Origin of the sequence: Kitasatospora sp. NPDC058218, from assembly GCF_042882445.1 — a bacterium.
Lineage (GTDB): Bacteria > Actinomycetota > Actinomycetes > Streptomycetales > Streptomycetaceae > Kitasatospora.
Genome location: NZ_JBHVWC010000015.1, coordinates 67,802 through 125,035, shown reverse-complemented (window position 1 = coordinate 125,035; position 57,234 = coordinate 67,802). Strand labels below are relative to the sequence as shown.

Genomic DNA, 57,234 nt, shown 5'->3' with positions numbered 1-57,234 from the left:
CTCGCCGCCCTGCTGGCCACCACGGCGGCCGCCGCCTGCCCGCCCGGCCCGTACTCCTGCGGCGACCGCCAGTACTACGGCGCGGGGACGCTGGCGCTGCCGCACTGAGCGGCGGCGCCGGGGCGCCGGAAAACCCGGTGACGGGCGGTGCGTGGTGGGAGACGATCGGGGGATGACCGTCCATCTCATCACCGAGCGGCTGGTGCTGCGCCGCTTCACCGACGACGACGTGGACCACCTGGTGGAGCTGGACGGCGATCCCGAGGTGATGCGCCACCTCACGGGCGGCCGGCCGACCGCGCGCGAGGCGGTCGAACGGGACTTGCTGCCGCTCTACTTCGACCACTACCGGCAGTACGGCGATCTCGGCTGGTGGGCCGCCGAGGAACGGGCCGGCGGGACCTTCCTGGGCTGGTTCGAGTTCCGCCCGACGGACCGGCAGGACCGCGGTGAGGTCGAGCTCGGCTACCGGCTGCGCCGACCGGCCTGGGGGCGCGGCTACGCCACCGAGGGCGCGCGGGCGCTGATCCACCGGGGCTTCACCGAACTCGGTGTGCGCCGGGTGGTGGCGTACACGATGGCGGTCAACGGCGGCTCGCGGCGGGTGATGGAGAAGGCCGGCCTCCGCTACGTCCGGACCTTCCACGAGGACTACCCGGAGCCGATCCCCGGCGCCGAGCTGGGCGAGGTCGAGTACGCGCTGGAGGCGGCCGACCGGAAGCCCCGGGGTCCGTCTTCGGGGACGGACCCCGGAGCCCTCCCCCCGTCCGGTCCGGGATACTGGTGGGCATGAGGCTGACCGACTTCTGGCGACGGATGTACGCGCACTTCGGAGAGGCGTACGCGGAGTCCTTCGCCACCGATCACGTGATGAGCGAGCTGGGCGGGCGGACGGTGCGGCAGGCACTGGACGCGGGCTGGGAGGCCAAGGACGTCTGGCGGGTGGTCTGCGAGAGCCAGGGCGTGTCCGCACTGCTCCGCTGAACCGTGCCCCGTGCTCGGACGGGCGTCGGGCATGGGACAGACTGTCCGAGTGACAAGCAGCGCAGAACCGCAGAATTCGGACAGGTCGGCGCAGGCCGCCGACGAGGCCGCGGGCTCGCAGCCCGAACACCGGAGCGGATCCGACCAGGCCCCCGCCCGCGACGCCGCCCCGGCCCCGGCCGACGGGATCTGGGGAGCGGGCATGCCGCGCTGGCTGCCCCGGGCCATGGTGCTGGCGCTGGTCATGGTCGGGCTGTTCCAGCTCGCCGACTGGGCCTTCCACCAGCTGATCGACCTCTTCGTGATGCTGCTGGTCTCCTTCTTCCTCTCGCTCGCGCTGGAGCCGGCCGTCGACCGGATGGCGGCCCGCGGGGTGCGCCGGGGCGTCGGCACCTTCCTGGTCTTCGTCGCGGTGGCGGTCGCGGTGGCCGGCTTCCTGACGGCGCTCGGCACCCTGCTGGTCGACCAGGTGGCGAAGATCGCGGGAGACCTGCCGCACCTGCTCGACAACCTGATCAACTGGATCAACCGGACCTTCCATCAGGACCTCTCGCTGGACGAGCTGCAGAAGAAGCTGCTCAAGGACTCCGGGGCGATCGAGAACTACGCCCAGCAGGCGGCCGACAACGTGTGGGGCGTCTCCTCGACCCTGATCGGCGGGCTCTTCCAGGCCTTCACGGTCGGCCTCTTCACCTTCTACTTCACCGCGGACGGCCCCCGGGTGCGCCGCACCGTCTGCTCGGTGCTGCCGCCCGCCAAGCAGGGCGAGGTGCTGCGGGCCTGGGAGATCGCGCTGGCCAAGACCGGCGGCTACCTCTACTCGCGGGCGCTGCTCGCCGTCGCCTCGGCGCTCGCCCACTGGGTGATGTTCGCGCTGCTGGACCTGCCGTACGCGGCGGCGCTGGCGGTCTGGGTCGGCGTCATGTCGCAGTTCGTGCCCACGATCGGGACGTACCTGGCCGGCGCGCTGCCGGTCCTGGTCGCGCTGACCGTGGAGCCGGTGGACGCGCTCTGGGTGCTGGTGTTCGTGGTCGTCTACCAGCAGATCGAGAACTACCTGCTGCACCCGCGGATCACCGCGAAGACGGTGGACGTGCACCCGGCGGTGGCCTTCGGCTCGGTGATCGCGGGCGCGGCGCTGCTCGGCGCGGTGGGCGCGCTGATCGCCATCCCGGCGGCCGCCACCCTGCAGGGCTTCGTCGGCACCTACGTGCGCCGGTACGAGGTGGCCACCGACCCGCGGATCGACCGGGGTGCCCAGCGGCGGGCCCGGCGGGAGCTGCGCCGGAAGGCGGCGCGCCGGCTGCGGCGGATGGTCGGCGGTGCGGGGCCGGGCCAGGACGGCGCCACGGGGCGGGACGACGCGGCAGGTCGTGGCGAGGGGCACGGCGAGGGGCGCGACGGCGGGCACGGTGGGGACGGCGGGGGTCGGGGCGGGGACGGCGGGGGCGACAAGGAGTAGCGCGGGGGCGGTGGCCCGGGCCGGTGGGGCCGGCCGCCGCCGGCCGGGCGACCGGTGCCCGCCGGGCCGTGCGAACGGCCGGAGCTTGAATCGAACAGATGTTCTTTGTACTCTCCGGCCAAGAGTTCTCCACAGGCCGAGCCCGGTCGGGGCCGATTGTCGGTGGGACGCGCTAGCGTCGAGGACGATGAAGCGCACAGCACAGAACCCGAGGGTGGAAGTCATGGCAGGTACGGACCGCGAGAAGGCCCTTGAGAACGCACTCGCCCAGATCGAGCGGCAGTTCGGCAAGGGCTCGGTGATGCGCCTGGGCGAGAAGGCCAACGAGCCGATCGAGGTGATCCCCACCGGATCCACCGCCCTGGACGTCGCCCTCGGCGTCGGCGGCATCCCGCGCGGCCGGGTGGTCGAGATCTACGGCCCCGAGTCCTCGGGCAAGACCACGCTGACCCTGCACCTGGCGGCCAACGCGCAGCGGGCCGGCGGCACGGTCGCCTTCGTCGACGCGGAGCACGCGCTCGACCCCGAGTACGCGAAGAAGCTCGGCGTGGACACCGATGCCCTGCTGGTCAGCCAGCCGGACACCGGTGAGCAGGCGCTGGAGATCACCGACATGCTGATCCGCTCCGGCGCGGTCGACCTGATCATCATCGACTCCGTCGCGGCGCTCGTCCCGCGCGCGGAGATCGAGGGCGAGATGGGCGACTCGCACGTCGGTCTGCAGGCCCGTCTGATGAGCCAGGCGCTGCGCAAGATCGCCGGTGCGCTGAACCAGTCGAACACCACCGCGGTGTTCATCAACCAGCTGCGCGAGAAGATCGGCGTCATGTTCGGCTCGCCGGAGACCACGACCGGTGGCCGCGCGCTGAAGTTCTACGCCTCCGTCCGGCTCGACATCCGCCGGATCGAGACCCTGAAGGACGGCACCGAGGCGGTCGGCAACCGCACCCGGGTGAAGGTCGTCAAGAACAAGGTGGCCGCGCCGTTCAAGCAGGCCGAGTTCGACATCCTCTACGGCGTGGGCATCAGCCGTGAGGGCGGCCTGATCGACATGGGTGTCGAGCACGGGTTCATCCGCAAGTCGGGTGCCTGGTACACCTACGAGGGCGACCAGCTCGGCCAGGGCAAGGAGAACGCCCGCAACTTCCTGCGGGACAACCCGCAGCTCGCCGACGAGATCGAGCGGAAGATCAAGACCAAGCTCGGTATCGGCCCGAAGACCGAGGAGCCGGCCGAGGGCGAGGCGCCGGCGGCCACTGCCGAGGGTGGGGTCAAGCCGATCGCCGCGACCGCCGCCAAGACGGCCGCGGCGAAGAAGACGGCGGCGGCCGCCAAGGCCTGAGCCGTTGATGGAGCACAACATGGCGGTGGGCGGCGGCCCGGCGGGCCCGGATGACGACGACCATGGCCCGCCGGACTGGTTCGCCGCGGTGGCGGAGCCGGAGCCGGGCGCGATGCCGGTCCGGTCAGGCGGTCGAGGCGGCCCCGACGGTGCGAGCGGTCCGAAGGCCCTGGACGGCGGGCTCGGGCTGGTGTCCGCGTCCGAGCTGCCCACGGGACGGCGCCGACGCCGTTCGGCGCTGGTGGAGGAGGCGACCCCGGCCCTCCGGGTCGGGGAAGGGGCGGCCGGTCACGGGGGTGCGGCCGCCCCCGCCTCCTTCGCCGACCCGAGCGGGGAGTCCGACGCGGCCGGGGACGGCCGGCGCGTCGGACGGGCCACCGGACGGGGTGCGAGCACCCGTCGCACCCGGGCACGCACGCGGGAGCGCGCCGAGGGCGAAGGGCGCGAGGGGGCCCGTGCGGCCCGAGGGGCGAAGGCGGAGGAGCCGGCCGACCCGCAGGCCCTGGCGCGGGACATCTGCCTGCGGCTGCTCACCGGCGCCGCCAAGACCCGCAAGCAGCTGGCCGACGCCCTGCGCAGGCGGGAGATCCCCGACGAGGTCGCCGAAGGGGTGCTGACCCGGCTGGAGGAGGTCGGGCTGATCGACGACGCGGCCTTCGCCCGGGCCTGGGTGGAGTCCCGGCACGCCGTTCGCGGCCTCTCCCGGCGGGCGCTGGCCCAGGAGTTGCGGACGAAGGGGGTGGCCGGCGAACTGGTCGAGCAGGCCGTCGCGCAGCTGGACTACGACGACGAGACCGAGGCGGCCCGGGCCCTGGTCGAGCGCAAGCTGCGGGCGACCGGGGGGCTGGAGCGGCAGGCCCGGATGCGCCGGCTGGTCGGGGTGCTGGCCCGGCGCGGCTACTCCGAGGGTCTGGCCTTCCGGGTGGTCCGGGAAGCCCTCGACGCGGAGGCGGCCGACGCCGGCCCGGATGGAGAGGACGTGGACGGAGGATCCGCTTCCGGGTGGGAATGACGGCCCTCCTGTGTGGGAGTTGGCCAACTCCCAGCCCAGTCTTGACCGTTTCGTAACCTGCGCTTAGCCTCGCACTCAGTGCGGGAGCGCGTCGATCACTCCCCGGCCACGCCTCGGGCAGGCATGCCCGGGCCCGGTCGCGGTCGGTCCCGGGCGGCGTGCCGCGCAGGGACGGGGAGTGGGCAGGATGAGGATCGCGCTGAGCGCCGGACCGGTCGTCCCCCTGCTGTCGGCGGTGGTGCTGGTCGCCGTCGTGGCGGCGGCCTGGCTGATGGTCGGCCGCCTTCGGACCGCGCAGCGGCGGGCCACCGCCGAGACCGAGCGGGTCCGGCGCCGGGCCGAGGAGCAGTCCGCCCGGGTGCGGGCCGAACTCGACCGGCGCGAGGAGCGGTTGACCGAGGAGCTGCGCCGGCTCCGGCTCCGGGAGGGTGAACTCGACGACCGGTCGACCGCGTTGGAGCGGTCCCGGGCCGAGGCCGACGAGCTGGTGCGGCGTCGGGCGGCGGAGCTGGAGCGGGCCGCCGGGCTCTCGGCCTCCGAGGCCCGTGCCCAACTCGTCCGGGAGGCCGAGGCCGAGGCACGGCGCGAGTCGGCCGTCGCCGTCCGGGAGATCGAGCGGGCGGCCAAGGAGGAGGGCGAGCAGCGGGCCCGGGAGATCGTCGCCGGGGCGATCCAGCGGCTGGCGAGCGAGCAGACGGCCGAGACGGCGGTGTCGGTCTTCCGGCTGCCGAACGAGGAGATGAAGGGGCGGATCATCGGCCGGGAGGGCCGTAACATCCGCACCTTCGAGGCGGTCACCGGTGTCAATCTGATCATCGATGACACCCCGGTCTCGGTGCAGCTGTCCTGCTTCGACCCCGTCCGCCGGGAGACCGCCCGCCTCACCCTGGAGCAACTGGTCGAGGACGGCCGGATCCACCCGATGCGGATCGAGGACGTCCACGAGCGCAGCCGCGACGAGGTCGAACGGCGCTGCTTCCGGGCGGGTGAGGACGCGCTGCTGTCGGCCAGGATCGGCGGGATGCATCCGGAGCTGGTGCGCACCCTGGGCACCCTGCGCTACCGCGCCTCGTACGGGCAGAACGTGCTCGGACACCTGGTGGAGTCGGCGCACCTGGCCGGGATGATGGCCGCCGAGCTCGGAGTGGACCCGGAGCCGGTGCGCCGTTCGGCCCTGCTGCACGACATCGGCAAGGCGATGACGCACGAGGTCGAGGGCAGCCACGCGGCGATCGGGGCGGACTTCGCCCGCCGGCACGGCGAGTCGGCGGACGTGGTGCACGCGATCGCGGCGCACCACGGCGAGGTGGAGCCGAGGACGGTCGAGGCGGTGCTGACCCAGGCCGCCGACGCCTGCTCGGGCGGCCGTCCGGGGGCGCGCAAGGAGTCGCTGGAGGTCTACGTCCGCCGACTGGAGCGGCTGGAGGAGATCGCCCGGGCCCACGACGGGGTGGCCAAGGTGTACGCGATGCAGGCCGGCCGCGAGGTGCGGGTGATGGTGCGGCCGGAGGTGGTGGACGACCTCGGGGCGCAGGTGATCGCCCGCGAGGTCGCCAAGCAGGTGGCGGAGGAGCTGACCTATCCGGGCCAGATCCGGGTCACGGTGGTGCGGGAGAGCCGGGTCACCGAGGTGGCCCGCTAGGCGAGTCCGCCGGGTGCGGCGTCGCGTCGCAGGCCGGTCCGGGCAGCGTGCCGGCGGCCGGCCCGGTGCCCGGGCCGGGGGTGGATCCGGGGCCGTCCTCCCGGTCGGGCTCGGTGGTGCCGGCCAAGGGCGGCGGGCCGCCCCGGGCCCGGTCGGCCAGCGCCTGGAGGTCCTCGGCCGCGGCGCCCTGGGTGACGCCGACCAGGTGGCCGTCCGGCCTGATCAACAGCACGGTGTGCGGTCCGGCTCCCGGGTACTCCTCGGTGACCAGCACCTCGGCCGGCACCGGCAGGGCCCCGGCGACCTCGGCCAGTCGGGGCATCAGGCCCGCGCCGAGCCAGTGCTCGGCGGACCAGACAGCGGTGCCGGGGGCCACCAGCAGCAGCAGGAAGGTGGCGCCGAGCCGGGCGTGCAGCTGGTCCGGCGTGCCGTCGGTGGTGAGCACCGGCAGGTCCGGGACGAGCACGCCGGGCGAGGTGGCGGGCAGCAGTTCGCTGAGCGAGGTCGCGCCGCGCTGGCCGCGCTGCACCGGGACCCGCCCGGGGACACCGCTGGGCGCCGCCGGGTAGGCGGGGGCCCCGCCGAAGCGGCCGGTGCCGAGCTGGCCGTCGGCGAGCAGCGGTGCGTGCTTGCGGAACGAGCCGGAGAGCAGCGAGCGCCGGGTGGCCTGCCACCCGCGCAGCGGGCGCAGCAGCGGCATGGCCTGGTCGACGGCGCGCAGCCGGGCGCCGACCGCGCCGCGCCGCTCGGCCTCGTAGCCGTCGAGCAGTGAGCCGCCGGGCTGGGGGCCGCCGGTGTGGAGGTGCCAGGCGAGGGCGAGTCGCCAGGCGAGGTTGTCGGCGTCGCGCAGGCCGTCGGCGAGGTTCTGCATGCCGAGGGCGCCGTGCAGGTGGGCGGCGTCGCCGGCGAGGAAGCAGCGGCCGCTGCGGAAGCGGGCGGCCAGGCGCTGCTGGGCGGTGTGGTCCGCGGCGGCCAGCAGCTCGTACCGGGGGAGTTCGCCGCACCAGCCGGTGAGGGTCGAGGTGACCCGGGTGAGCAGGGTGTCGCCGGTGACGATGCCGGGCCAGGTGGCGTGCGGATCGACCGGCTCGGTGGGGGCGGGCCGGCCGGGGGGCAGCCGCCAGTCGAGGCGCCAGACGCCGTCCGGCAGCGGGCGGGCGGAGGCCTCGCGGTCGCCGCGCCACGGGGGCTCGCGGTGCAGCCGGGCCTCGGTGAAGGGCAGGTCGACCCGGACGGTGGCGATGGCGTTGCGGTCGACGGCCGGCCGGCCGGGGAAGCGGATCTTCAGCAGCTTCCGGACGGCGGAGCGGGCGCCGTCGCAGCCGACCAGGTGGCTGCCGCGCCACCAGGTCTCGGTGCCGTCCTGCGGGTTGCGGGTGCGGACGCTGACGCCGTCGCGGTCCTGGGCGAGCTCGGTGACGCGGCTGAGCGGTACGAGTCGCACCAGCGGGGTGCCGGTCAGGGCGTCCCGCAGGCCGCGCTGGAGGCGGTGCTGGGGCAGGTGCAGGACGGGCGTCTCGGCCAGGTCGATCCGCAGCACCTCCTGGCGGCGGCGCCAGACGGTGAAGGCGTCCCACCGGGCGGCGTCCGAGACGGCCCGGGGGTAGCCGATCCTGGTCAGGAAGGCGGCGGTGTCGGCGCCGAGCACGACGCTGCGCGGGCCCTCGGGGCAGAGCCCGGAGCCCTCGTCCAGGACGACGGTCGGCACCTCGTGCCGGGCGAGGGCGAGGGCCAGGGCCAGACCGACCGGTCCGGCCCCGACCACGATCACCGGGTCCATGCCGGGCCCTCCGGGCAGCGGCCGGCCGGCCGGGTGGATCCGCAGACCTCCGGGGCCGGGCAGGCCGACGAGGGGGCGTCATATGCCGCGAGGATGGTCCCGGATGGTGTCACGAAGAGCAATGCAACAGTTCGCCTGCGTGTCCGTCAAGCAGCAGCTGATGTGCGCCGGTTCGCGCCGCGGCGGCCGCGTGCCTCGATCCACCGGGCGAGCGCGGTGAGCAGCAGGCACATCAGGATGTAGATGGGCCCGATCACCAGGACCACGGGGATGTAGGGGAAGCCCGCGGCGTTGATCGGCTGACTGGCGATCGCCTTACCGACGAACAGCAGCTCATGGTAGGTGATGATGAAGCCGAGCGAGGTGTCCTTCAGGGTGACGACCAGCTGGCCGATCATCGAGGGCAGCATCGAGCGGACCGCCTGCGGCACCAGGATGGTCGTCATCACCTGGGTCTTGCGCAGGCCGAGCGCGAACGCGGCCTCGCCCTGACCGCGCGGCACCGCGTTGACGCCGCTGCGGATGATCTCCGCCTGCACGGACCCGTTGTAGAGGGTGAGCCCGAGCACCAGGGCCCACATCGGGTTCTTGGCGAAGAAGGCGTAGTAGAGCGCGACGATCAGGATGAGCAGCGGCATCGCCCGGAAGAACTGGACGAAGGAGACGGCCGCCCAGCGCACCGGCTTGTGGTCGGAGAGTTGCCCGGCCGCCAGCAGCGCGCCGAGGGCCAGCGAGAGGACCGCGGCCAGCCCGAAGGCCTCCAGGGTGGCCAGCAGGCCGTCGACGATCCGCTGCTGGATGTTGGTGTACTGGAAGGCGTCCCAGAGTTCGGCGTCGAACTGGCCGTTGGAGGCCAGGCTGGCGATGGCGTACCAGAGCAGGCCGGCGATCGCGAGCAGCGACAGGACGCCGAACAGCCGGTAGCGTGCGCGGGCGCGCGGGCCGGGAGCGTCGTAGAGGACGCTGGCCGTGGAGGAGCGGGTGAAGAGAGTACTCATCGGGCCACCGCCAGTCGGTCTTCCAGGAAGCGGAACAGCAGGGCGACCACGGCGCTGATCACCAGGTAGGCGCAGGCCACCCAGAAGAAGATCGCGAAGATCGAGTAACCGTCCTCGGAGAACCCCTGCTGGACGCTGTACAGCTCGCTGACGCTGAACGCGCCGGCGATCGCCGAGTTCCTCGGCAGGGCGATGAAGACGCTGCTCATCGGGGCCAGCACCGTCCGGGCCGCCTGCGGCAGGACGACCGTGGTGAGGGTCTGACCGAAGGTCATGCCCAGGCTGCGGGCCGCCTCGGCCTGGCCGAGCGGCACGGTGTTGATGCCCGAGCGCAGCACCTCGCAGACGAACGACGCGGTGTAGCTGCCGAGCGCCAGCACCGCGAAGGTGAGGTGGCTGAAGTGCACGCCGAGCGGCGGGAGCCCGAACGTCACGGCGAAGAACAGCACGGTCAGCGGGGTGTTGCGGAAGATCGTCACCCAGCCGGTGCCGAAGCCGCGCAGCGCCGGTATGGGGGAGACCCGGAAGGCCGCCAGCAGGGTGCCCAGCAGCAGGGCGAGCAGTGCGCTGAGCGCGCTCAGCTCGATCGTCTGCAGGAAGCCGTCGCGGAACAGCGCGAAGTTGCCGTCCTCGAACAGGAAACCCATCCGGCGGCCCTCCTCTCAGAGTTGGTCAGAGTTGGTCAGCAGCGGTTCGGCCGGGAGATCAGTACCGCTCCAGGGCCGGCGGCTGCGGGGCCGCGGCGCCGGAGAGGCCGAGGGTGGCGTCGTACGCCTTCTTCCAGTCGCCGTTGTCCTGGTGGGCCTTGAGGGCGTCGCTGATGGCGCCCCGCAGCGCGGCGTCGTCCTTGTTCAGGCCGACGCCGTAGTTCTCCTTGGTGAACGGCTTGCCGACCACCTTGAGCTTGGGCGCGTACTTGGAGGCGTAGCCCTTGAGGATGGCGTCGTCGGTGGTGACGGCGTCGACCTCGCCGGACATCAGCTTCTCGACGCAGGCCGAGTAGGTGTCGAACTGGGTGATCTTCGGCGAGTACTGCTGGATGTTCTTGATCGAGGTGGAGCCGGTGGCGGTGCAGATGTTCTTGCCGTTCACCGACTCCGGGCCGGTGATCGAGGTGTTGTCCGCCTTCACCAGGAAGTCCTGGCCGGCGATGAAGTACGGGCCGGCGAAGGAGACCGTCTTCTTGCGCTCGTCGTTGATGCTGTAGGTGCCGACGTAGAAGTCGATCTGGCCCTTGGAGATCGCGGGCTCGCGCTGCGAGGAGACCAGGGTCTGCCACTTGATCTGCTGCGGGGTGAAGCCGAGGTCGGCGGCGATCATCTTGGCGATCTCGATGTCGAAGCCGCTGCGGTCGCCGCTGGCGAGGTCCTCGAAGCCGAGGAACGGCTGGTCGGACTTGGCGCCGATGATCAGCTGGCCGCGCTTCTTGGCCTCGGCGAAGATCGCGGAGTCCACCTTCGCGTCGGTCTTGACGGTGTAGGTGGGCAGCTGGGGGGCGGTGCTGCCGCTGGCGGCGGCGGCGTCGCCGGGCGTGCCGTCCTTGCCGCAGGCGGCGGTGGCGGTGAGCGCGATGGCACAGAGCGCGACGGCGAAGGTGCGACGAGTCCTCATGAGGGTGCTTCTCCTCGGGGCTGGGCCACGGTTCAACCGGGCTCTGGCGGCAGGAAGGTGGCCGGGCGGACGTGATCGGCGGCGGCGTGTCCGCCGTCGCCGACCGGTGGTCCGGCCCGGGAAACTCAGTGGTGCAGGATCTTCGAGAGGAAGTCCTTGGCGCGGTCGCTGCGCGGCGCGGTGAAGAAGGCCTCGGGGGTGTTCTGCTCGACGATTCGGCCGTCCGCCATGAACAGCACGCGGTTGGCCGCGGAGCGGGCGAAGCCCATCTCGTGGGTGACGACGACCATCGTCATGCCGTCGGCGGCCAGTTGGCGCATGACCTCCAGCACCTCGTTGATCATCTCCGGGTCGAGCGCCGAGGTGGGCTCGTCGAAGAGCATCACCTTCGGGTTCATCGCCAGTGCCCGGGCGATCGCGACGCGCTGCTGCTGGCCGCCGGAGAGCTGGGCCGGGAACTTCGCCGCCTGCGCGCCGACACCCACCCGCTCCAGCAGCTCCTGGGCCGTCCGCACGGCCTGCTCGCGGGCGATCCCGCGCACCTTGACCTGGCCGAGCACCACGTTCTCCAGCACGGTCTTGTGCGCGAAGAGGTTGAAGCTCTGGAACACCATGCCGACCTCGGCCCGGAGCCTGGCCAGCTCCCGGCCCTCGGCGGGCAGCGGCCGGCCGTCGATGGTGATCGTGCCGGAGTCGATGGTCTCCAGCCGGTTGATCGTCCGGCAGAGCGTGGACTTGCCCGAGCCGGAGGGGCCGATCAGCACCACCACCTCGCCCTGGGCGATCTCCAGGTCGATGTCCTGGAGGACGTGCAGGGCGCCGAAGTGCTTGTTCACTCCGTTCAGCGCCACCAGCGGAGCGGTCGCGGCGCTGGAGTCCTTGATCAGGCTCTCGGTCATCGCGCCTGCTCCTCGTGTCAGCCCGGGGAGTCGAACTCCCTTGGGCGGCAGTGATGGTAGGAACCGGGGGCCTCGGCCGGCGGAGCCTCGGCCCCCGGTGGGGTGACCATAGGAGCCATGACGATGTCACGTCAGCCGATCTGAGCGGAACTTGAGGATCACGATCCGGCCACACGCCGGGCAAGCGCCGTTCACACCGGGAAATCGGGGGCACGGTGACAGCGGGCAGCCGACCCGCCGCACGCCGTCCCCGGAGGTCCCGGGGCGTGGCCGACCCTGGCGTCCGGCGCTCCGCTGGCCCATACTGCGCAGAACCGGGACCTGCCCGGTGGGGCCCGTGAACATCACGCGACACCCCGGGGAACGTCGGGGGGAGGAGGAACGATGCGACTGCTGCTCGTCGAGGACGACGAACGTGTGGCCGCCGCGCTGGTCGCGGTCCTGGGCCGGCACGGCTTCCAGGTCCGGCACGCCCGCAGCGGGCACGAGGCGCTGGACGCGCTGGTGCCGGACGGCAACGACCCGTACCGCGTGGTCCTGCTCGACCTCGGCCTGCCCGACCGCGACGGCTTCGAGGTCTGCAGCCGGATCCGGGCCGGCAGCGGCGTGCCCGTGATCATGGTGACCGCGCGCGCCGACATCCGCTCCCGGATCCACGGCCTCAACCTCGGCGCCGACGACTACGTCACCAAGCCCTACGACATGGGCGAGCTGCTCGCCCGGATCCACGCCGTGGCCCGGCGCGGCGCGGCGCCCGCCGCGGCGGCGGCACCCGCACCCGACGTCGTACCGCAGCAGCGCGGGCCGCTGGAGTCCCGCGGCATCCGGATCGACCGGGAGCGCCGCCGGGTCAGCGTGGACGGCCGGGACGTCCCGCTCACCCGCAAGGAGTTCGACCTGCTGGCGCTGCTCGCGCAGAGCCCCGGCGTGGTCTACCGCCGTGAGCAGATCTTCAGCGAGGTCTGGCGCAGCGGCTGGGAGGGCAACGGCCGCACCCTGGAGGTGCACATCGGCTCGCTGCGCACCAAGCTCGCCCTGCCCGGGCTGGTCGAGGCCGTCCGGGGCGTCGGCTACCGGCTGATCCCCGACTGCCCGGTCGCTGCTCCGGCCACCACCCCGGCCGCCGCTCCGGTCGCCGCGGAAGCGCCTCAGGCCCGCGCGGAGCACTGACCGCACGTGCGCACCCGCCTGCTCGGCATCCTGCTTGCCCTGATGCTCTGTGTACTGGCCGCACTCGGGCTGCCGCTCGCCGCGGCGGTCGCGGCCGCCGAGCAGAGCCGGGTGGTGGTCGACCGGCTCGACGACGCGGCCCGGTTCGCCCAGGACCTGCCCACCTCCGGCGTCTCCGGGCTGGAGTCCGCCGTCAAGGGCGACCCGCAGCCCGCCCCCGGCGACCTCAGCCGCCGGCACGCGCTGGACGCCGAGGTGGCGCGCTACCACGACCTCTACGGCGTGCGGCTCGGCATCTTCCAGCGCGACGGCCTGCCGATCGCCACCGCCCCCGGGGACTGGCGGGTACCCGCCGGCGGCTGGGGCGAGCAGGCCTTCCAGGAGGCGCTGGACGGGCGGCGCAGCCACAACCCGCCGCAGGTCTGGCCGTGGACCCCCGACCGGACCCTGACCATCGCGACCCCGGTGGTCCGGGACGGTGACGTGGTCGCGGTGGTGCTCAGCGAGTCCCCGACCGGTGGGATGCGCACCCGGGTCCTGCGCCGCTGGCTGGTGATCGGGGCCGGCGAGGCCGCCGCGATGATCGTCGCGGTGCTGCTGGCCGCCCGGCTCACCGAATGGGTGCTGCGCCCGGTCCGGACCCTGGACCGGGCCACCCACGACATCGCCACCGGCCGGATGAACGCCCGGGTGGCGCCCGGCGGCGGGCCGCCCGAGCTGCAGCGCCTGGCCCGCTCGTTCAACGACATGGCCGACCACGTGGTGCTCGCCCTGGACCAGCAGAAGGCCTTCGTCGCGGACGCCTCGCACCAGCTGCGCAATCCGCTGGCGGCGCTGCTGCTGCGGGTCGAGGTACTGGGCCTGGAGCTGCCCGAGGGGCACGACGAGGAGCTCGGAGGGGTCCGGGAGGAGGGCGTGCGGCTGGCCCGGGTGCTGGACGACCTGCTCGGGCTGGCCACCGCCGAGCACGCCCGCCCCGAACCCGAGCCGACCGACCTGGCGGCGCTCACCCTGGCCCGGGCGGACGCCTGGCGGCCGGTGGCCCAGCAACGCGGGATCGAGCTCGGATGGGAGGGCCCGGCGCTCGCGCTCGGCATGGCCGACCCGATCGGCTTCGGCAGCGCGCTGGACGCGGTGCTCGACAACGCGCTCAAGTTCGGCCCGGCCGACAGCCGGGTGCGGCTGCTGGTCGCGGTGCGGCGCGAGGAGGTCGCGGTGACCGTCTCGGACGCCGGGCCCGGGCTCACCGAGGAGGAGTTGGCCCGGGCCGGCGACCGGTTCTGGCGCAGTGCGCGCCACCAGAACGTGGACGGCTCGGGCCTCGGGCTCTCGATCGCCCGCACCCTGTTGCTGGCCGCCGGCGGCTCGCTCACCTTCGCCCCGGTGCGGCCGACCGGTCTCGCGGTGACGCTGGCGGTGCCGCGGGCGGGGAAGAAGCTCTGAGGCCGGGGCCTCACGGCCCAGCGGCGTCACGCCTCAAGGCGTCACGGCGTCACGGGACTCCACGGCGTCACGGCTTCACCGAGCGGTAGTAGCGCATGGCGCCCTCGTGCAGCGGGAGCGGGTCGGTGTAGACGGCGGTGCGCAGGTCCACCAGCTGGGCGGCGTGCACCTGGGAGCCGATCTGGTCGCGGCTGTCTATCACCGCCCGGGTCATGCCCTGGACCAGGTCGGTGTCCACGTCCTCCCGGGTGATCAGCAGGTTGGGCACGGCCACGGTGGCCACCGCGTCCTTGGGCTCGGCGTTGGGGTAGGTGCCCTTCGGCATGGTGGCGGCCCGGTAGGCGTCGGTGCCGCCGCCCTCGACCTTGTGCACGGCCTCGGCGAGGTCGCCGAGCGGCACGATCCTGATCGCGACGTGGTCCGACAGGTCGGTCAGCGCGTTGGTCGGCAGCCCGCCGGACCAGAAGAAGGCGTCCAGCTTGCCGGCCCGCAGCTGGTCGGCCGCGTCGCCGACGCCCAGCATGACCGGCGTGATGTCGTGGTCCGGGTCGAGGCCGGCCGAGGAGAGCAGCCGCCTGGTCACCAGGTTGACCCCGGACAGCGACTGGCCGACGCCGACCCGCTTGCCCTTGAGGTCGACGGTCCGGCGCACCGGGGAGGAGGCCGGGACGATCAGCTGGAGGTAGTCGTCGTAGAGCCGGGCGATCGCCCGCAGCCGGTCCTTGCCGGGGCCGGAGTACTGGGCGACGGCGTCGGCGGTCGCGATCGCGAAGTCGTCCTGGCCGCTGGTGACCCGGGCCAGGTTGTCGATCGAGCCCTGGGAGTTGTCCAGTCGCAGGCGCACCCCCGGCATCGCCTTGGCGACGTGGGTCTCCAGCAGCTGCCCGTACCGGTCGTACACACCGCGCTGCACCCCGGTGGCGAAACCGGTCTCGCCGCGCGGGTAACCGGGTGAGCGGCCCGCCGAGACCCACCAGCCGCCGAACCCGGCCAGCACCAGCACCAGGACCAGCAGCGTCCGCCACAGCGGGCTGCGGGCGGCCGCGCGGAGGGCGGTGCCGGGTCGGGTGGTGGGGGAGGGGGCCATGCAGGGATAGTGCCAGGCTCGCGCGGCGAACGGGAGGGGCCGGGCGGTCGGCCGGGGGCGGCCGGGCGGTAGGACGGTCGGGGAAAAGCCTTTCGCGGGTGCCCGTACCCTGGTCGGGTGAGCGGTGAGAGCGGATTGAAGAGCTACAAGGTCGTCACGTACGGCTGCCAGATGAACGTCCACGACTCCGAGCGCCTGTCGGGGCTGCTGGAGGACGCCGGGTACGTGAAGGCGGGGCAGGACGGCGACCCGGACCTGGTCGTGTTCAACACCTGCGCGGTGCGCGAGAACGCCGACAACAAGCTGTACGGCAACCTCGGGCAGCTGGCGCCGGTGAAGAGCCGCCACCAGGGCATGCAGATCGCCGTCGGCGGCTGCCTGGCCCAGAAGGACCGCGACACCATCGTCCGCAGGGCCCCCTGGGTCGACGTGGTGTTCGGCACCCACAACATCGGGCACCTGCCCGCGCTCCTGGAGCGGGCCGCGGTCGAGCGCAAGGCCCAGGTCGAGATCCTGGAGTCGCTGGAGACCTTCCCCTCAACGCTGCCCACCCGCCGCGAGTCCGCGTATGCCGCGTGGGTGGCCATCTCGGTCGGCTGCAACAACACCTGCACCTTCTGCATCGTGCCCGCGCTGCGCGGCAAGGAGGAGGACCGCCGCCCCGGCGACGTCCTCGCCGAGATCGAGGCGCTGGTCGACGAGGGCGTCATCGAGGTCACCCTGCTGGGCCAGAACGTCAACGCCTACGGCTCCGACCTGGGCGACCGCGAGGCCTTCTCCAAGCTGCTGCGCGCCGCCGGGCAGATCGAGGGCCTGGAGCGGATCCGCTTCACCTCGCCGCACCCGCGCGACTTCACCGACGACGTGATCGCCGCGATGGCCGAGACCCCGAACGTGATGCACCAGCTGCACATGCCGCTGCAGTCCGGCTCGGACACCGTGCTCAAGGCGATGCGCCGCTCGTACCGGCAGGAGCGCTTCCTGGGCATCATCCGCAAGGTGCGCGAGGCGATGCCGGACGCGGCCATCTCCACCGACATCATCGTGGGCTTCCCCGGCGAGACCGAGGAGGACTTCGAGCAGACCATGCACACCGTGCGCGAGGCCCGCTTCACCAACGCCTTCACCTTCCAGTACTCCAAGCGCCCCGGCACCCCGGCCGCCGAGATGGCGGACCAGGTGCCGAAGGCCGTCGTGCAGGCCCGCTACGACCGGCTGATCGCGCTCCAGGAGGAGATCTCCTGGGAGGAGAACAAGAAGCAGGTCGGCCGCACGCTGGAGGTCCTGGTCGCCGAGGGCGAGGGCAAGAAGGACGACAGGACGGACCGGCTCTCCGGCCGCGCCCCCGACAACCGGCTGGTGCACTTCACCCGGCCCGCCGAGCCGGTGCGCCCGGGCGACATGGTGACCGTCGAGATCACCTACGCCGCCCCGCACCACCTGCTGGCCGAGGGCCCGACCCTCGCGGTGCGCCGCACCCGGGCCGGCGACGCCTGGGAGAAGCGCCAGGCGGCCCCGGCGGCCAAGCCGGCCGGCGTGATGCTCGGCCTGCCCACCATCGGTGCGCCGGCGCCGGTGGCCGCCCCCGCGACGGGCGGCTGCTGCGGCGACTGACCGTCGACCGTTCGGCGGCCCGGTGGGATCTCGGATCCCGCCGGGCCGCTTTCGTCCGCCGCCGAAGCGCTTTCCATCTTGGTTAGAGTGATCCACATGCTGGTTGCCGCCGCCGTCTGCCCCTGTCCGCCGCTGCTCGTCCCGCAGGTCGCCGCCGGCGCCGCCGCCGAGCTGGAGCCGCTGCGCGCGGCCTGCGACGAGGCGCTCGCCGCGCTGCTCGCGGCCGGGCCGGAGCTGGTCGTGGTGGTCGGCACCGGGCCCGAGCCCGAGGTGTGGACCGAGGGCGGCGCGGGCTCGTTCCACCGGTACGGGGTGCCGCTGGCGGTCAAGCTGCCGTCCGGACGGGTCGAGGGGCCGGAACTCTCCCCCTCGCTCACCGTCGGTGCCTGGTTGCTGGAGCGGGCCGGGGCGACCCTGCCGACGCACGCCTGCGCGGTGCCCGCCGACGCGCCCGTCGACCGGATGCTCGGGCTGGGCCAGGGCCTGGCCGGTCTGGCGGAGCGGGTGGGGCTGCTGGTGATGGGCGACGGCAGCGCCTGCCGCTCGCTGAAGGCGCCGGGTTACCTGGACGAGCGGGCCGAGGGCTTCGACGCGGTGATCGCGGACGCGCTGGGCTCGGCGGACGTGGCGGCGCTGGCCGCCGTGGACCAGGGGCTGGCCGCCGAGCTGCTGGCCGAGGGCCGGGCCCCCTGGCAGGTGCTGGCCGGCGCCGCCGAGGGCGCCGGCCTCACCGCGCGGCTGGGCTACCGGGACGCGCCGTACGGGGTCGGGTACGTCGTCGCGTCCTGGAGCTGACGCCCGGGGCCGCACCCGGACGCCCGGGGCCGTGACCGACGCCCGCGTCGGCGACCGGGTGCCCGCGGCCCGGGTCGCGGGGACGGGGCCGCGGATCAGATGGTCGGGCCCTGGCCGGGGGCACCGCCGGCGCCGGGGTCGCCGGGCTTGTGGGCGAAGTCGTCCACCGCTCCCTTGGCCTTGCTGGCGCCGTGCTCGATCTTCTCGCTGTACTTGCCCTTGGTCGCCTTGTCGATCGCGCCGCCGGCCTTGTCCACCACGTGCTCGATCTGCTCGCTGTGCTTGCCGGCCAGTTCGCTCGCCTTCCCCTTGAGCTCCCCGGCCTTGCCCTTGAGGTTGTCCATCAGACCCATGGTGGTCTCACCGTTCCTCTCTGTTTCCTGCTCAACGTCCGTCGTGGCCGAACCGTTCGCGGTCCGGCGCAAACGTCCGGAACCGCTCATATCGTCACCCGGTGGGACCAGCCGGGCGGGGAGGTCACCGGCGCGGCGACGGTTTTGCGAGACTGGTCCGGTGAGCAGCTCCCGTACCGCCCCGCCCCACGCCGCCCCGCCCCGTGTCGTCTCGGTGGTGGGCGCGACCGCCGCCGGCAAGTCCGACCTCGCCGTCGCCATCGCCCGCGACCTGGGCGGCGAAGTGATCAACACCGACTCGATGCAGCTCTACCGGGGCATGGACATCGGCACCGCCAAGCTCACCGTGCCGGAGCGCGAGGGCGTCCCGCACCACCTGATGGACATCTGGGACGTCACCGAGGCCGCCAGCGTGGCCGAGTACCAGCGGCTCGCCCGGGCCGAGATCGACCGGCTGCTCGCGGCCGGCCGCACCCCGGTCCTGGTCGGCGGCTCCGGGCTGTACGTCCGGGCGGCCATCGACGAGATGGAGTTCCCCGGCACCGACCCGGCGGTCCGGGCCCGGCTGGAGGCCGAGCTGGACGAGGCCGGCCCGTACGCGCTGCACCGGCGGCTGGCGGAGCTGGACCCGGCCGCCGCCGAGGCGATCCTGACCGGCAACGGCCGGCGGATCGTCCGGGCACTGGAGGTCATCGAGATCACCGGGCAGCCGTTCACCGCCAACCTGCCGAGCAACACCGCCGTCTACGACGCGGTACAGATCGGCGTCGCGGTGCCCCGGCCCGAGCTGGACGAGCGGATCACCCTGCGGGTCGACCGGATGTGGCGGGCCGGACTCCTGGACGAGGTGCGGGAACTGGAGAAGCTCGGCCTGCGCGAGGGCCGGACGGCCTCCCGCGCGCTCGGCTACCAGCAGGTGCTGGACCACTTCGCCGGTGAGTGCACCGAGGACGAGGCCCGCGCCGAGACCGTTCGCGCGACCAAGCGGTTCGCCCGCCGCCAGGAGTCCTGGTTCCGTCGCGACGACCGGATCAACTGGCTCTCGCGGCCGGCCGGCGCCGACCCCGCCGAGCTGCTCGCCCGCTCGCTGGAGCTGATCGGCCGTCAGTAATCGGACCGGGCGTAGGCGGTATCCGGCCATTTCGGCGGTGCACCTGCGCGCGCAGGTGGGCGTGCAGGAAGAACCGACGGTTACGGCCCGATCACGTGATGGCCACGGATCACCCGACGGCCCCGGTCAGGCCCGGAACGCCTCCCTGGACATGCCATCATCGATGCCATAAGGGTCGGCCCGGGCGGGTCGACCGTGCCCGGCCGCGAGTCGCACTCGTGTCGAACTGTCAGGGGAGGCCGCGTGTCGACGGGTACCGGCCCCGAAACCGGCCAGAGCGCCAGACCGATGAGTGGCGGGGTCACCGCCCAGGCCGACGGCCCCGACGCCTCGGCCCTGGCGGACCTGCCCGTGCTGCCCGGCCTCGACGGCCCCACCTCCTACGCCCTCGCGCTGCCGGGCCTGGACACCAGCGCCCCGGCCGGTGCGGTGCACGAGCGGGAGATCCGACCGCGCCGCCGGCTCCGTTGGTGGCAGACCCTGCCGATCGCGCTGCTGGCCACCGCCGGCTCGCTGATGTTCGCCTTCCCGCTCGCCTTCGGCTCGGCCGGGGCCGGCTCCGCGATGGTCGGCATGCTCGGCCTGCTGCTCACCGCGGCCTCGGTCGGCTGGGGCGCGATGGCCGCCCGGCACGCCGGCTACAAGTGGCCGGGCCTGCCGCGCCGCGGCTCCGGCCGCCGGGCCGGCTGGAAGGCGATCGTGATCTACACCCTGGTCGCACTGGCCGCCTGCGCGCTCGCGCTGTGGCGGGTCGTCCACCTGCGCTGATCGCTCGGCGCCGGCCGTCCGGCCGCCCCTGCGGGGAGTGCGTCCGCCGGCTGGTCCGCGGCGCCGCGGCGCGGGCCCGCTCAGTATGATCGGCAGGGTGAGCGAATCCCCCGTGACCCCCGTCGGCGTGCCCTTCCTGAAGGGGCACGGCACCCAGAACGACTTCGTCATCGTGCCCGACCCGGACGGCCTGCTGACGATCGGCCCCGAGGCCGTCGCCGCGCTCTGCGACCGCCGGGCCGGCATCGGCGGTGACGGGCTGCTGCGCGTGGTGCGCTCGGCCGCCGACCCGGTCGCGGCCGACCAGGCCGACCGGGCCGAGTGGTTCATGGACTACCGCAACTCCGACGGCTCGATCGGCGAGATGTGCGGCAACGGCGTGCGGGTCTTCGCCCGCTACCTGGTCGAGGCCGGGCTCGCCGAGCGCGGTGAGCTCGCGGTGGCGACCCGGGCCGGGGTGCGACGGGTGCGGGTGGCCGAGGACGCCGAGGACGGCACGCCCGGCCTGGTGACCGTGGACATGGGACGCGCGGTGCTGCCCGGTCCGGACGGGATCGAGGTGGCGGTCGGCGAGCGGCGCTGGCCGGCCCGCAACGTGAACATGGGCAACCCGCACGCGGTGGCCTTCGTGGACGGCCTCGACCAGGCCGGCGACCTGCTGAGCGCGCCGCTCACCAGCCCCGCGGGCGTCTACTCGGAGGGCGTCAACGTCGAGTTCGTGGTGGACCGCGGGCCGCGGCACGTCGCGATGCGGGTGCACGAGCGCGGCTCGGGCGAGACCCGCTCCTGCGGCACCGGCGCCTGCGCCGTCGCGGTGGCCGCCGCCCGCCGGGACGGCGTCGACCCGGCCGTCACCGGCGAGGCCGTCACCTACACCGTGGACGTGCTGGGGGGCCGGCTGATGATCACCGAGCACCCGGACGGCCGGGTGGAGAAGACCGGCCCGGCGGTCATCGTGGCCCGCGGGGAGCTCGACCCGCGGTGGCTCGCCACCGCCCACCAGTAACAGGCGCGGCCGGTTTGCCCATTTCGTACGGCTGCGAATCCCCCCGTTCGGGTGATCCCGATGACGGACGGGGAGCAGGGCGTCGCGGAACGTGCTCTGCTCGGTAGCATGGACCACCGGGTCGGCCAATGCTCCCGGTGACCGCTGCCGGAGGTGCCGATGACCATCGAAGCCGGGCAGCCCCTGGCGGGGCAGCCGACGTCCGCACGGCAGGCCGGGCCCAAGCGGCCCCTGGGGGGCCTCGGCCGGGCCGCACTCGGCCGGGCCGGCCGCGCCGCCCTGCTGGCCACCGGCCGCACGCCGGTGCCCGACGCGCTCGAACCGCTGGTGCAGGCCCACCGCCGCCACCATCCGCAGGCCGACCTCGGCCTGCTCGGCCGGGCCTACCGGCTCGCCGAGGCCAGCCACCGCGGGCAGAAGCGCAAGAGCGGCGAACCGTACATCACCCACCCGCTGGCCGTCACCGTGATCCTGGCCCAACTCGGCGCCGGGACGACCACATTGGTCGCCTCGCTCCTTCACGACACCGTGGAGGACACCGAGTTGACGCTGGACCAGGTGAGTGCCGGCTTCGGGCCCGAAGTCGCCTATCTGGTCGACGGGGTGACGAAGCTGGAGAAGGTCGACTTCGGCGCGGCGGCCGAGGCGGAGACCTTCCGCAAGATGCTGGTCGCCACCGGGGACGACGTCCGGGTGATGGTCATCAAGCTCGCCGACCGGCTGCACAACATGCGCACCATCCGGCACATGAAGCCGGCCAGCCGGATCCGGATCGCCAAGGTCACCCGCGACGTACTGATCCCGCTGGCCGAGCGGCTGGGCATCCAGGTGCTCAAGGCCGAGCTGGAGGACATCGTCTTCGCGACCCTGCACCCGGAGGAGTACGCCCGGACGAGGGCGCAGCTGGCCGGCCGCGAGGACCACCCGGACGCGCTGCTCGCACCGTTCGCCGGCGCGCTGGCCCGCCAGCTCGCCGAGGCCGGAGTGGCCGCCGAGGTCAGCGTCCGGCCGCGGCACTGCGTCTCGCTGCACCGGGTCCTGCTCAAGCGGGACGCCGCAGCGGGCCCGGACGGGCGGCCGCAGGGGCCCCAGCCCGCCGACTTCGGCCGGCTGCTGGTGGTGGTCGAGGAGAACGCGGACTGCTACGCCGTGCTCGGCGAGCTGCACACCTGCTGGACCCCGCTGCCCGGCGAGTTCAAGGACTTCGTGGCCGCCCCCAAGTTCAACCTCTACCAGTCGTTGCACACCGCGGTGGCGCTGGAGGGCGGCGAGGTGGTCGAGGTGCTGGTCCGCACCCGGCGGATGCACGAGGTCGCCGAGACCGGGGTGGTGGCCCTGGGCGATCCCCGCCAGCCCGGCGGCGACCAGGGGGCGGACGAGCTGGACCGCACCGACCCGGCCCGGCCCGGCTGGCTCAGCCGGCTGCTGGAGTGGCAGCAGGAGACGCCCGATCCGGACGCCTTCTGGTCCGCGCTGACCGCCGACCTCGCCGGGGACCGCGAGATCACCGTCGTCACCGAGGGAGGCGAAACGCTTCAGCTGCGGGCGGGCGCCAGCTGCGTCGACGCCGCCTACCTGCTCGGCGAGGAGACCGGCCACCGATGTATCGGCGCCCGGGTCAACGGCCGGCTCACCGCGCTCTCCACCGTCCTCCAGGACGGCGACCGGGTGGCCATCCTCACCGAGCAGGGCGACCCGGCCGCCCGTCCGTCCGGCCCGGCGCCCGAGTGGCTGGCGCACGCCCGTACCCCGGCCGCCCGGCTGGCCATCGAGCGGTGGCTGGCCGACCAGCCGCCGCGCGTCCCGGTGGTCCGCACCGGGCCCTCGGCCGGCCAGCCGGCGCCGCCCGCGCACCGGACCGCCGAGCGCGGCGCCGCCCCGGTCACGGTGGTCGGCCGGCCCGGGGCGCCGGTCCGGCTGGCCCGCTGCTGCACCCCGGTGCCGCCGGACGAGGTCAGCGGCTTCGCGATCCGCGGCGGCGCGGTCGCCGTGCACCGCACCGGCTGTCCGGCGGGGGAGCGGATGCGGGCGGACGGGCGCGGCACGCCGGAGATCCACTGGCTGCCCGGCGGCGCGCCGCCGTCCGGCTACCGGGCCACCCTGCGGGCCGAGGCGCTCAACCGGCCCCGGCTGCTGGCGGACCTCACCGCGGCGATCTCGGGGGAGGGTGTCGGGATCGTCTCGGCGGAGGTGGAGCCGCCGCAGGAGCTGCGGGTCCGGCACACCTACACCGTCGAGCTGCCCGAGCCGGGTGCGCTGCCCGCTGTGCTGCGGGCGATGCTGCGGGTCTCCGGGGTGTACGACGTGAGCCGGCCGCACGCCCCGGCGGGCGGCGGCGCCCGCACCCCGGCCGCGGCGCCCGGCCCGGCGGCGGACGCGGACCCCGCCGGCGCGCCCGCTCCGGGACCGGGCACCGCGCCCGCCCCGGCGCCCGCCCCGGGAAATGGGGATGACCCGTCCGCGCCCGGCGTGCGAACATCATGGGGAATTCACGGCCGGTCCGCGGCGTTCACCGGACACTGAACACAAGAGTCCCGGTGGGCTCCGTGGCCATAGGGGTAGCTCACATTTCGCCCGAGCGGTAGACGGGGCGGCAGCTGGGCAGACTCCGGGTGTGACCGTCGCGTACGGTCGCGCCCACAGGCCGTCCCACTCCTGCAGCCAAAGGACAGAATGACCTCCACGTCAGACACCCGCGACCACGCCGACGCCCCGCGCCGCTTCGACGGTCTACGGGCGGAAGCCCTCATGGACGAGGACCTCGCGGCCATCGACGAGGACCTCGACCGCCACTACGACGGCGACCAGTACGACCGCAGCGAGCGAGCCGCCCTGCGCCGTGTCGCCGGCCTCTCCACCGAACTCCAGGACGTCACCGAGGTCGAGTACCGCCAGCTCCGTCTGGAGCGCGTGGTGCTGGTCGGTGTCTGGACCGACGGCACCGTCGAGGAGGCGGAGAACTCGTTGGCCGAGCTCGCCGCGCTCGCCGAGACCGCCGGTTCCGAGGTGCTGGACGGTGTCATCCAGCGCCGGGACAAGCCCGACGCGGCCACCTACATCGGCTCCGGCAAGGCCAAGGAGCTGCGCGACATCGTCGCGGCGACCGGCGCCGACACCGTGGTCTGCGACGGCGAGCTCACCCCGGGCCAGCTGATCCACCTGGAGGACGTGGTCAAGGTCAAGGTCGTCGACCGGACGGCCCTGATCCTGGACATCTTCGCCCAGCACGCCAAGTCCCGGGAGGGCAAGGCGCAGGTCTCGCTCGCGCAGATGCAGTACATGCTGCCGCGACTGCGGGGCTGGGGTCAGTCGCTCTCCCGGCAGATGGGTGGTGGTGGCTCCGGCTCGTCCGGCGGCGGCATGGCCACCCGTGGTCCCGGTGAGACGAAGATCGAGACCGACCGGCGCCGGATCCGCGAGAAGATGGCGAAGCTCCGCCGGGAGATCGCCGACATGAAGAAGGGCCGCGACACCAAGCGCCAGGAGCGCAAGCGCCACCAGGTGCCGTCCGTGGCCATCGCCGGCTACACCAACGCCGGCAAGTCCTCGCTGCTCAACCGGCTCACCGGCGCGGGCGTGCTGGTGGAGAACTCGCTGTTCGCCACCCTCGACCCGACGGTGCGCCGGGCGCAGACCCCGAGCGGCCGGCTCTACACCCTGGCCGACACCGTCGGCTTCGTCCGGCACCTGCCGCACCACCTGGTCGAGGCGTTCCGCTCGACCATGGAGGAGGTCGCCGACGCGGACCTCATCCTGCACGTGGTGGACGGCTCGCACCCCGAGCCGGAGACGCAGCTGGCCGCGGTCCGCGAGGTGATCGTCTCGGTCGACGCACAGAACGTGCCGGAGATCGTGGTGATCAACAAGGCCGACGCCGCCGACCCGATCGTGCTGCAGCGCCTGCTGCGCCGCGAGCCGCACGCCATCGTGGTGTCGGCCCGCAGCGGCCTGGGCATCGAGGAGCTGCTGAAGCTCGTCGACGACGAGCTGCCGCGCCCGGCGATCGAGGTGCAGGTGCTGGTCCCGTACACCCAGGGCGGCCTGGTCTCCCGGGTGCACGCCGAGGGCGAGCTGCTCTCCACCGAGCACACCGCCGAGGGCACCCTGCTGCACGCCAAGGTGCCGGCCGAGCTGGCCGCCGAGCTGGAGCGCTACACGGTGGCGCTGAGCTCGCAGGCCTGAGACCGGCAGACGACGGGCCCCGGCCCTCCCGCGAAGGGAGGGCCGGGGCCCGTCGGCGTTGCCGGGGTTCCCGGCGGGCGCTACTTGGCGTTCTTCGAGAAGTAGTCGAAGGCCTGCTTCGCCTGGTCCTGCAGCGAGGGGCCGGCCATGTACTCGGACGGGTTGCGGTTGCCGATCGAGTTGACGCTGATCAGGTTCGGCTTGCCGTCCTTGGTGATGAACCAGCCGCCGCCGCTGGACCCGCCGGTCATGGTGCAGCCGATCACGTACATCGGCGGGCGGGCCGGGTCGAAGGAGAGCTTGACCGGCCGGATGGTGGAGTCGCAGTGGTTGAGCTCCATGCCGTCGAACGGCCGCTCGGCCGGGTAGCCGTAGGAGAAGGCCGAGGTGATCTGCTCGCGCGGGGCGTTGAACCAGATCGGGACGGCGCTGCCGACCGTCTCCTCCAGGGACTTGCCGGAGCCGTTCTCGTTGCGGACCCGGATGATCCCGTAGTCGAACTGGGAGTTGGGGCCGACACCGGTCTCCTTCACCCAGGTCGGCGAGACCAGGGCGCGCACCGCCGTCCACCGCCCGTACGGGGACACCTGCTGCTCGGTGTACTGCTTGCCCCGGCTGGCCTGGCCGTCGCGGTTGTAGCCGGGGACGAACACGATGTTCTTCAGCCAGGAGCCGCCCTTGCCGTCGTGCAGGCAGTGCGCGGCGGTGTAGACGAGGTTGCTCCGGCCCGGGTTGGCCGGGTCGGAGACCACGGTGCCCGAGCACATCGAGTCGCCCTCCGGCGTGGACATGAAGATCTTGCCGACCACCGCCGTCGCCGGGCTGTACGGGTGCTGCTGCGGCCTGGCCGCGATGGCCGCCGGCGGGTCGTCCCGCTGGACCGTGCTGCCCGCCGTCTTGTGCGAGTACTCCGGGGTGGCCCGGCCCTTGGCGTTCTCCATCTTGGCGATCGACCAGAAGCCCTGGACGACCTCGTTGGTGAAGGCGTTCTCGCTGACGAACCTCGCCCAGTCGTCGAGCTTCCAGCCGGCGAGTTCCTGCAGGCTGCCGGGCAGCCCGGCGCCCGGTTTGCCGGAGGCGGTCGTGGAGGTCACGGCCGGGGTGGTCGCGGCGTCGGTGCTGCCCGCGACGTCCGGTCCGCAGGCGGTCGCGGCGAGCGAGAGTGCGGCGAGTGCGGCGGCCGCCGACGCGACGCGGCCCCTGGTCTTCGGCATGGTGATCGGTCCCCGTGTGGTCTTCGTCGCGGTGTCGGCTACTTCTGCTTCCTGGAGATGTAGTCCAGGGCCTGCTTGGCGACCGTCTCCAGGTACGGGCCGCTCAGCGAGGTGTGGTCCTGGGTGCCGATGGAGGTGTTGCTGACCAGCGCGAGCCTGCCGTCCGGCATCGGGGCGAACCAGCCTCCGCCGCTGGAGCCCTGGGTCATGGTGCAGCCGATGGTGAGCATCGCCGGGCGCTTGGGGTCGAAGGAGAGCCGGGCGGGCCTGCCGCCGTCGCACTTGTACAACTCCTGCCCGTCGAAGGGCTTGTAGAGCGGGTAACCCCAGGCCGAGGCGGAGATCTGGTCGCGCGGGGCGTCGAACCAGACCGGGACGGCGCCGCCGATCGCCTCCTCCAGCGACTTGCCGGTGTCGTTCTGGTTCTGCACCCGCATGACGGCGAAGTCGTACTGGCTGGCGGCGTCACCGGTGCCGCCGCCCTCGACCGTCCACTGCGGGGAGGTCACCACGTCCTTGGCCCACCAGGTGCCCAGCGGTGCCAGCTCGGCGAGCGGGGCCTTCTTGCCGCCGCTGGAGGCACCGGAGTTGTTGTACGCGGGAACGAAGACGAGGTCCTTGTAGAACGCGCCGCCCTTGCCCGGGTGGACGCAGTGCCCGGCCGTCCAGACCAGGTTGCTCTTACCGGGGTGCGCCGGGTCGGCGATCACGGTGGCCGAGCAGTTGCCGCGGCCGCCGTCGGCGCTGAAGAACACCTTGCCGGACGGCTGCTTGGTGTACGGGCGGGCCACCGGCGTGGCCTTGACCGGCGCCGGTTCCGGGTCGGTGACCCCGGCGTCGCCGGTCGGCTTCGCGGTGGGCGGGGCCGGGTCGGCGGGCTTGGAGTCGCCCATCTTGTCCGGGTTCCAGAAGTCCTTCACGATCGGGTTGTTGAAGACGTGCTGGGAGGCCCACTTGTCCCAGTCCTCGAACTTCCACTTCTTCAGGTCGTCCCAGTTCTTCGGCAGGCCCTCCAGCAGGCTGGTCGGGATGCCCGAGGGCAGGGTGAGGCCGCCGATCACGCCGCCGCCGGTACTGGTGCCGGTGGCGGTGCCGCCCGCCGAGGCCGGCGGCGGTGCGGCGGTTCCCCCGCCGGAGGGGCCGTCCGGCCCGCAGGCGGTCACGGCGAGCAGTGTTCCGGCGGCAAGGGCCGCGGCCATGGCTGACCGGTGGATCGATGGCATGGTGTTCGCTTCCCCCTGATGGTCCTGGCGGCGGCGGCCGGCCGCCTTGGAGTCTCCCACTGGCCATCAGGACGGCACTTGCCGACCCCCGGGTTGCGATGCCGGCCGGAGGTCACCGATCTGTGACGAACGCCCGGCCGTCTCGTTGGCACGGCAGGTCCTCCCTCCTGAGTGTTGAACTATCACCGCTCTTCACCCGGACGAGTGAGCAGCTCTTGTGATCACCCGTCAGGGATAGGTAACCCTTACCTGACGCGACGGTGCGAGCGCCCGCCACACCCTCTCCACCACCAGCGCGCGTCCGCACCCCACGCGCCCCAAGGAGCAGCCTTGAGCACCGCCCTCACCGGAGCCCCGCCCGAAGCCCCGATGCGCCAGCCCGCCCCGGCCCAGCCCGCCCCGGCGGCGGTCCAGCCCGCCCCGGGCCGGCCTGCCGCGGTCCGCCCGGGCCGGCCCGACCCGCTGCTCCACCCGGACCCGGCCGTCGCCGCCGAACAGGCCGCCCTGGAGGCCCTGTTGCGCTGCTGGGCCCGGGAGACCGGGGCCGTTCCCGGGGCGGACGGGCGGCTGCGGATCGCCGTTCTGGGCGCCGCCGCCCACCTGCTGGCACCGGTCCGCTACTGGTCGCCGGCCGGCTGGCACCGCTTCGGCCCGGCCGCCCTCGCGGTCGGCGAGGACGGCGGCGCCGCCCCGGTGGACGCCGTCACCGCCGCCGCCCTGCTCGCCGCCGCGGCCGCCGTCCGGCCCGACCCCGGCCAGGTCGCCGACCTCGCCGCCCGGGTCGCCGACTCGGTGGTCCGCACCGCCGACATCCTCGCCCACCGCCGCACCGCCGCCGCCCCCGGCGGGCCGGAGGGCTCGCACTTCCTCGCCGCCGAACAGTCCCTGCTGCTCGGCCACCCGCTGCACCCCACCCCCAAGAGCCGCGACGGCCTCGGACCCGCGCAGAGCGCCGCGTACTCCCCGGAACTCCACGGCTCCTTCCGGCTCCACTGGTACGCCGTCGACCGCGACCTGCTCGCGGCCGGCTCGGCCGTGACCGAGAGCGCCGACCGGATCACCGCCCAACTCCTCGGCGACCGGTCCCTGTTGCCGCCCGGTACGGCCGCCCTGCCGCTGCACCCCTGGCAGGCCCGCGAGCTCGCGTTGCGCCCGGCCGTCGCCGAACTGCTCGCCGACGGGCGGCTGCGCGACCTCGGCCCGGCCGGCGAATCCTGGTACCCGACCTCCTCGGTGCGCACCGTCTACCGGCCCGGCACACCCTGGATGCTGAAGCTCTCGCTCGGCCTGCGGATCACCAACTCCCGCCGGGAGAACCTCCGCAAGGAGCTCCACCGCGGTCTGGAGATGCACCGCCTGCTGGAGAGCGGCCTGGCCGCCGAGTGGCGGGCCGCCCACCCCGGCTTCGACATCGTCCGCGATCCGGCCTGGATCGGGGTCGACCACCCCGCGCTAGGCGACCCGGGCGGCCTGGACACCGTGCTGCGCGCCCAGCCCTTCGCCCCCGGCGACCGCGCCCTCTGCGTGGCCGGGCTGGTCGCCGAACAGCCGCTCGGCACCGGCGACACCGTGCCGTCGCGGCTCGGCGACACCCTGCGCGCGCTCGCCGCGCGCTGTGGCCGACCGCTGCCCACCGTGGCCGCTGAATGGTTCCTGCGCTATCTGGACGCCGTCGTCCTGCCCGTCCTCTGGCTGGACGGCCGGGCCGGCATCGCGCTGGAGGCGCACCAGCAGAACAGTCTCGTCCTGCTCGACGCCGACGGCTGGCCGCAGGGCGGCCGCTACCGCGACAACCAGGGCTTCTACTACCGGCAGAGCGCCGCCGACCGGCTCACCACCCGGCTGCCCGGGCTCGGTTCCCGCAGCGACACGTTCCTCGCCGACGAGGTGATCGACCACCACTTCGCCTACTACCTCGGCATCAACCACGTCCTCGGCCTGATCGGCGCCTTCGGCTCGCAGCGGCTGGCCGACGAGTCGGTGCTGCTGGCCGCCCTGCGCGGCTTCCTGTCCGGACCGCGCGCCGCAGCCACCGGCTCCGCGCTGCCCGGGCTCCTGCTGGACGCCGCCACGCTGCCCTGCAAGGCCAACCTGCTGACCCGGATCAACGGCCTGGACGAACTGGTCGGGCCGGTGGCCACGCAGTCCGTCTACGTCGACATCCCGAACCCGGTGGCCGGCGCGTGACCTCCCCCGCGAGCGGTCCCGGCGGCCGTCCCGACGGGGTGCCCGGGTGGGGCGCGATGCCCACCGGCGCCGGTGAGTTCCGGCTCCGCCCCGTCCGGCTGCCCGCCGACCTGGAGCTGCTCGCCGGGTGGATGAACGACCCCGAGACCGCCGCCTTCTGGGAGCTCGCCGGGCCGCCGGCCACCACCGAACGGCACGTGCGTGCCCAGCTCGACGGCGACGGCCGCAGCCTGCCCTGTCTGGGGCTGCTGGACGGCACGGCGATGAGCTACTGGGAGATCTACCGCGCCGACCTCGACCCGCTCGCCGCGCACTACCCCGCCCGGCCCCATGACACCGGCGTCCACCTGCTGCTCGGCCCCGCCGACAGCCGGGGGCGCGGCCTGGGTGCCACCCTGCTCGCCGCGCTGGCCGACCGCATCCTGCGGGTGCGGCCGCGCTGCGGGCGGGTGGTCGCCGAACCCGACGTCCGGAACGTGCGGTCGGTCCGGGCCTTCGAGCGGGCCGGGTTCTCCCGGGTCGCCGAACTCGACCTGCCCGACAAGCGGGCGGCGCTGATGGTCCGCGACCGCGACCGGCACCCCGACCGCCGCCCTGACCTCAGCCCCGACCGGCGGTTCGTCGGCCCGGGCCCCGCCACCCGACCACGACCGGCCACCGCCTGACCGAGCCCGCCCGCCCGTACCCCGCCCGCCCGCGACCGACCCCGCCGAGGACACCTCCGACCCCATGGACACCCCAGCAGCCCGACCCGCGCCGTACGACCTGCTCGGCGTCGGCATCGGCCCGTTCAACCTCTCGCTCGCCGCACTCGCCGAGCCCGTCCCGGGCCTGCGCACGCTCTTCTGCGACCAGCGCCCGGAGTTCCGCTGGCACCCCGGGATGCTGGTCGACGGGGCCCGGATGCAGGTGCCGTTCCTCGCCGACCTGGTCTCCCTGGTCGACCCGACCAACCGCTGGTCCTTCCTCAACTACCTGCGCGAGCAGGACCGGCTCTTCCCGTTCTACTTCGCCGAGCGCTTCCAGCTGCCCCGCCGCGAGTACGACCACTACTGCCGCTGGGCCGCCGAGCGGCTCGACAACTGCCGCTTCGGCACCGAGGTGACCGCGCTGCACCGGGACGGCACGCTCTACCGGGTCGAACTGCGCGACACCGCCACCGGCCGGCGCACCGAGGTGCACGCCCGCAACCTCGCGCTCGGCGTCGGCACCCGGCCGGTCCTGCCCGGGGCCTTCACCGCCCTCGACGGCCACCCCCGGGCCTTCCACTCCGCCGACTACCTGGACCGCCGGGACGCCCTGGACGACGCCCGCGACATCACCGTCGTCGGCAGCGGGCAGTCCGGCGCGGAGGTCTTCCTCGACCTGCTGCGGCGCGCGGGGGAGGGGGTCCGGCTGCGCTGGCTCACCCGGACCAGGGCGCTCGCGCCGATGGAGTACTCCAAGCTCGGGCTGGAGCACTTCACACCCGACTACACCCGCTACTTCCACGGTCTGCCCGGGCCGGTCCGGGACACCCTGGTCGAGGCCCAGTGGCAGCTGCACAAGGCCGCCAGCGCCGAGACGCTCGCCCAGATCCACGACCACCTGTACGAGCGGACCATCGGCCGGCCGATCGACGACGCCCCCGTCGAGATCACCCCCGGCACCGCCGTCACCGACGCCCGGCCGGGCCCGTGCGGCGGCCTCGAACTCCGCTGCCGGCACACCGACTCCGGCGCCGAGCACGTGCTGCGCACCGACGCCGTGGTGCTCGCCACCGGCTACCGCGCCGCCCGCCCGGCCGCACTGGATCCGCTCGCCCACCTGATCGACTGGGACGCGGCCGGGCGCTACCGGATCGACCTCGACCACCGGGTCGCGACGCTCCCCGACCTCGCCGGCGGGCTGTACGTGCAGAACGCCGAGCTGCACACCCATGGCGTCGGCACCCCCGATCTGGGGCTCGGCGCCCACCGGGCCGCCGTGATCCTCAACGCCGTCGCCGGCCGGACCGTCCACCGGCTGCCCGAACGCACCGCGTGGACCGGCTTCGCACCACCCGGCGCGGCCGCCACCCCCGTCGGTCCCGCCGCCCCCACCGCCCCCGCCATGGGCGACGTCGCCGCCACCGCGGACGTCCCCGCCGTTCCGCGACCCCAGGAGTGGACCCGTGCCGCAACCGCCGGCCGCTGAACCCCCGCTGTACCTGCCCCCGCAGCTCACCGCCGGGCACTGGCAGCGGGCCGGCCGCGCGCTGCTGGCCAAGATGCTGGGCGAGTTCGCCTACGAGGAGCTGATCACCCCCGTCCCCGACGGGCCAGGCCGCTACCTGCTCCGACTGCCCGAGGCCGAGTACCGGTTCACCGCCGGCCGCGGCGCTTACGGCAGCTGGCAGGTCGTCCCGGACTCGGTGTGCTGCTCGCGGGCGGACGGCCTGGACCCGCTGCGGTTCCTCCCGTACGCCCGGCACGCCCTCGGCCTGCGCGGCGACACCACCGGCCACCTGATCCGCGAGCTCACCGCCACGCTGATCTCCGACGCCCACCAGCTCGCCACCGCGCTCACCGCCGCCGAGCTCGCCGACCTCGACCACCCCGAGCTGGAGGGCCGGCAGAGCGGCCACCCCTGGATCGTCCCCAACAAGGGCCGGCTCGGCTTCTCCGCCACCGACGCCGCCCGCTGGGCCCCGGAGGCTCGCACCCCGCTGCCGCTGCCCTGGATCGCCGTCCACCGCCGGCTGGCGCAGTACCGCGGCGTCCCCGCCCTCGCCGATCCCGAGCAGTTGTACGCGCGCGAACTCGACGACCCCGGCGCCCTGCGCGCCGCCCTCGGCCCGGACGCGGACGACTACCTGCTGCTGCCGGTGCACCCCTGGCAGTGGGACGAGACCGTCGTCCCGCTGTTCGCCCCGTGGATCGCGAGCGGCGAGATCGTCCCGCTGCCCACCGACGGCGACCTGCGGCTGCCGCAGCAGTCCATCCGGTCCTTCTTCAACCGGAGCCGGCCCGACCGCTGCACCGTCAAACTGCCGCTCGCCATCCTCAACACCCTGGTCTGGCGCGGCCTGCCGACCGAGCGCACGCTGGCCGCGCCCGCGGTGACCGCCTGGATCCACGGGCTCCGGCAGGCCGATCCGTTCCTGCGGGACGAGTGCCGCGTCGTCCTGCTCGGCGAGATCGCCTCGGTCACCGTCGACCACCCGCTCTACCGCGAGCTGCCGGAGGCGCCCTACCAGTACAAGGAGCTGCTGGGCGCGATCTGGCGCGAGCCGCTCGGCCCCTGTCTGGAGGGCGGCGAGCGCGCCCGCACCCTGGCGGCGCTGCTGCAGACCGGCTCCGACGGGCGTGCGCTGGCCGCCGAGCTGATCGCCCGCTCGGGCCTCACCCCCGCCGCGTGGACGGCCCGGCTGTTCGCCGCGATGCTGCCTCCGCTGCTGCACTTCCTCTACCGGTACGGCCTGGTCTTCTCCCCGCACGGCGAGAACGCCATCGTGGTCTTCGACGGGCGGGAGGCCCCGGCCCGGCTCGCGGTCAAGGACTTCGTCGACGACGTCAACCTCAGCGACCAGGAGCTGCCCGAGCTGCGCGACCTGCCCGCCGAGGTGGCCGAGGTGCTGCTGCGGGAGGACCCGCAGGGCCTCTGCCAGTTCCTCCACTCCGGCCTGTTCATCGGCGTCTACCGCTACCTGGCCCCGCTGCTGGAGGCGCAGACCGGGCTGCCGGAGGCCGAGTTCTGGGCGCTGCTGCGGGCCGAGATCCTCCGCTACCAGGAGCGCTTCCCCGAGCTGCGCGAGCGGTTCGAGCTCTTCGACCTGTTCCGCCCGCGGATCGACCGGCTCTGTCTCAACCGGAACCGGCTGCTGCTCGACGGCTACGGGGACCGCCCGCACCGCCCGCACGCGGCCCGGCACGGCACCGTCGCCAATGTGCTGGGCGCCCCGGGGACCGCGGTGCCGCACGGCCGACGGGGCCGGATTGTCACCCCCGCCCCGTAGGCTGGGTGGGTCATGACGAACGACTCCGAATCCCAGCTCCCCGCCGACGACGACGCCGACGAGTCGGCCGCCGACGGTGCGGTCGAGGCCGTCCCGCGGGCCCAGCTCCCCGAGCTGCTGCACGCTGCCGTGGCCGCCGTCGGCGGCGTCGAGCGCCCCGGCCAGGTCCGGATGGCCGAGGCCGTCGCCGACGCCGTCGACCACGGCGAGCACCTGCTGGTGCAAGCCGGCACCGGCACCGGCAAGTCCCTCGCCTACCTGGTGCCGGCCCTCGCCCACGGGGACCGCGTGGTGGTCGCCACGGCCACCCTGGCGCTCCAACGCCAGCTGGTCGAGCGGGACTTGCCGCGGACGGTGGATGCGCTGCACCCGGTGCTGCGCCGCCGCCCGCTGTTCGCGATGCTCAAGGGCCGCTCCAACTACCTCTGCCTGCACCGGGCGAACGAGGGCACCCCGAGCGAGGAGGGCGAGGGCCTGTTCGACCCGGTGGACGCCCTCGGCGGCCCCACCGGAAAGCTCGGCCAGGACGTCCTGCGGTTGCGCGACTGGGCGGACGAGACGGAGACCGGCGACCGGGACGACCTCAGCCCCGGCGTCTCCGACAAGGCCTGGGCCCAGCTCGCGGTCACCTCCAAGGAGTGCCTGGGCGCCACCCGCTGCGCGTACGGGCAGGAGTGCTTCGCCGAGAAGGCGCGCGAACGGGCGAAGCTGGCGGACGTCGTGGTGACCAACCACGCGATGCTGGCGATCGACGCCATCGAGGGGGCCCCGGTGCTGCCCGAGCACGGGCTGCTGATCGTGGACGAGGCGCACGAGCTGGTCAACCGGGTCACCGGCGCGGCCACCGCGGAGCTGACCGTCGGCGCGGTCAACCGGGCGGTGAAGCGCGCCGCCAGGCTGGCCAACGAGAAGGCGGTGGACGCCCTCCAGGGGGCCGCGGAGAACTTCCACGGCCTGATGGAGACCGCCCAGCCCGGCCGGGTCGAGGAGCTGCCCGAGTACCTGGCGTACGCGGTCACCGCGATCCGGGACGCCAGCCGGCAGGTGATCACCTCGCTCGGCGAGACGCGGGACAAGGCGCTCACCGACGAGGACGCCGTGCGCAAGCAGGCGATGGCCTCCGCCGAGGCGCTGCACGAGACGGCCGAGCGGCTGCTGGCGGACTCCGAGTACGACGTGGTCTGGATCGAGCGCAGCGACCGGTACGGGCTGGGCACCGCCTCGCTGCGGGTCGCCCCGCTGAGCGTGTCCGGGCTGCTGCGGGAGGGCCTCTACAAGGAGCGCTCGGTGGTGCTCACCTCGGCCACGCTGAAGCTCGGCGGGGACTTCACCGGTGTCGCCGCCTCGGTGGGCCTGCCCTCGGAGGCCCGGCTGCCGGACGAGCGAGCCGCGGGGGGCACCCCCGAGGCCGCCTTCGGCGAGGACCCGGTGCCGCACTGGCGCGGCATCGACGTCGGCTCGCCGTTCAAGTACCCCAAGCAGGGCATCCTCTACGTCGCGCGGCACCTGGCCGAGCCGGGGCGGGACCCGGAGCGCCCCGACATGCTGGACGAGCTGGCCGAGCTGATCGGCGCGGCCGGCGGGCGGACGCTCGGCCTGTTCTCCTCGATGCGCGGCGCGCAGGCCGCCGCCGAGGCGATGCGGGAGAGGCTGGACAACCGGATCCTGCTGCAGGGGGAGGACACCCTGGGCGAGTTGATCCGCGAGTTCGCCTCGGACGCGACCACCTGCCTGTTCGGCACCCTCTCGCTCTGGCAGGGCGTGGACGTGCCCGGCTCGGCCTGCCAGCTGGTGGTGATGGACCGGGTCCCGTTCCCGCGCCCGGACGACCCGCTGATGAGCGCCCGCCAGCGGGACGTCGAACAGCGCGGCGGGAACGGCTTCATGGCCGTCGCGGCCACCCATGCGGCGCTGCTGATGGCGCAGGGCGCGGGCCGGCTGGTGCGCGCGGCGGACGACCGCGGTGTGGTGGCGGTGCTGGACCCTCGGGTGGAGACCAAGCGGTACGGGAGCTTCTTCCGCTCCTCGATGCCGGAGTTCTGGTACACCACCGACCGCAACCAGGTGCGCCGCTCGCTGGCGGCGATCGACGCCTCGGCGGCGCCGGTCCGGCCGGTGGTCAAGCGGGGCTGAGCCGGCCACCGCCCTGCGGCGGCCGGCGCCCGGGCGCGCCGGAGGGGCTCCCCGCACCGCGCGGTGGAGCCCCTTCCCGGTGTGCGCCGTACCGGGCGGCTCAGAGGCGGCGCAGGACGGCGACGACCTTGCCCAGGATGGTCGCGTTGTCGCCGTTGATCGGCTCGTACGCCGGGTTGTGCGGCATCAGCCAGATCCGGCCGTCCTCGCGCTTGAGACGCTTCACGGTGGCCTCGCCGTCGATCATCGCGGCCACGATGTCGCCGTTCTCGGCGACCGGCTGGCGGCGGACGGTCACCCAGTCGCCGTCGCAGATGGCGGCCTCGATCATCGAGTCCCCGCGCACCGTGAGCGCGAACAGTTCGCCCTCGCCGACCAGCTGGCGCGGCAGCGGGAAGACGTCCTCGACCGTCTGCTCGGCCAGGATCGGCCCGCCGGCGGCGATCCGCCCGACCAGCGGCACGTACGAGGTGGACGGCCGCCCGGCCGTCTCGGCGGTGTTGGGGCGGGCCACCTCGACACCGCGGACCTCGTAGGCGCGCGGGCGGTGCGGATCCCGGCGCAGGAAGCCCTTGCGCTCCAGGGCCATCAGCTGGTGGGCGACCGAGGAGGTGCTGGACAGGCCGACGGCCTGGCCGATCTCCCGCATGGACGGCGGGTAGCCGCGGCGCTGGACCGAGTCCCGGATGACCTCGATCACCCGCCGCTGGCGCTCGGTCAGCCCGGCCTCGTCGGTCCGGATGCCCGGGGGGCGGCCGGGCATCGAGCGCGCGGGGACCGGATGGGTGTCGTCCAACACGGGTGCGTGCTCGATCGGTTGGTCGGGGACGCGGCTCGTGTTGGAAATGGCCTGGCCGGAGAGGCGGTGTTCTTCGCTACGGTCCATGCTGTCCACACTCTGCTGATTCGTGGTGCGCTGCCCCACCTTGAGCTGGGAGTGTTCCTGCACCGGGATGGTGTTGCTTTCGATCGTGTTCACGGCGGCCCCTCTCGACGGCTGTCCTCTCCCCTTTTCCAGCCCAACGGCACCTCCTATCGAAAGGTTGCGCCAAACACACGTTCGAGTGAATTATTCGGGAGTTGGCTGACTCGATCAAGGCTTTGTTGTACATCGATTAAATGTTCGACTCGAAGTCGACTCCGGCAGTCTAATCGGCGCCGACACGCCAGGGGCGCTGCTTCCCCCGAAGGCCTACATGTAGTGGCTACAGTCCTCTCCGTGCCCAGTACTAGTGGTCACGGTCGTGTGATCGGCTTGGCGGTGCCGGGTCCTCATCGCATAGACTCGACACGTCCGCACGTCCTGCCCGGGAGGGATCTTCAGGTGCACTGCCCCTTCTGCCGGCACTCCGACAGCCGCGTCGTCGACAGCCGGACCACCGAAGACGGCAGCTCGATCCGCCGTCGTCGGCAGTGCCCGGACTGCGGCCGCCGCTTCACCACGGTGGAGACGGCCGCACTGATGGTCATCAAGCGCAGCGGCGTCACCGAGCCGTTCTCCCGGGAGAAGGTCATCTCCGGAGTCCGCAAGGCCTGTCAGGGCCGCCCGGTCACCGAGGACGCCCTCGCCCAGCTCGGCCAGAAGGTCGAGGAGTGCGTGCGGGCCACCGGCAAGTCCGAGCTCACCACCCACGACGTGGGTCTGGCCATACTCGGACCGCTCAAGCAGCTCGACGTCGTCGCCTTCCTGCGCTTCGCCAGCGTCTACCAGGCGTACGACGGACTTGAAGACTTCGAGGCCGCCATCGCGGAACTCCGCGCCGAGCGGCCCGTCCCCGAGGCGGACGGTGCCTGCGTGCCCGTCCCCGCCGCCGCGCCCTAGGAGGCCCGGCCCGGCACCGGCGGTCCTGCGGGGCCGCCCGCCACACCGGCCCTCCGGGGCCACCAGCCACACCGGTCGCACCGGCCCCCCGGGGCCGACGTGTGCCCGGAAACGGTGCACAGAACACTACAAACCGTGCGGAAACAGGCAGGTCGTCGCCTGTCCGCACACCGGAAGACGAACCAGCGGTGCCCGGACTTTTCGGGGCACTTTGGGCGTTTGCCCAGGAGGAGGAGCGAGAAGTGACAGACACCACGAGCGGTTCCGCACGCGGGTCGAAGTCCGACAAGGCCGCGACCAAGGGTGCCGGCAAGGCCCCCAAGGGCGGCCTGCGGATCGAGCGCATCCACACCACCCCTGGCGTCCACCCCTACGACGACGTCCGCTGGGAGCGGCGCGACGTCGTCATGACCAACTGGCGCGACGGCTCGATCAACTTCGAGCAGTACGGCGTGGAGTTCCCCGACTTCTGGTCGGTCAACGCCGTCAACATCGTCACGTCCAAGTACTTCCGCGGCGCCGTCGGCACCCCGCAGCGCGAGTGGAGCCTCAAGCAGATCATCGACCGCGTGGTGCTCACCTACCGCGCCGCCGGCGAGAAGAACGGCTACTTCACCACCCCCGGTGACGCCGAGACCTTCGAGCACGAGCTGACCTACGCCCTCCTCCACCAGGTGTTCAGCTTCAACTCGCCGGTCTGGTTCAACGTCGGCACCAAGCAGCCCCAGCAGGTCAGCGCCTGCTTCATCCTGGCCGTCGACGACTCCATGGAGTCGATCCTCGACTGGTACAAGGAAGAGGGCATGATCTTCAAGGGCGGCTCCGGCGCCGGCCTCAACCTCTCCCGGATCCGCTCCTCCAAGGAACTGCTCTCCTCCGGTGGCAACGCCTCCGGCCCGGTCTCCTTCATGCGCGGCGCCGACGCCTCCGCCGGCACCATCAAGTCCGGCGGCGCCACCCGCCGGGCGGCCAAGATGGTCGTGCTGGACGTCGACCACCCCGACGTCGAGGCCTTCATCGAGACCAAGGTGAAGGAGGAGGAGAAGATCCGGGCCCTGCGCGACGCGGGCTTCGACATGGACCTCGGCGGCGACGACATCGCCTCCGTCCAGTACCAGAACGCCAACAACTCGGTCCGCGTCAACGACGAATTCATGACCGCCGTCGAGAACGGCACCGAATTCGGCCTGCGCGCCCGGATGACCGGCGAGGTCATCGAGACCGTCGACGCGAAGAAGCTCTTCCGCAAGATGGCCGAGGCCGCCTGGGCCTGCGCCGACCCCGGCATCCAGTACGACACCACCATCAACCGCTGGCACACCTGCCCGGAGTCCGGCCGGATCAACGCCTCCAACCCCTGCTCCGAGTACATGCACCTGGACAACTCCAGCTGCAACCTCGCCTCGCTCAACCTGATGAAGTTCCTGCGCGACGACGACTCCTTCGACGCCGAGCGCTTCGCGAAGGTCGTCGAGCTGGTCATCACCGCGATGGACATCTCCATCTGCTTCGCCGACTTCCCGACCGAGAAGATCGGCGAGACCACCCGCGCCTTCCGCCAGCTGGGCATCGGCTACGCCAACCTCGGCGCGCTGCTGATGGCCACCGGCCACGCGTACGACAGCGAGGGCGGCCGCGCCCTGGCCGGCGCCATCACCTCGCTGATGACCGGCACCGCCTACCGCCGCGGCGCCGAACTCGCCGGCGTGGTCGGCCCGTACGACGGCTACGCGCGCAACGCCGCCCCGCACCGCGAGGTCATGAAGCAGCACGCGGACGCCTCGGTCGCCGCCGTCGCGGTCGACGAGCTGGACGCCCCGGTCTGGGCCGCCGCCACCGAGACCTGGCAGGACGTGCTGCGCCTCGGCGAGCAGAACGGCTTCCGCAACGCCCAGGCGTCGGTGCTCGCGCCGACCGGCACCATCGGCCTGATGATGGACTGCGACACCACCGGTGTCGAGCCCGACCTGGCGCTGGTCAAGTTCAAGAAGCTCGTCGGCGGCGGCTCCATGCAGATCGTCAACGGCACCGTGCCGCGCGCCCTCAAGCGGCTCGGCTACCAGGACGAGCGGATCGAGGCGATCGTCGCCCACATCGCCGAGCACGGCAACGTGGTGGACGCGCCCGGCCTGAAGACCGAGCACTACGAGGTCTTCGACTGCGCGATGGGCGAGCGCTCCATCTCCCCGATGGGGCACGTTCGGATGATGGCGGCGATCCAGCCGTGGATCTCCGGCGCCATCTCCAAGACGGTCAACATGCCGGAGAGCGCCACCGTCGAAGAGATCGAGGAGATCTACTTCGAGGCCTGGAAGCTCGGTGTGAAGGCACTGGCCATCTACCGCGACAACTGCAAGGTCGGCCAGCCGCTCTCGGCGAAGACCAAGACCCCCGCGGCCGTCGAGGCCAAGCCCGAGGCGGCCCCCGTCGCCGCGGTCGAGAAGGTCGTCGAGTACCGCCCGGTCCGCAAGCGTCTGCCCAAGGGTCGCCCGGGCATCACCACCTCCTTCACGGTCGGTGGCGCCGAGGGCTACATGACCGCCAACTCCTACCCGGACGACGGCCTCGGCGAGGTCTTCCTGAAGATGTCCAAGCAGGGCTCGACCCTCGCGGGCATGATGGACGCCTTCTCGATCGCCGTCTCGGTCGGCCTGCAGTACGGCGTGCCGCTGGAGACCTACGTCTCGAAGTTCACCAACATGCGCTTCGAGCCGGCCGGTCTGACCGACGACCCGGACGTGCGGATGGCGCAGTCGATCGTCGACTACATCTTCCGCCGCCTGGCGCTGGACTTCCTGCCGTTCGAGACCCGTTCCGCGCTCGGCATCCACTCCGTCGAGGAGCGCCAGCGCCACCTGGAGACGGGTTCCTACGAGCCGCTGGAGGCCGAGGAGCTGGACACCGAGACCCTGGCCCAGTCCGCGCCGGTGGCCCCGGCGGCTCCGGCCGCCCCGGCGGCCAGGCCCGCGCCGGCCGTCGAGGCCCCCCGGGCCACTCCGGCCCAGGCCCACAACTCGACGGAGCTGCTGGAGATCCAGCTCGGCCTCAACGCCGACGCGCCGCTCTGCTTCTCCTGCGGCACCAAGATGCGCCGCGCCGGCAGCTGCTACCTCTGCGAGGGCTGCGGCTCCACCAGCGGCTGCAGCTGACCGAGTTCGGCACGGGATGACGGCCGCTGACGGCTGACATCCGAGGCGGGGCGAGGACCTTCACGGGTCCTCGCCCCGCCTCTTTGCGTGGGGAGGGCCCGGTGCGGGGTGCCGTCGGGTGCGCGCCGCACCGAGGCGTGCGGGGGCTTCGAAGGGGGCATCGCCGGTGCGGTTCGCGACGCGATGGTGTCAACCAGGGTTGACAGTCGGCGGGCGTCAACCTAGGTTGACATCATGAGCGAGAACGGAGAGCTCGCGGCGGCCGCGAGCAGTCGGGACCCTGCCGTGGGGCTCCGGGCGGTCCGGGCGCTGCGCGACCTGGCCGATCGCCTGGAGGGTCTGCAGGTCGGGAACGCCCGCGAACAGGGGTGGTCCTGGCAGGACATCGCGGTCTGTCTCGGGGTGACCAGGCAGGCGGTGCACAAGAAGTACGCCCGGCGGGGTTCCGGGGGTTCCGGGAGCGAGAAGGACGGAGGCTGAGTGATGTTCGAGCGCTTCACCGACGATGCGCGGCGCGTGGTGGGCCAGGCGGGCCAGGAGGCGGCGCAGCTCAGGCACGGGCAGATCGGGACGGAGCACCTGCTGCTGGCCGTCGTGGCGATGCCGCAGGATCCGGCGGCGGCCGTCCTGGTCGAGGCGGGGCTGGATCACGCCACCGTGCAGCGGGCGGTGCGCCGCCTGCTCGGCGGGGCCGACGACGCGGAGGCGCTGGCGGCGATCGGGGTGGACCTGGACGCCGTCCGGGAGGCCGTCGAGTCGGCGTTCGGGGAGGGTGCGCTGGACGCCCCCGTGGAGGGCGCGGAGTCGAGGCGGCGGGGCTGGTTCCGCGCCGAGTCCAAGGGCGGGCGGGTGCCGTTCACGCCCCGGGCGAAGAAGGTGCTGGAGCTGTCCCTGCGCGAGTCGCTGCGGCTGAAGTCCGGCCACATCGCCGTCGGGCACCTCCTGCTCGGGGTGATCCGGGAGGGTGACGGGCTCGGCGCCAGGGTCATCGCCGATCACGGGCTGGACTTCGCCGCGCTGCGCCGGGCGGTGGATGCCACCTTGAGTTGATCGGGGTGCGGCGACTTGGTCGCCAATCGGTGCACGAGGCGTGAACGAACAGCACTGTCCGTCAACTTGCCGGTTGAGGGCGGTAGCTGAATGGATATGATCGGCCGAAAGTGTGAACCGATCAGCCGCCCGGAGACGTTTCACTACGTCGGCCGGGCGGTCGCGCGTTCGCCCGCCCCGCTGTCGGCGTCCGCCCGTCGACGCCCGCCGCTGCCGAGGACCGCATCGATGAGAGAACGCACCAGCCCCGACGGCAGGGCGCTCCGGCGCCCGGCCCCGCGTACCGCGGCCCTCACCGCGGCGGCCGTCCTGCTGGCGGGCGTCGCCGCCCCGGTCGCGGTGGGCCGGGCCCTGGCGGCGCATCAGCCACTGACCGTCGCCGCGGTCTGCGCGGTCGCGGCGCTCTTCCTGATCGCGGTCGGACTGGCGGCCACCGCCACCGAACGCTCCCGCCGGCTGGCGCGGGAACTCGCCGCGCAGCAGGACGAGACCAGGACGGCGCTCGGCCGGGCCGCCACCGCCGAGTCCGCCGAGGCGACGGCCAGGGAGCGGGCCACCGCCGCCGACACCGCCCGGGAGGCGGCCCGGACCGAGCAGGCGGGCGCCGAGGCCCAGGTCGAGGCCGCGCACACCGAGCTGGCCCGGTTGGGGGCCGAGCTGGAGGCCGCGCGGGCCGCGCTGGACCGGCTCGCCGGGTCGGTCCTGCCCGAGGTGGTGAAGAAGCTCCGGGACGGCGCGTCCGTGGACAGCGCGCTCGCGGCGCACCGTACGCACCCCCAGTACGCGCTGCTGCGGGCACTCGCCGAGGAGATCGGCCGGGGCGAACGGCTGCGGGCTGCCGCGCTCGCGGTCTGCGCGACCGCCGCCGGGCGCGTCCAGGCGCTCGCCACGAGCATGCACGCCGAGCTGCGCGAGATGCAGCACCGGCACGACGAGGAGGTCCTCGGCGACCTGCTGCGGCTGGACCACTCCACGGCGCAGGCCGGCCGGATGGCCGACAGCATCGCGGTGCTCACCGGCGCCCGCTCGGGGCGGCGATGGGCCAAGCCGATCGCGGTGGAGTCGGTGCTGCGCGGTGCGCTCGGCCGGATCGGCGCCTACCAGCGCGTCCGGCTGCACAACGCCAGCACGGCCGCCGTGGCCGGGTTCGCCGCCGAGGGCGTGATGCACGCGCTCGCCGAACTGCTGGACAACGCCACCAACTTCTCCGCTCCGCCGGCCGAGGTGCACGTCTACGTCGAGGAGGTGCCGGCCGGGCTGGCGGTCACCGTCGAGGACAGCGGCCTCGGGCTGAGCGAGAGCTGGCTGCGCCGGGCCGAGCGGGCCGTCTCCACCGAGCCCCTGGATCTCACCGCGCTCACGGCGGGGACCAGGCTCGGCCTCGCGGTGGTCGGCTCGCTGGCCCGCAAGTACGGGCTGCAGATCTCCTTCCGGCCGTCGGCGCGCGGTGGCACGGGGGTGGTGATGCTCATCCCGCAGCAGTTGGTGACGCACCCCGCCCCGGCGTCCGTGCCGGGGCCGGTCGAGGCGCCCGCCCGGGCCCGGGCGGCGGCGCCGGCACCCTCACGCCCGGCGCTCACGCCTGCCCCGGCCGCCTCCGCGCCGGCCTCTGCGCCTGCCTCCGCTCCCGCTCCCGCGCAGATCGCCGACAGCGGCCTGCCGCAGCGCCGCCGCGGGCAGACGCTCGCTACCGCCACCACTGCGGCGGCCCCCGCCGTCAAGCCCGGACGCACCGACGCGGTGAGCGCCGCCGCGCGGTTCGGCGCCTTCCGGCGCGCCGCCCAGCAGGCCGGGAGCGGCAGCGCGCCGACCGCCGGGCCCGCAGCGGCCACGGGCAGCGCACCGGCCACCGAACCCGCACCGACCACGGACACCACGCCGACCACGGACACCACGCCCGACGCCTCCCCCGTCACCGAGAAGGACTCCTGATGAGCAGCGTTATCGACCGTGACCTCGACTGGCTGTTGGAGAACCTGCTGACCGCCACCCCCGGCTCCCGGCACGCCCTGGTGCTCTCGGCCGACGGCCTCCGGATCTGCCACACCGCCGGGCTGAGCGCCGATCAGGCCGACCAGCTGGCCGCGATCGCCTCCGGGATGCAGAGCCTGGCGCACGGCGCCTCGATCGAGTTCGGCGACGGCAGCGGCGGTGTGCGGCAGTCGATGACCGAGTTCCACGGCGGCATCCTCTGCATCGTGGCCGCGGGTGAGGGCGCCCACCTCGCCGTGGTCACCGACGACGAGGCGGACGTGGGCGTGGTCGGCCACAACATGCACGGTCTGATCGAGCAGATCGGTGTCCACCTCAGTGCCCCGGCCCGCGACGACGCGGGAGTCGGGGCGGACGCGGGCGCGGTGGCACAAGAGAGCGCCCGGGTATGAGCGGGCGGCCGGTCATGCCGGGCCGTGACGACGACCCGGACCGCCTCTACACCATCACCCGCGGCCGCAGCCGTTCCCCGGAGAACGCCTTCGACCTGGTCACCCTGATCGTCGCCGAGCGGGAGCCGGCCCCGGGCATGCAGTCGGAGCACGCGCGGATCCTGCGGATGTGCGAGGCCCCGACGGCCGTCGTGGAGGTCGCCGCGGAGCTGGCGCTGCCGGTCTCGGTGGTGAAGATCCTGCTCGGCGACCTGCTGGAGTCGGGGGCGGTCACCGCCCGGCACCCCCGGTTCGCCCCCCACAAGGCCCGGCTGCCCGATCTCGACACGCTGAAGCAGGTGTTGCATGGACTCCAACAGCTCTGAGACCCCCGCAGCCCGGGCCGCTTCCCCCGCCGGCGCCGCTTTCCCCGCCGCCGGTTCCGCGGCCCCCGCGGCCCGGCGCACCCCGCTGCGCGGTACCGCCGACAACGCGCTGAAGATCGTCGTGGTCGGCGGGTTCGGCGTCGGCAAGACCACCCTGGTCGGTGCGGTCAGCGAGATCCGTCCGCTGAACACCGAGGAGACGATGACCAAGGCGGGCGAGGGCATCGACGACCCCTCGGGCGCCTGGGGCAAGCGCTCCACCACGGTCGCGTTCGACTTCGGCCGGATCACGCTCTCCGCGAGCCAGGTGCTGTACCTGTTCGGTGCGCCGGGCCAGGAACGTTTCTGGTTCCTCTGGGACCGGCTGTTCAGCGGCGCGCTCGGCGCGGTCGTCCTGGTGGACACCCGGCGGCTGGAGGAGTCCTGGTACGCCATCGACCGGCTGGAGCACCACGGCACGCCGTTCATCGTGGCCCGCAACAACTTCGGCGAGCCGAGCCACTCCCTGGAGCAGGTCCGCGCGGCGCTCGACCTGCCCGCCGAGGTGTCGCTGGTGGACTGCGACGCGCGCGACCGGGAGTCGAGCAAGCAGGTACTGATCGAGCTGGTCCGCCACCTGGCCGCCCGGGTGGAGGCCTCGGGCACGGCCGTGCCGGACGCCGGTCGCCCGCCCGCCCGACCGGACGCCGCACCGCCGGTCGCGCTGTTCGCCGCCGGTCCCACCGACCCGTCCCCGTACGAGGAGAGCACCCCGTGACCGAGCCCGCCGCCACCCCGCCGCCGGGCTGCCCGGCGCACGCCGGTGCCACCCCGCTGTACGGGCCGCGCTTCCAGACCGACCCGTCCCAGCTCTACCGCGAGCTGCGGGCCGCCCACGGCCCGGTGGCCCCGGTCGAGCTGGCCGGCGGCGTCCCGGCCTGGCTGGTGATCGGCTACCGCGAGCTGCAACTCGTGACCGGCCAGCCGCAGTTGTTCGGCCGGGACTCCACCCGCTGGAACGCCTGGGAGGGCATCCCCGAGGACTGGCCGCTGCGGCCGATGATGACGCCGGTGCCGTCGATCCTGTACGCCGAGGGCGAGGAGCACGTGCGCCGCTCCCGGGCCGTCACGGACGCGTTGGCCGCCGTCGACCCGTACGAGCTGCGCAAGCACTGCGAGGAGATCGCCGACCGGCTGATCGACGGGTTCGCCGGGCGCGGTGAGGCCGACCTGGTCGCCGAGTACGCGCACCGGATGCCGCTGCTGGTGCTCTGCCGGCTGCTCGGACTGAGCGAGGAGCAGGCGCCCGCCCTGATCGACGGGCTGCTGGCGATGCTGGACGGCGGACCGGACGCCCCGGCCGGTGCGCAGCGGCTGCTCGGCGTGATGCTCGACCTGGTCCGGGAGAAGGCCGAGCACCCGTCCGACGACCTGGCCTCGCGGATGCTGCTGCACGAGGCGGGCCTGGACCACGACGAGGTGATGCGCGACCTGCGCGTCCTGCTGATCGCCGGCCACCAGCCCTGCTCGTACTGGATGTCCAACGCGCTGCGGCTGATGCTCACCGACGAGCGGTTCGCCGCCTCCCTCTCCGGCGGCCGGCGCAGCATCAACCAGGCGTTGAACGAGGCGCTCTGGGAGGACACCCCGACGCAGATCTTCGCCGGGCGCTGGGCGGTCCGGGACACCCTGCTGGGCGGGCAGCGGATCGCCGCGGGGGACATGATCCTGCTCGGCTTCGCGGGGGCGAACGCGGACCCGTCGGTGCGCCAGCCCGACGGCAGCCCGGCGGAGGGCAACCGGGCGCACATGAGCTACTCCTACGGCGAGCACGGCTGCCCGTTCCCGGCGCAGGAGGCGGCCGAGGTGATCGCCACCACCGCGATCGAGGTGCTGCTGGACCGGCTTCCGGACCTGCGGCTGGCGGTGGCCGAGCACGCGCTGGTGTGGCGGCCGTCGGCGTGGGTGCGGGGGCTGATGGCCCTGCCGGTGTCGTTCACCCCGGGCTACGCGGTCTGAGCCCGGACCGCGCCCCCACTGCTCCGCGTTCGGGCGGAGAAGTACCAGGAAACCAAGGAGAGTCGTGCCGATGACCGCCCCGATAGCCCTCGACCCGCTGGCGCGCGACAACGCCGCCGAGGGCGCCCTGCTGCGCGCCGCCGGCCCGGCGGTGGCGGTGGAGCTGCCCGGCGGCGTCGCCGCCTGGGCGGTGACGCGGCACGCGGCCGCGCGTGACCTGCTGACCGACGCCCGGCTGGTGAAGGACGCCGCGCACTGGGCGGCCTACCAGCGCGGCGACGTGCCGAGGACGTGGCCGCTGATCGGCCTGGCCGTGCCCGGCCCCAGCATGGTGACCACCGACGGCGCCGAGCACCGCCGGCTGCGGACGCTGGTGGCGCAGGCGTTCACGCCGCGCCGGGTGGAGCTGATGCGCCCCCGGGTGGAGGAGATCACCCACGGCCTCCTGGACGCGCTGGCGGCGGGGGAGCGGGTGGTGGACCTCAAGTCGGTCTTCGCCTTTCCGCTGCCGATGACGGTGATCTGCTCGCTGCTGGGCGTCCCGGAGTCCGACCACGCCCTGCTGCGGGACCTCTACGAGCAGTTCTTCGGCATCCGGCCGGGCCCGGACGGCATCCAGGCGACCATCGCCGGGCTGAACGCCTTCGTCAACGACCTGGTGGCGAAGCGCCGTTCGGAGCCGGGTGACGACCTGGCCAGCGTGCTGCTGGCGGCGGACGCCGAGGGCGGGGCGCTGAGCGACGCGGAGGCGGCGGCCACCCTGCGGGTGATCATCGCGGCGGGTCACGAGACCACGGTCAATCTGATCGGCAACGCCGTCCGGGCGCTGCTCGCCCACCCGGACCAGCTGGAGCTGGTCCGCGCGGGCACGGTGTCCTGGGACGCGGTGGTCGAGGAGTCGCTCCGCTGGACGCCGCCGACCAGCAACTTCCTGTTCCGCTTCACCACCGAGGACGTCGAGGTCGGCGCGGTGGTGATCCCCCGGGGCGAGCCGGTGCTGATCTCGTACAACGCGATCGGCCGGGATCCCGCGCAGCACGGGGTGACCGCCGAGCTGTTCGACATCACCAGGGATCCGAGCCGGCACCTGTCCTTCGGTCACGGTCCGCACGTCTGCCCGGGGTCGCCGCTGGCCCGGCTGGAGGCGGGGGTCGCGCTGCCGGCGCTGTTCGAGCGGTTCCCGGAGCTGGCCCTGGCGGTGCCGGACGAGGAGCTGCGGCCGAGCCCCTCGCTGGTGGTGAACTCGCTGCGGGAGCTGCCGGTCCGGCTCTACTGAGACCTCACCGCGGCGCGGTCGGGCTCCGACCAGGCCCGACCGGGCCGGGCGGGTCCGGTCGGGCCCGGTGCGCCCGGGTCACAACTGGGGCACGTGCCGATGAAGGTCGAACGCGGACCTTGGCGGAGGGTGGCTGCTGCGTTAACGTCGTCAAACCGGCCGCCCGCCGCGTCCATGTCGATCTCCGGTACAGCGCAATGTCGTTCTGTCGTACGGCCGGCGCTCGCGCGCCCTGGCGAGGAGGACCGCATTGACCCCCACCCCGACCGCGCCGTCCGCGAGGTCCCGTCGCCTGGCCGCCGTGCCCGCGGTGCTGGCGGCGCTGGCGCTGACCGCGGCCTGCTCCAACAGTTCGAGCTCGGGCGGTGGTTCGGGCGGCGGGGGTGAGACCCTGGCCGGTGACTGCGCCAAGTACCAGCCCTACGCCGGGCATTCCGGCAGCACGGTGACGATCTTCGCCTCGATCCTCAGCCCGGAGTCGGACAACCTGGAGAAGTCCTGGGCCGAGTTCGCCAAGTGCACCGGCATCAAGATCAGTTACGAGGGCTCCAACGACTTCGAGTCCCAGCTGCCGGTCCGGGTGAGCGGCGGCAACGCCCCGGACTTCGCGATCATCCCGCAGCCCGGCCTGCTGGCCCAGATGGTCAAGAGCGGCAAGGTGGCCAAGCCCCCCGCGCAGACCGTCGCCAACCAGGAGAAGTGGAGCCCGGTCTGGAAGACCTACGGCTCGGTCAACGGCACCTTCTACGCGGCGCCGATGAGCGCCAACATGAAGTCGCTGGTCTGGTACTCGCCCAAGGCGTTCAAGCAGGCCGGGTACGAGGTGCCGCAGTCCTGGGCCGACCTGATGGCGCTCAGCGACCGGATCGCCAAGGCGGGTGCCGGAAAGCCCTGGTGCGGCGGGATCGCCTCCGGGACGGCCACCGGCTGGCCGGCCACCGACTGGCTGGAGGAGGTCGTGCTGGGCTCGTACGGCGGCGAGGTGTACGACCAGTGGGTGAGCCACCAGGTGAAGTTCTCCGACGAGAAGATCACCACCGCGATGCGGACCGTGGCGGACTGGATGCAGAACCCGGCCTGGGTCAACGGCGGCTACGGCGACGTGAAGTCGATCGCCACCACGACCTTCCAGGACGCGGGTGCCCCGATCCTCACCGGCAAGTGCTTCCTGCTCCAGCAGGCGTCCTTCTACAAGGCGCAGTGGCCCAAGGACACCAAGGTCGGCCCGGACGGCGACGTCTTCGCCTTCCGTCTGCCGGCCGTGAACCCGAAGGTGGCCGGCCCGGTCGAGGGCGGCGGGGAGTTCGTGACGGCGTTCGCGAGCCGGCCCGAGGTGCAGGCCGTGCAGAACTACCTGTCCAGCTCGGACTGGGCGAGCAGCCGGGTGGGGACCGCGGCCGGCTGGGTCTCCGCCAACCAGGGCGTGGACAAGGCCCTGTACACCGATCCGATCGACCGGCTCTCCGCCGACGCGCTCACCGACCCGGCGGCCACCTTCCGCTTCGACGGCTCGGACCTGATGCCGGCCGCGGTCGGCGCCGGGCAGGAGTGGAAGTCGCTGACCGCCTGGTTCGCCGAGGGCCAGTCCGTCCAGAAGACCGCCGCCGACATCGACGCGGCCTGGCCGCAGTAGCGGTTCCGACCGCCAGGACCACCTGTCGAGGGGGGGGGGGGGGGCCCCCCCCCCCCCCCCCCCCCCCCCCCCCCGCCCCCCGGGGGGGGGGGGGGGGGGCCCCCCCCCCCCCCCCCCCCGCCCCTCCTCTCTGCCGCGCGGCAGGGAAAGGACGCGCAGCCATGTCCCTCACCGCCACCGCGCTCGCCGACGGCGCCTGGGGCGACGCCGCAGTCAAGTTCGGCAACAGCTTCGGCGCCGTCGCCGGGTTCCTGGGCATCCTGCTGCTGGTCTTCCTGGTCGCCGGCCGGGCCTCCGGCCGGATCGCCCGTCCGCTGGCCGTCGGGGTCTTCCTCGGCCCGGCGGTGCTGCTGCTGCTCGTCGGCCTGGTCGCCCCGCTGATCCGGACCGTCTACCTGAGCCTCTACGACGACGACAGCAGCCGTTTCGTCGGCGGCGAGAACTTCGGCTGGGCGTTCACCACCGATTCGGTGCAGAAGGTCCTGGTCACCACCCTGCTCTGGCTGGTGGTGGCGCCGCTCGCCGCCACCGGCCTGGGGCTGGTGCTGGCGCTGCTGGTGGACCGGATGCGCGGCCAGGCGGTGTACAAGTCGCTGATCTTCATGCCGATGGCCATCTCGCTGGTCGGCGCCTCGATCATCTTCAAGTTCGTCTACGAGTCGCGCGACGCCGCCCAGTCGCAGATCGGCCTGCTCAGCCAGCTCGCCATCACGCTGGGCTGGGAGCACCCGCCGAACTGGATGCTCTCCCAGCCGCTCAACACCTTCCTGTTGATGGCGGTGATGGTCTGGGTGCAGACCGGTTTCGCGATGGTCGTCCTCTCGGCCGCGATCAAGGCGATCCCGGACGAGGTCACCGAGGCCGCCCGCCTGGACGGCGCGGGCGGGGTGCGGCTGTTCTGGTACGTCACGGTGCCGATGATCCGCACCACGGTGGTGGTCGTGCTCACCACGGTCATGATCACCACGCTCAAGGCCTTCGACATCGTCCGCACCATGACCGGCGGGAACTTCGGCACCCAGGTGCTGGCCAACGAGATGTACTCGCAGTCCTTCGTGCAGTTCAACACCGGGCGGGGCAGCGCGCTCGCGGTGATCCTCTTCCTCGCGGTGCTGCCGCTGGTGGCCTACAACATCGTCCAGCTGCGGAAGGAGCGGGGAGTCCGATGAGCGAGCACCGTCCGACGTCCGGCCGGCGTCCGGCCGCCTCCGACCGGCGTGCGATCCCCGCCCCCCGGCGTCCGTCGAGCGGGCGCCGGGCGCCGGGTGGGCGCCGGCCGCTGGGCGAGCGCCGCGGTCCGGTCCGGCAGGCCTTCACCAACCCGCTCGCCTCGGTCTTCGTGATCGCGGTGACCGTGCTGTGGACCGTCCCCACCCTCGGCCTGCTCGCCACCTCGCTGCGCCCCAAGCAGGACGTCACCGCCGACGGCTGGTGGAACGTCTTCCTCCACCCGGACCTCGGCCTCTCCAACTACCACACCGTGCTGTTCGAGGGCGGCTCCGGCGTTTCCACCGGCCTGATGCCCTTCCTGGTCAACTCGCTGGCGATCAGCGTCCCGGCGACGCTCTTCCCGCTGGTGCTGGCGGCGATGGCCGCGTACGGCCTCGCCTGGGTGCGGTTCCGGGGCAGTGACACGGTGTTCTTCGTGGTGTTCGCGCTCCAGGTGGTGCCGATCCAGATGGCGCTGATCCCGCTGCTGCGGCTGTTCTCGGGCGGCGCGCACCTGGGCTCGATGACGGTGGTCCCGGCGGTGGACTTCAAGGGCACCTACGCGCCGGTCTGGCTGGCGCACACCATGTTCGCGCTGCCGCTGGCGATCTTCCTGCTGCACAACTTCATCGCCCAGCTGCCGCGGGACCTGATGGAGGCGGCGGTGGTGGACGGCGCCTCGCACTTCAAGATCTTCCGCTCGATCGTGCTCCCGCTCTGCACGCCGGCGCTGGCCTCGTTCGCCATCTTCCAGTTCCTCTGGGTCTGGAACGACCTGCTGGTCGCGCTGACCTTCGCCGGCGGCACCCCCGAGGTGGCGCCGATGACCGTTCGGCTGGCGCAGCTCTCCGGCTCCTTCGGCGGGCGCTGGGAACTGCTCACCGCCGGGGCGTTCCTGTCGATCGTCGTCCCCCTGGCGGTCTTCTTCGCGCTCCAGCGGTACTTCGTCCGCGGTCTGCTGGCCGGTTCGGTCAAGGGATAGTCCCGATCGACACGGGATGTGACGGTTTCGTGGACACGGTCGGCGCCGAACCGGTACACCGATAGGGGCAGTTGGCCGAAGCGCATTGGGGGCGGTCATGGCAGGTGCAGGCATGCGTGCGGGCGTCGGACGGCGCGGCAGGGTCGGGGGCCTGCTGGCGGCCCTCATCACGGCGGTGGCGGTGGTCGCCGGTCCGGCGGCCGCTCCGGCGCCGGCCGCCACGGCGACGCTGGGCAGTACGGCGGTCGGTCCGTCCACCGATTCGGGAGACTCGAACTACCTGAACGCGTCCCGGTACGTCACCGGCGCGGCCGGCGGCACGGTCGGCAGCATCAGCGTCTACGTGGCCGCGGTGGACGCGGCGCCGAACGACCGGTTCCAGGCGGCGATCTACCGCGACAACGGGGGCAGCCCGGGCACCCTGCTGGCGAGCAGCGCCGCGGCGACGCTCACCGCCGACAGCTGGAACACGGTGCCGCTGACGGCGACCCTCGCCGCCAACACCGCGTACTGGCTGGCCTACAACAGCAACGGCGGCAGTGCGGCGGTCAACAACCTGCGCTACAGCCCCGGTGGTACCAGCGTGTACGGCAACGGCGGTCATGCGTACGGCAGTTGGCCCGCCGACTTCGGCGCGGTCACGTCCAGCGGTCTCAGCTTCTCGATCTACGCGACCTACACCACGGAGCAGGCCCCGCCACCGCCGCCGCCGGGTGCCGGCCCCGGCGGTGAGGGCCCGATCCTGCTGGTCACCAGCCAGGCCAATCCGTACACCCGCTACCTGGCCGAGATCCTCAAGGCCGAGGGCCTCAACCTCTACCGCACGGTCGACATCTCGGCGGTGACCAGCTCGCTGCTGGCCTCCTCCGACGTGGTGCTGCTGGGCGAGACGCCACTCACCGCGGCGCAGGCGGCCCTGTTCACCACCTGGACCGACGGCGGCGGCCGACTGGTCGCGATGCGCCCCGACAAGCAGCTCGCGCCGCTGTTCGGCCTCACCCCGGCCACCGGCACCCGCGCGGACGCCTACCTCAAGGTGGACACCTCCGCCGCCCCCGGTGCCGGGATCACCGGCGACACCATGGGTTACCACGGCGCCGCAGACCTCTACACGCTCAGCGGCGCCACCGCCGTCGCCGCCCTGTACAGCGACGCCGCCACCGCGACCGCCAACCCGGCCGTCACGCTGCGGACGGCCGGCAGCGGGCGGGCCGCCGCCTTCAGCTACGACCTGGCCAGGTCGGTGGTGCAGACCCGCCAGGGCAACGCCGCCTGGGCCGGACAGCAGCGGGACGGCACGGACGGCTACGAGGCCTCCGAGATGTTCTTCGGTTCCGGCAGCCAACCGGACTGGAACGACCTGGACAAGGCGCTGATCCCGATCGCCGACGAGCAGCAGCGGCTGCTGGCCAACCTGATCACCCTGATCGACTCCGCCCGCAAGCCGCTGCCGCGCTTCTGGTACTTCCCTCGCGACGTCAAGGCCGTGGTGGTGATGACCGGCGACGACCACGGCGTCGGCGGTACGGCCGGCCGCTGGGACGGCTACATCGCGCAGAGCCCGCCCGGTTGCAGCGTCGCCGACTGGGAGTGCGTGCGCGGCTCCTCGTACATCTACACCGACGACCCGCTGACCCCGGCGCAGGCGCAGGCCTACACCGACCAGGGCTTCGAGGTGGGCGTCCACGTCACCACCAACTGCCGCCCGTGGGGCACCACCTCCGCCCTGCAGGGCTACTACGCCGACCAGTTGTCCACCTGGCGGGCGAAGTACCCGTCACTGCCCGGCCCTTCCAGCAGCCGTACGCACTGCGTGGAGTGGGACGACTGGGCGACCCAGGCGAAGACCAAGCTGTCCAACGGCATCCGGCTGGACACCGACTACTACTTCTACCCCTCCAACTTCACCAAGGACCGCCCCGGTTACTTCAACGGCACCGCCCAGATCATGCGCTTCGCCGACACCGACGGCAGTGTCATCGACGAGTACCAGGCGACCACCCAGCTGACCGACGAGTCCGGCCAGTCCTACCCCGGCACCATCGGCACGCTGCTCGACGCCGCCTACGGAGGCAAGGGCTACTACGCGGCGCTGACCGCCAACATCCACACCGACTTCGCCGCCTCGGCCGCCTCGGACGCGATCGTCGCCGCCGCGAAGGCGCGCGGCGTCCCGGTGGTCTCCGGCCGGCAGATGCTCACCTGGCTGGACGGGCGCAACGGCTCGGCCTTCGCCAAGCTCGCCTGGAGCGGCGGCGCGCTGACCTTCGACATCACCGGCGGGGCCAACGGGCTGCGCGCGATGCTGCCGGTCTCCGCCGCCTCCGGCACGCTGACCGGCATCACCTCGGGCGGCCGGACCGTCCCGTACCGGATCGAGACGGTCAAGGGCGTGGCGTACGCGTTCTTCGACGGCGCGGCGGGCTCCTACACCGCCTCGTACGGGCACGACACCACCCCGCCGGCCGTGACCGGGAGCAGTCCGGCCGGCGGTGCCACCGGGGTGGCGCCGGGTACGGCGGTGCGCTTCTCGTTCGGCGAGCCGCTGGACCAGGCCAGCGTGACCGCCTCCGCCGTGACCCTGCGCACCGCCGCCGGCGCCGCCGTGGCGGGCTCGGTGGCGTACGACGGCGCTGCCAACGGCGTGGTCTTCACGCCGAGCGCCCCCCTGGCGCTGACCACCGGTTACACCGCGAGCGTCCAGGGGGTGCGGGACACCTCCGGCAACGCGCTGGCGAGCCCGTACGCGATCTCCTTCACCACCGGGGGAGCGGCGCCCAGGACGCTCGGCAACACGGTGGTGGGTTCGCTGATCGACGACACCGACTCGAACCACCTCAACGGCAGCCGGATCACGACCGGGTCGTCGCCGGTGCCGCTCACCGCGCTGAGCGTGCACGTCGGCCCGGTCAGCGCGGCGCCGAACAACCAGTACCAGCTGGCCGTCTACACCGACGCGGGCGGCTCACCGGGCACGCTGGTCGCGGCGACCGGCAGCGGCACGCTGACCGCCAACGCCTGGAACACGTTGCCGGTCGACCTCATGCTGAGCGCCGGCACCGCGTACTGGCTGGTCTACAACAGCAACGGCACCGGCGCCTCGGTGAACAACATGAACTACTCGACCGGCCCGAGCGGCTCGGGCGCCTACAGCAATGCGGTGGTGCCGTTCGGCACCTGGCCTGCGGCCTTCGGGCCGGCGGTGAAGGACTCGCTGCTGTACTCGCTCTACGGCTCCTACTGACGCTCCGGCCCGCCGAGGGTCGGCCTGCTGGGGTCCCGGCCCGCCACGTCGTGTGGCGGGCCGACCTTTGGGTGCCTCTGTCACAGCCCTGCGACAGAGGCACCCAGGTCTTTTTTGAACTTGTTCAGAATGGTCTACAGTCGGCGTCAGTCGCGGCGCCCCGGCGCCTGTCGGCGGACTGCCCCAAGGGCTGCTTCCGCATGCCCGCAGACCATTCGAGGGGGAACCCATGTCCGGCCACTCCACACCCGCCCCGGCCGGCGGACCGTCCGGTTCGGACCCGTACCGCGCTCCCGGTGACCAGGGGCAGCAGCCCGGACCGGTCGCTCCCGGTCAGCCCCGGCCGGGAGCGGCCCACGACCCGAACCCCTACCGCGCGCCGGCCCGGCCGGGCCCGCAGCCCTTCTCGTGGCTGCGCCCCAGCGACCCGGGGCCCAAGGCCCCGGCCACGCCCCGGGGGCTCGCGGGCGCACTGCTGACCGGCCTGCTGGTCTCCTGGCTGCTGAACCGCGGACTCGGCGTCAACCTGCTGATCTGCGGCGGGGCCGCCGCTGTCGGCGCCGGCCTGGCCGCCCGCTCGGCCGGTCGCCGGGTGCGCGGCTGGACGGTGCTCTGGAGCGTGCTCGCGCTCGCCCTGCTCGCCGTCCCGGCACTCTCCGACGCCGGCTGGCCGACGATGCTCTCGACGCTCTGCGCGCTGGGCCTGGCCTCGCTCGCGCTGCACGGCGGCCGCCGTTGGGCGGGGGTGCTGCTCGCCCTGCCGGGGATCCTCTGGCAGTTGGTGCCCGGCGTGCGCTGGGCCGGCGCCGGTCTGCGCGTCCTCAGCCCGCCCGGCCGGGGCCGGGTGGCTCCGGTCCTCAAGGCGGTCGTGGTGGCGGGGGTGCTGCTGGCTGTCTTCGGCTCGCTGTTCGCCAGTGCCGACGCCGCCATGGCCGACGTCCTGGAGGGGCTCATCCCCAGCCTGGACCTCGGTGAGTTCCCGTTGCGCGCCGTGCTGTTCGTCCTCGGAACGGTCGTCGCGCTGGGCTTCGCCCACATCGCGGCGGGCCCGCGCCGCTGGGACCGTACGGTGATCCGGCCGGGCCGCGAGCGCGGCCGGCTGGAGTGGGCGCTGCCGCTGGTCGCGCTCAACCTGATGTTCGGCGCCTTCGCGGTGGTCCAGGCCGTGGTGGTGCTCGGCGGCCGGGACTCCATCATGCGCAACACCGGGATGAGCCGTTCCGAGTACGCCCGGCAGGGCTTCTGGCAGCTGACGGCCGTCACCGTGCTGACCCTGGTCGTGGTCGGCCTGGCCAAGCGCTGGGCGCCGCGCGGCACCGAGGGCGACCGCAGGCTGGCCCGCATCCTGCTCGGCGTGCTCTGCCTGCTCACCCTCGTGGTGGTCGCGTCGGCCCTCGGCCGGATGTGGTTCTACGTCGACGCCTCCGGACTGACCAGGCTCCGGCTCTGGGTGCTGGTGGTCGAGGTCTGGCTGGGCGTCGTCTTCCTGCTGGTGATCACGGCCGGGCTGGTCCGCTCGGCGGGGTGGCTGCCGCGTGCCGTGGTGCTCAGCGGCATGCTGACGGCCGCGGTGTACGGGCTGATGGGGCCGGACGCGATCATCGCCGAGCAGAACGTGGCCCGCTATGAGCGGACCCACCAGATCGACCTGCGCAACGTCCGGGACCTCTCGCTCGACGCCGTCCCGGCCCTGGACCGTCTGCCGGAGGACTACCGGACCTGCGCGCTGGAGCTGATGCGGATCGATGCCGCCGGTGAGCCCGAGCCCTGGTACGCGGCCAGCCTCGCCTCCTCCCGGGCACGGCGCATCTTCGCCGAGCGTCCGCTGGTGGGCGAGGTTTCGGGGGAGGGCAACGCCTGTGACCGGGCGGGGCTCCGGGAGGGCGGCGCGGAGCGGCCCTGAGCCGGTCGGCCCCGGCCCGGTCGGCCGGGCCGCGCGCCGATCCGCTGTGATCTGCTGTGATGCGCCGTGATCCGCCGTGAAGTGCCCCGAGGTGCCCGGACGGGTGAGGGCCGGCCGGGAGCTTGCTGCGGGGGTCCCGCGCCGCCCGCCAAGCCGGGGCGCGGGGGCGGGGGGGGGGGGGGCGGCCGCCCGCCGCCCGCCCCCCCCCCCCGCCCCCCCGCAGCACA

At 73.4% G+C, this 57,234-nt stretch carries 46 protein-coding genes (1 of these 46 running past the window's edge); 36 read left to right on the top strand and 10 right to left on the bottom strand.

Annotated features, from left to right (window positions below):
- From ACFVYI_RS12180 to rny, 7 genes are all read left to right on the top strand, one after another.
- Positions 1 to 108: the 3' portion of a S8 family serine peptidase gene (locus ACFVYI_RS12180; protein WP_387883896.1), read on the top strand. The gene continues 1,428 nt to the left of window position 1, outside the view; only the last 108 of its 1,536 coding nucleotides appear in the window; its start codon lies off the left edge, out of view; it ends in the stop codon at positions 106 to 108.
- A 64-nt stretch (positions 109 to 172) separates the two neighbouring features.
- A complete protein-coding gene (locus tag ACFVYI_RS12175) occupies positions 173 to 793 on the top strand; it encodes a GNAT family N-acetyltransferase (protein ID WP_387883894.1) in 621 nt (206 codons plus the stop codon).
- Positions 790 to 984, top strand: a complete 195-nt coding sequence (locus ACFVYI_RS12170) for a DUF3046 domain-containing protein (RefSeq protein WP_387883891.1) — start codon at positions 790 to 792, stop codon at positions 982 to 984. The genes ACFVYI_RS12175 and ACFVYI_RS12170 overlap by 4 nt, the downstream gene beginning before the upstream one ends.
- Before the next feature lie 202 nt (positions 985 to 1,186).
- Complete coding sequence (locus ACFVYI_RS12165; RefSeq protein ID WP_387883940.1) at positions 1,187 to 2,446, top strand: AI-2E family transporter; 1,260 nt, start codon at positions 1,187 to 1,189, stop codon at positions 2,444 to 2,446.
- Positions 2,447 to 2,669: 223 nt separating this feature from the next.
- Entirely contained in the window at positions 2,670 to 3,788 is a 1,119-nt protein-coding gene (recA, locus tag ACFVYI_RS12160; RefSeq protein WP_387883888.1) for a recombinase RecA, read from the top strand.
- Between the two features lie 7 nt (positions 3,789 to 3,795).
- Positions 3,796 to 4,800 carry a regulatory protein RecX gene (locus ACFVYI_RS12155; protein WP_387883886.1) on the top strand — a complete coding sequence of 335 codons (1,005 nt, stop codon included), beginning with the start codon at positions 3,796 to 3,798 and terminating at the stop codon, positions 4,798 to 4,800.
- 187 nt (positions 4,801 to 4,987) lie between these two features.
- Positions 4,988 to 6,442: a ribonuclease Y gene (gene rny, locus ACFVYI_RS12150; RefSeq protein ID WP_387883882.1), complete on the top strand. Its 1,455-nt coding sequence runs from the start codon at positions 4,988 to 4,990 to the stop codon at positions 6,440 to 6,442.
- On the opposite strand, the gene ACFVYI_RS12145 is transcribed toward rny, so the two are convergent.
- The 5 genes from ACFVYI_RS12145 to ACFVYI_RS12125 form a co-directional block, all read right to left on the bottom strand.
- Positions 6,423 to 8,222: an FAD-dependent monooxygenase gene (locus ACFVYI_RS12145; RefSeq protein ID WP_387883880.1), complete on the bottom strand. Its 1,800-nt coding sequence runs from the start codon at positions 8,220 to 8,222 to the stop codon at positions 6,423 to 6,425. The two genes, rny and ACFVYI_RS12145, sit on opposite strands and share 20 nt — an antisense overlap.
- A 146-nt stretch (positions 8,223 to 8,368) precedes the next feature.
- Complete coding sequence (locus ACFVYI_RS12140; RefSeq protein WP_387883879.1) at positions 8,369 to 9,220, bottom strand: amino acid ABC transporter permease; 852 nt, start codon at positions 9,218 to 9,220, stop codon at positions 8,369 to 8,371.
- Positions 9,217 to 9,867, bottom strand: a complete 651-nt coding sequence (locus tag ACFVYI_RS12135) for an amino acid ABC transporter permease (RefSeq protein WP_387883877.1) — start codon at positions 9,865 to 9,867, stop codon at positions 9,217 to 9,219. The genes ACFVYI_RS12140 and ACFVYI_RS12135 overlap by 4 nt, the downstream gene beginning before the upstream one ends.
- Before the next feature lie 58 nt (positions 9,868 to 9,925).
- Entirely contained in the window at positions 9,926 to 10,831 is a 906-nt protein-coding gene (locus tag ACFVYI_RS12130; RefSeq protein ID WP_387883875.1) for a glutamate ABC transporter substrate-binding protein, read from the bottom strand.
- A gap of 125 nt (positions 10,832 to 10,956) precedes the next feature.
- Entirely contained in the window at positions 10,957 to 11,730 is a 774-nt protein-coding gene (locus tag ACFVYI_RS12125) for an amino acid ABC transporter ATP-binding protein (RefSeq protein ID WP_387883873.1), read from the bottom strand.
- 384 nt (positions 11,731 to 12,114) lie between these two features.
- Between ACFVYI_RS12125 and ACFVYI_RS12120 the strand changes: the two genes are divergently transcribed.
- The gene (locus tag ACFVYI_RS12120) at positions 12,115 to 12,900 is read left to right on the top strand and encodes a response regulator transcription factor (RefSeq protein WP_387883870.1); all 786 of its coding nucleotides are present in this window, start codon (positions 12,115 to 12,117) and stop codon (positions 12,898 to 12,900) included.
- Positions 12,901 to 12,906: 6 nt separating this feature from the next.
- Positions 12,907 to 14,343 carry a sensor histidine kinase gene (locus ACFVYI_RS12115; protein WP_387883867.1) on the top strand — a complete coding sequence of 479 codons (1,437 nt, stop codon included), beginning with the start codon at positions 12,907 to 12,909 and terminating at the stop codon, positions 14,341 to 14,343.
- 67 nt (positions 14,344 to 14,410) lie between these two features.
- Here the strand turns inward: ACFVYI_RS12115 and ACFVYI_RS12110 are convergent, their stop codons facing one another.
- Positions 14,411 to 15,430, bottom strand: coding sequence for a TAXI family TRAP transporter solute-binding subunit (locus ACFVYI_RS12110; RefSeq protein ID WP_387883864.1), 1,020 nt, complete (start codon positions 15,428 to 15,430; stop codon positions 14,411 to 14,413).
- Positions 15,431 to 15,547: 117 nt separating this feature from the next.
- Between ACFVYI_RS12110 and miaB the strand changes: the two genes are divergently transcribed.
- Together miaB and ACFVYI_RS12100 are read left to right on the top strand one after the other, a co-directional pair.
- Positions 15,548 to 17,044, top strand: coding sequence for a tRNA (N6-isopentenyl adenosine(37)-C2)-methylthiotransferase MiaB (gene miaB, locus ACFVYI_RS12105; RefSeq protein ID WP_387883861.1), 1,497 nt, complete (start codon positions 15,548 to 15,550; stop codon positions 17,042 to 17,044).
- Between the two features lie 96 nt (positions 17,045 to 17,140).
- Positions 17,141 to 17,839, top strand: a complete 699-nt coding sequence (locus ACFVYI_RS12100; protein ID WP_387883859.1) for a hypothetical protein — start codon at positions 17,141 to 17,143, stop codon at positions 17,837 to 17,839.
- A 95-nt stretch (positions 17,840 to 17,934) separates the two neighbouring features.
- Here the strand turns inward: ACFVYI_RS12100 and ACFVYI_RS12095 are convergent, their stop codons facing one another.
- Positions 17,935 to 18,183 (bottom strand): antitoxin, encoded by a 249-nt coding sequence (locus tag ACFVYI_RS12095; protein WP_387883856.1) that lies wholly within the window; start codon positions 18,181 to 18,183, stop codon positions 17,935 to 17,937.
- Positions 18,184 to 18,352: 169 nt separating this feature from the next.
- Between ACFVYI_RS12095 and miaA the strand changes: the two genes are divergently transcribed.
- The 5 genes from miaA to hflX all read left to right on the top strand — a co-directional run bounded on the left by miaA (position 18,353) and on the right by hflX (position 25,259).
- Complete coding sequence (gene miaA, locus ACFVYI_RS12090; protein WP_387883854.1) at positions 18,353 to 19,303, top strand: tRNA (adenosine(37)-N6)-dimethylallyltransferase MiaA; 951 nt, start codon at positions 18,353 to 18,355, stop codon at positions 19,301 to 19,303.
- Positions 19,304 to 19,591: 288 nt separating this feature from the next.
- Positions 19,592 to 20,071 (top strand): hypothetical protein, encoded by a 480-nt coding sequence (locus ACFVYI_RS12085; protein WP_387883851.1) that lies wholly within the window; start codon positions 19,592 to 19,594, stop codon positions 20,069 to 20,071.
- Between the two features lie 85 nt (positions 20,072 to 20,156).
- Positions 20,157 to 21,077 (top strand): diaminopimelate epimerase, encoded by a 921-nt coding sequence (gene dapF / locus ACFVYI_RS12080; protein WP_387883849.1) that lies wholly within the window; start codon positions 20,157 to 20,159, stop codon positions 21,075 to 21,077.
- 159 nt (positions 21,078 to 21,236) lie between these two features.
- The gene (locus tag ACFVYI_RS12075; protein WP_387883847.1) at positions 21,237 to 23,600 is read left to right on the top strand and encodes a RelA/SpoT family protein; all 2,364 of its coding nucleotides are present in this window, start codon (positions 21,237 to 21,239) and stop codon (positions 23,598 to 23,600) included.
- Between the two features lie 150 nt (positions 23,601 to 23,750).
- On the top strand, positions 23,751 to 25,259 hold the full coding sequence (hflX, locus tag ACFVYI_RS12070; RefSeq protein WP_387883845.1) for a GTPase HflX: 1,509 nt from the start codon (positions 23,751 to 23,753) through the stop codon (positions 25,257 to 25,259).
- An 80-nt stretch (positions 25,260 to 25,339) separates the two neighbouring features.
- Here the strand turns inward: hflX and ACFVYI_RS12065 are convergent, their stop codons facing one another.
- Together ACFVYI_RS12065 and ACFVYI_RS12060 are read right to left on the bottom strand one after the other, a co-directional pair.
- The gene (locus ACFVYI_RS12065; RefSeq protein WP_387883843.1) at positions 25,340 to 26,473 is read right to left on the bottom strand and encodes a trypsin-like serine peptidase; all 1,134 of its coding nucleotides are present in this window, start codon (positions 26,471 to 26,473) and stop codon (positions 25,340 to 25,342) included.
- A 38-nt stretch (positions 26,474 to 26,511) separates the two neighbouring features.
- On the bottom strand, positions 26,512 to 27,672 hold the full coding sequence (locus ACFVYI_RS12060; protein ID WP_387883841.1) for a trypsin-like serine peptidase: 1,161 nt from the start codon (positions 27,670 to 27,672) through the stop codon (positions 26,512 to 26,514).
- A 354-nt stretch (positions 27,673 to 28,026) separates the two neighbouring features.
- On the opposite strand from ACFVYI_RS12060, the gene ACFVYI_RS12055 reads away from it, so the two are divergent.
- The 5 genes from ACFVYI_RS12055 to ACFVYI_RS12035 all read left to right on the top strand — a co-directional run bounded on the left by ACFVYI_RS12055 (position 28,027) and on the right by ACFVYI_RS12035 (position 35,992).
- Positions 28,027 to 29,883, top strand: a complete 1,857-nt coding sequence (locus ACFVYI_RS12055) for an IucA/IucC family protein (RefSeq protein ID WP_387883838.1) — start codon at positions 28,027 to 28,029, stop codon at positions 29,881 to 29,883.
- Entirely contained in the window at positions 29,775 to 30,548 is a 774-nt protein-coding gene (locus ACFVYI_RS12050) for a GNAT family N-acetyltransferase (RefSeq protein WP_387883937.1), read from the top strand. The genes ACFVYI_RS12055 and ACFVYI_RS12050 overlap by 109 nt, the downstream gene beginning before the upstream one ends.
- A gap of 64 nt (positions 30,549 to 30,612) precedes the next feature.
- Positions 30,613 to 32,058 carry a lysine N(6)-hydroxylase/L-ornithine N(5)-oxygenase family protein gene (locus ACFVYI_RS12045; RefSeq protein WP_387883836.1) on the top strand — a complete coding sequence of 482 codons (1,446 nt, stop codon included), beginning with the start codon at positions 30,613 to 30,615 and terminating at the stop codon, positions 32,056 to 32,058.
- Positions 32,036 to 33,859 (top strand): IucA/IucC family protein, encoded by a 1,824-nt coding sequence (locus tag ACFVYI_RS12040; protein WP_387883834.1) that lies wholly within the window; start codon positions 32,036 to 32,038, stop codon positions 33,857 to 33,859. The genes ACFVYI_RS12045 and ACFVYI_RS12040 overlap by 23 nt, the downstream gene beginning before the upstream one ends.
- A gap of 12 nt (positions 33,860 to 33,871) precedes the next feature.
- Positions 33,872 to 35,992: an ATP-dependent DNA helicase gene (locus ACFVYI_RS12035; RefSeq protein ID WP_387883831.1), complete on the top strand. Its 2,121-nt coding sequence runs from the start codon at positions 33,872 to 33,874 to the stop codon at positions 35,990 to 35,992.
- 100 nt (positions 35,993 to 36,092) lie between these two features.
- Here ACFVYI_RS12035 and lexA read toward each other — a convergent pair whose 3' ends face one another.
- Entirely contained in the window at positions 36,093 to 36,755 is a 663-nt protein-coding gene (gene lexA, locus ACFVYI_RS12030; protein WP_224281048.1) for a transcriptional repressor LexA, read from the bottom strand.
- Between the two features lie 561 nt (positions 36,756 to 37,316).
- On the opposite strand from lexA, the gene nrdR reads away from it, so the two are divergent.
- The 15 genes from nrdR to ACFVYI_RS11955 all read left to right on the top strand — a co-directional run bounded on the left by nrdR (position 37,317) and on the right by ACFVYI_RS11955 (position 57,007).
- Positions 37,317 to 37,814: a transcriptional regulator NrdR gene (gene nrdR, locus ACFVYI_RS12025; RefSeq protein WP_360630038.1), complete on the top strand. Its 498-nt coding sequence runs from the start codon at positions 37,317 to 37,319 to the stop codon at positions 37,812 to 37,814.
- Between the two features lie 242 nt (positions 37,815 to 38,056).
- A complete protein-coding gene (locus tag ACFVYI_RS12020; RefSeq protein WP_387883828.1) occupies positions 38,057 to 40,963 on the top strand; it encodes a vitamin B12-dependent ribonucleotide reductase in 2,907 nt (968 codons plus the stop codon).
- A gap of 234 nt (positions 40,964 to 41,197) precedes the next feature.
- Complete coding sequence (locus ACFVYI_RS12015) at positions 41,198 to 41,443, top strand: RNA polymerase subunit sigma-70 (RefSeq protein ID WP_387883826.1); 246 nt, start codon at positions 41,198 to 41,200, stop codon at positions 41,441 to 41,443.
- Between the two features lie 3 nt (positions 41,444 to 41,446).
- Positions 41,447 to 42,013 carry a Clp protease N-terminal domain-containing protein gene (locus tag ACFVYI_RS12010; RefSeq protein WP_387883824.1) on the top strand — a complete coding sequence of 189 codons (567 nt, stop codon included), beginning with the start codon at positions 41,447 to 41,449 and terminating at the stop codon, positions 42,011 to 42,013.
- A gap of 228 nt (positions 42,014 to 42,241) precedes the next feature.
- The gene (locus tag ACFVYI_RS12005) at positions 42,242 to 43,945 is read left to right on the top strand and encodes a sensor histidine kinase (RefSeq protein WP_387883822.1); all 1,704 of its coding nucleotides are present in this window, start codon (positions 42,242 to 42,244) and stop codon (positions 43,943 to 43,945) included.
- Positions 43,945 to 44,397: a roadblock/LC7 domain-containing protein gene (locus ACFVYI_RS12000; protein WP_387883820.1), complete on the top strand. Its 453-nt coding sequence runs from the start codon at positions 43,945 to 43,947 to the stop codon at positions 44,395 to 44,397. The genes ACFVYI_RS12005 and ACFVYI_RS12000 overlap by 1 nt, the downstream gene beginning before the upstream one ends.
- Entirely contained in the window at positions 44,394 to 44,762 is a 369-nt protein-coding gene (locus ACFVYI_RS11995; RefSeq protein ID WP_387883817.1) for a DUF742 domain-containing protein, read from the top strand. The genes ACFVYI_RS12000 and ACFVYI_RS11995 overlap by 4 nt, the downstream gene beginning before the upstream one ends.
- Entirely contained in the window at positions 44,743 to 45,519 is a 777-nt protein-coding gene (locus ACFVYI_RS11990) for an ATP/GTP-binding protein (RefSeq protein WP_387883815.1), read from the top strand. The genes ACFVYI_RS11995 and ACFVYI_RS11990 overlap by 20 nt, the downstream gene beginning before the upstream one ends.
- Positions 45,516 to 46,760: a cytochrome P450 gene (locus tag ACFVYI_RS11985; RefSeq protein WP_387883812.1), complete on the top strand. Its 1,245-nt coding sequence runs from the start codon at positions 45,516 to 45,518 to the stop codon at positions 46,758 to 46,760. Before ACFVYI_RS11990 ends, ACFVYI_RS11985 begins: the two co-directional genes overlap by 4 nt.
- A gap of 70 nt (positions 46,761 to 46,830) precedes the next feature.
- Positions 46,831 to 48,036 (top strand): cytochrome P450, encoded by a 1,206-nt coding sequence (locus ACFVYI_RS11980; protein WP_387883809.1) that lies wholly within the window; start codon positions 46,831 to 46,833, stop codon positions 48,034 to 48,036.
- Positions 48,037 to 48,286: 250 nt separating this feature from the next.
- Positions 48,287 to 49,669: an ABC transporter substrate-binding protein gene (locus ACFVYI_RS11975; RefSeq protein ID WP_387883807.1), complete on the top strand. Its 1,383-nt coding sequence runs from the start codon at positions 48,287 to 48,289 to the stop codon at positions 49,667 to 49,669.
- A gap of 161 nt (positions 49,670 to 49,830) precedes the next feature.
- Positions 49,831 to 50,838 (top strand): carbohydrate ABC transporter permease, encoded by a 1,008-nt coding sequence (locus ACFVYI_RS11970; RefSeq protein ID WP_387883805.1) that lies wholly within the window; start codon positions 49,831 to 49,833, stop codon positions 50,836 to 50,838.
- Complete coding sequence (locus ACFVYI_RS11965) at positions 50,835 to 51,860, top strand: carbohydrate ABC transporter permease (protein ID WP_387883802.1); 1,026 nt, start codon at positions 50,835 to 50,837, stop codon at positions 51,858 to 51,860. The genes ACFVYI_RS11970 and ACFVYI_RS11965 overlap by 4 nt, the downstream gene beginning before the upstream one ends.
- 112 nt (positions 51,861 to 51,972) lie before the next feature.
- Positions 51,973 to 55,104 (top strand): Ig-like domain-containing protein, encoded by a 3,132-nt coding sequence (locus tag ACFVYI_RS11960; protein WP_387883801.1) that lies wholly within the window; start codon positions 51,973 to 51,975, stop codon positions 55,102 to 55,104.
- A 229-nt stretch (positions 55,105 to 55,333) separates the two neighbouring features.
- Positions 55,334 to 57,007, top strand: a complete 1,674-nt coding sequence (locus tag ACFVYI_RS11955; RefSeq protein WP_387883798.1) for a DUF4153 domain-containing protein — start codon at positions 55,334 to 55,336, stop codon at positions 57,005 to 57,007.
- Positions 57,008 to 57,234 lie beyond the last annotated feature (227 nt).

What these genes read in the sequence shown, in the direction of transcription:
- ACFVYI_RS12175 (WP_387883894.1), top strand. Translation starts at nt 173, where the DNA reads ATGACCGTCCATCTCATCACCGAGCGGCTGGTGCTGCGCCGCTTCACC.
- ACFVYI_RS12170 (WP_387883891.1), top strand. Translation starts at nt 790, where the DNA reads ATGAGGCTGACCGACTTCTGGCGACGGATGTACGCGCACTTCGGAGAG.
- ACFVYI_RS12165 (WP_387883940.1), top strand. Translation starts at nt 1,187, where the DNA reads ATGCCGCGCTGGCTGCCCCGGGCCATGGTGCTGGCGCTGGTCATGGTC.
- recA (WP_387883888.1), top strand. Translation starts at nt 2,670, where the DNA reads ATGGCAGGTACGGACCGCGAGAAGGCCCTTGAGAACGCACTCGCCCAG.
- ACFVYI_RS12155 (WP_387883886.1), top strand. Translation starts at nt 3,796, where the DNA reads ATGGAGCACAACATGGCGGTGGGCGGCGGCCCGGCGGGCCCGGATGAC.
- rny (WP_387883882.1), top strand. Translation starts at nt 4,988, where the DNA reads ATGAGGATCGCGCTGAGCGCCGGACCGGTCGTCCCCCTGCTGTCGGCG.
- ACFVYI_RS12145 (WP_387883880.1), bottom strand. Translation starts at nt 8,222, where the DNA reads ATGGACCCGGTGATCGTGGTCGGGGCCGGACCGGTCGGTCTGGCCCTG.
- ACFVYI_RS12140 (WP_387883879.1), bottom strand. Translation starts at nt 9,220, where the DNA reads ATGAGTACTCTCTTCACCCGCTCCTCCACGGCCAGCGTCCTCTACGAC.
- ACFVYI_RS12135 (WP_387883877.1), bottom strand. Translation starts at nt 9,867, where the DNA reads ATGGGTTTCCTGTTCGAGGACGGCAACTTCGCGCTGTTCCGCGACGGC.
- ACFVYI_RS12130 (WP_387883875.1), bottom strand. Translation starts at nt 10,831, where the DNA reads ATGAGGACTCGTCGCACCTTCGCCGTCGCGCTCTGTGCCATCGCGCTC.
- ACFVYI_RS12125 (WP_387883873.1), bottom strand. Translation starts at nt 11,730, where the DNA reads ATGACCGAGAGCCTGATCAAGGACTCCAGCGCCGCGACCGCTCCGCTG.
- ACFVYI_RS12120 (WP_387883870.1), top strand. Translation starts at nt 12,115, where the DNA reads ATGCGACTGCTGCTCGTCGAGGACGACGAACGTGTGGCCGCCGCGCTG.
- ACFVYI_RS12110 (WP_387883864.1), bottom strand. Translation starts at nt 15,430, where the DNA reads ATGGCCCCCTCCCCCACCACCCGACCCGGCACCGCCCTCCGCGCGGCC.
- ACFVYI_RS12100 (WP_387883859.1), top strand. Translation starts at nt 17,141, where the DNA reads ATGCTGGTTGCCGCCGCCGTCTGCCCCTGTCCGCCGCTGCTCGTCCCG.
- ACFVYI_RS12095 (WP_387883856.1), bottom strand. Translation starts at nt 18,183, where the DNA reads ATGGACAACCTCAAGGGCAAGGCCGGGGAGCTCAAGGGGAAGGCGAGC.
- ACFVYI_RS12085 (WP_387883851.1), top strand. Translation starts at nt 19,592, where the DNA reads ATGAGTGGCGGGGTCACCGCCCAGGCCGACGGCCCCGACGCCTCGGCC.
- dapF (WP_387883849.1), top strand. Translation starts at nt 20,157, where the DNA reads ATGATCGGCAGGGTGAGCGAATCCCCCGTGACCCCCGTCGGCGTGCCC.
- ACFVYI_RS12075 (WP_387883847.1), top strand. Translation starts at nt 21,237, where the DNA reads ATGACCATCGAAGCCGGGCAGCCCCTGGCGGGGCAGCCGACGTCCGCA.
- hflX (WP_387883845.1), top strand. Translation starts at nt 23,751, where the DNA reads ATGACCTCCACGTCAGACACCCGCGACCACGCCGACGCCCCGCGCCGC.
- ACFVYI_RS12065 (WP_387883843.1), bottom strand. Translation starts at nt 26,473, where the DNA reads ATGCCGAAGACCAGGGGCCGCGTCGCGTCGGCGGCCGCCGCACTCGCC.
- ACFVYI_RS12060 (WP_387883841.1), bottom strand. Translation starts at nt 27,672, where the DNA reads ATGGCCGCGGCCCTTGCCGCCGGAACACTGCTCGCCGTGACCGCCTGC.
- ACFVYI_RS12045 (WP_387883836.1), top strand. Translation starts at nt 30,613, where the DNA reads ATGGACACCCCAGCAGCCCGACCCGCGCCGTACGACCTGCTCGGCGTC.
- ACFVYI_RS12035 (WP_387883831.1), top strand. Translation starts at nt 33,872, where the DNA reads ATGACGAACGACTCCGAATCCCAGCTCCCCGCCGACGACGACGCCGAC.
- lexA (WP_224281048.1), bottom strand. Translation starts at nt 36,755, where the DNA reads ATGCCCGGCCGCCCCCCGGGCATCCGGACCGACGAGGCCGGGCTGACC.
- ACFVYI_RS12015 (WP_387883826.1), top strand. Translation starts at nt 41,198, where the DNA reads ATGAGCGAGAACGGAGAGCTCGCGGCGGCCGCGAGCAGTCGGGACCCT.
- ACFVYI_RS12010 (WP_387883824.1), top strand. Translation starts at nt 41,447, where the DNA reads ATGTTCGAGCGCTTCACCGACGATGCGCGGCGCGTGGTGGGCCAGGCG.
- ACFVYI_RS12005 (WP_387883822.1), top strand. Translation starts at nt 42,242, where the DNA reads ATGAGAGAACGCACCAGCCCCGACGGCAGGGCGCTCCGGCGCCCGGCC.
- ACFVYI_RS12000 (WP_387883820.1), top strand. Translation starts at nt 43,945, where the DNA reads ATGAGCAGCGTTATCGACCGTGACCTCGACTGGCTGTTGGAGAACCTG.
- ACFVYI_RS11995 (WP_387883817.1), top strand. Translation starts at nt 44,394, where the DNA reads ATGAGCGGGCGGCCGGTCATGCCGGGCCGTGACGACGACCCGGACCGC.
- ACFVYI_RS11990 (WP_387883815.1), top strand. Translation starts at nt 44,743, where the DNA reads ATGGACTCCAACAGCTCTGAGACCCCCGCAGCCCGGGCCGCTTCCCCC.
- ACFVYI_RS11980 (WP_387883809.1), top strand. Translation starts at nt 46,831, where the DNA reads ATGACCGCCCCGATAGCCCTCGACCCGCTGGCGCGCGACAACGCCGCC.
- ACFVYI_RS11970 (WP_387883805.1), top strand. Translation starts at nt 49,831, where the DNA reads ATGTCCCTCACCGCCACCGCGCTCGCCGACGGCGCCTGGGGCGACGCC.
- ACFVYI_RS11965 (WP_387883802.1), top strand. Translation starts at nt 50,835, where the DNA reads ATGAGCGAGCACCGTCCGACGTCCGGCCGGCGTCCGGCCGCCTCCGAC.
- ACFVYI_RS11960 (WP_387883801.1), top strand. Translation starts at nt 51,973, where the DNA reads ATGCGTGCGGGCGTCGGACGGCGCGGCAGGGTCGGGGGCCTGCTGGCG.
- ACFVYI_RS11955 (WP_387883798.1), top strand. Translation starts at nt 55,334, where the DNA reads ATGTCCGGCCACTCCACACCCGCCCCGGCCGGCGGACCGTCCGGTTCG.